The sequence below is a fragment of the Terriglobus sp. TAA 43 genome, assembly GCF_000800015.1.
GTDB lineage: Bacteria > Acidobacteriota > Terriglobia > Terriglobales > Acidobacteriaceae > Terriglobus.
The window spans coordinates 1-41,438 of the sequence record NZ_JUGR01000006.1; the positions used below are offsets into that span (position 1 = coordinate 1).

Here is a 41,438-nt window from a genome sequence, read left to right on the forward strand (position 1 = left end):
AGCGCACGCCACGCGATGTCCGCAAATAGTGCGCGATGGCATCGCGCAGTGGTGGATAGCCACTTCCATCTGCCGGTGTATCAAGCCATGACCTGAAATTGCGAGAGCGCTTGGCGGCGATACGTCCCCAAATCTCTGCTGGGAATTCCGCAACGGCCGGGTCCGACGCGCGGAAGGGAAGGCACTCCGCTTTCCATACAAGTTCGACGTAGGGCTTTGGTCGCACATACGACGAGATAACGTTGCCAACATAAGCGGGAGGCGTCGAAGTCAGCGGCTTGTGAGGTGGGACGGTCGCTGCGACCGGATTGATCCAAGTACCCACTCCCACTCTGCTGGATATGTAACCTTCGTCGAGCAAGCGCTCGAAGACGCTGACGACTGTTCCGCGCGACAGTCCGTATTGGCGCGCGAAATCACGCGAGGCTGGCAGTCTGGAGCCAGCCTCAAGTCGGCCTTCCAGGATCGCGTTGCGCAGCTCTTCGTAAAGCCACTTCGTCAACACCTGATGAGGAGGACGATTCTTAATGCTCAACTCGAAGGAACTGACGATTCGTGGCATGGGCGGGGGATTGGTCTAAGAGTATTTCTTTTAATTGGCTCTACCAGAGTACCAATTGCAACCCATACTATCAGCGCAAATGGATTGAGTCGGTCAGCTTGCGCGCTGGAGATGAAGATGGACAGAACGAGAGTCGGTGTTTGGCTGTATGGTTTGGCAACGATTGCAACGGGGCTCGTGAACATTGTGTGGTTGAAATTCGAGGCTTCGCATCAACCGATAGCGGCTCTCGGCCACCTCACTAGCGAACAGGTACTGGCAGGGCTTTCTGGTATCTGGTTAGTTGCTGCCGGCATCGCCTTATTGCGGCGGCAAACCGCGTGGATTGGTGCTTTGGCGTCCGCTCTCATCTACATCGCCTTTGCCCTGTTGTGGGTGTCGCGCTACGCTGCAATGGCTCATGCGGTGGGGGTTCGATTCGACCTTTTTGTTTTCTGTTTGGGAGGCGCCGGCATGCAACTCCTTCTGGCTGCCCCAGCTGCCGTCCTCTACGCTGTGGCACGTACTGGTTCACTCCCGAAGGGAAGAGCGATGGCGATCACTCGTTGGATGTTGGGCGTTCCTCTCATCACATTCGCTATGGGGCACCTTATCAATACTCGTGGTTATGTGAGGTTCGTCCCGCACTGGGTGCCGTTTGGTCTTTTCTTTGTTGTACTGACTGGCATCGCTTTTCTGCTGGCAGGCTGCGCTATTCTTGCGAGAATTCGCGACGTACTCGCAGCAAGAATGCTCGCTCTTATGCTCCTGTTGTTTGAGTTCACGGTAGAGATACCGCCGGTCTTTTCAAACCCACACAGCCAGGGCGCATGGGGCGGAGCCATCTACAACCTGACCGCAATCGGAGCATGCTGGGTGTTCGCTGAGTTTGCAGTTCGACATCGGGAAAGCAGGCGAGACATCAATTCCAGAGAGCAGTTGGCCACGGTCCGTACTGGTGCCATCGTCTAGAGAAATACAACGTGTCCACATTCTTCTCAGAATTTTCAGGTTGTGTGGTGAATTCGTTAAGTCTTGTCTCGGGTGACAGGTGAGATATCGGGGATCGTAAAGAGGGTAATCGATTCTCAGAAGGAATCGGGTAGAGATGTCTTGTCAACCGCTCTCTGCCCATGCGCAAAGGACATCTAATACCGGCCTCAGAATGAGGCCATAGGACGTTGTCGCGTCGTGCACTCGCGGTGACTCCTGATCTTATTGCCTATTCACCGCTCACTCAGGAGAGCGCCGCGAAGACTCACCAATGATTTTGAAGTGGTAACACATACGAAAGCTAGATACGGGTCCAACAAACGTTTCTGAGGAGTCCCTCGGCTCGGATATTGCAGTCCTGAGCAGAGAGGCTCTTCGAGTCGCTTCGGAAAAGATTGCCAGAGTCGGCGGTCTATCTGGGTGTTCCTGGAGCGCGACGTGGAGTCGGGCGAGAGTGACGATATGCAGTTCGCTGAAATGTGATGCGCAAATCGTCCGCATATTTTCGTAATTTCAAAAAGCACGTCTGGCTCGTGGGCACTATGTCTGGTATTCGGAAGAACGGTTTCAAGTCGTTTCTGTATTGTCTTCTCGGTCGGGCCGAAGAGCCCGAAGAACGAATCTTGTCCCAGCTGTGTTGACGAATCACGATATTGCCTTGGAGGTCTCCCAGATGTACCACCGATCGTATCCGCTTCGCCTGAGCCCATCTATGCGGGAACAGGTAGAGCGTCTTGCTAAGAGAGATCAGATCTCGCTTAATCACTTCATTGCTCTTTGTATTGCGGAAAAACTGAGCCGCATGGAGCATGAAGCTACCAGAAGAACGACTGTTCCGCTCTCGCGACAAGCTCCCTCATCACGCATAGTCGCTGCGTAAACGAACACTATCCCCTGAGGACCGGTGTGGCTTACGCCATACCGGTTTCATTCGCTACCTGATCGGCGACTTGCGAACTGAAGATGTTAGGGAAAGAACGTCGCGGAAATATCGACAACAAGGCGTATGTGGCACAACTTTGCATACGTGTTGGCAAACACTTTGTTGCGGTAGGCTTGCAACTGAAATTCCATTGAGTCAAGTACAGATCACATTGGTGCACTGATTGGAGTGCCAGCCGTTGCCTTTTCGAGTCGGTCAGCGTCGCGACCCTCTTGTCGAGGTGACAAATACATTTCTTGGGCGTTGTGAACATATTTCGATCGGGCGCTTTGGAGTCGGTCGATCTGGTCTACCCCAAGAGGCTGAGCCGTCCCGAGTTGATGGGCAACGAGACCTACCTGCGCCAGATGCTCAACCGTCTCCATCTTCATGAATGCGTCGAGAAGGGTCTTCCCATAACTGACCACGCCATGGTTTGCGAGCAGAATTGTCTCATGGTCCGTGAGGAAAGGCCGCATACTCGCCGCCACTTCATCGGTGCCAGTAGTTGCGTAGGGTGCCAGAGGCACGCGTCCCACGGTCATGACCGCTTCCTGGCAGAGAGGTTCATTGAGCGCTCGTCCGGAGCAGGCAAAAGCCGTCGCAATCGGAGGATGAGAATGGACGACAGCATGGATGTCCGCTCGGTGCCGATATACCGCGAGATGCATGGAGATCTCACTTGTGACCTTTCGTGCGCCTGCGATCAGGCGTCCATCGAGGTCGACAATCACCATGTCAGAAGCCTTGATTAGACCTTTGCTGACTCCGGTCGGAGTCACGAGAAGTCGTTCAGAGTCGAGACGTACCGAAAGATTTCCCGAAGTTCCGGGAGTAAATCCCAGGCGAGAGAGCCACTTGCTGAACCTTTTCAGGTCGCGCCTCAATCCCAGTTCTACAGTGCATTCGCGTTCGTTCAAAACTCCCTCCTGTTCGTTTCGTTTGCGATTAATTGGACAGAATCTTGAAGGGGACCGATTTCGTCTGCGTGGCGGATTTGGACGAAAAAGTTCCCCGCGCCTTACGCCATCCCTTGCCGATTCTGTCTGACGCCCTGAAGAGATGACCGGCAGTGAGTCCGCCAAGGATCTTGTAGTGTCCGATTGCGGCAAGTCCCATCGAGGCGATACAACCGCATTGTGAGCAATCTGGGTCTCCTCCGAACTGGCAAGGCGTGATCTGGGTCTTGAGATCCGCAGAGATCGTTTCTGTCGTTCGAGCGAAGATACACTCTTCCGGACTGCGTGGCGGGGTGGCGATCTCATCGATGACGATATCTTGCATGTCGAGCTTGGGATAGAGAGTGCGTAGCCGCCGCAATTCGTTCATGACCTCCGTTCGCTGGACCGGCGACAGGATTTCAGGATCCGTAGCGCCGCGCTGCGGCGTAAACAGACTGAACCAGATCTTCCGGATCGAGGGATTCGTGCTCCAGAACCCGAGAAACTCCTCGAGATAACCTGGCCGCGAAGCGGCCTGAGACGTGATCGTGGAGTGTATTGTGACCTGCGCGTCGACGATGTTCTTGAGAATCCGTTCATAGGTGGCTGGCTTTCTTCGCTCGTCGTGTTCGGGCTGAAGGCCATCAATCGAAACGACGACATTTAGCTTCGCATAATCCTTCCAGTGCGATGGAATCACTCGGAAGGCACTTGTAACAACTTGCGTGTGGATACCACGAGCCTCGATTTGTGGAAGCAATTGCTCCAATTCTCGATAGCGTACCAATGGATCACCGCCGACCAGAGAGACGTGGAGCGGTTTCAATTCATCGAGAAGAGCGAGAATGCGAGTGACGAGTTCGTCTCCCTTAAAATCCGAGAGCTGACTGAGCTGGGTGAAACTGCCAAGATGGGCAGCGTCGAAGGCATAACACCCCGGGCAACGGAGGGGGCACTCTTTGGTAATTTCGATCGAGAGAGACGGAGCACGGGCAGACAGGATACTGGCCCAGGCTTTGAGCACTTCAGACTTTTTCATCACATCCTCCAAGACGATCCACAAGTGTGATCAGTCCTGTTGCAGGAATTCACCATGACTCAATTGAGCCGTTCGAAGGTGGGCGCTTAGGAAGGAATCAAATCTGTAGCGGGAGGGTAGATTGGCGCAGGGATGGACTTGGGAAGGGCACAACGTGCAGAACTGAGATGAGTCTCATGAGCGATCCTGTGACAACAGGATCGTTGCGGTGGAACACAATCGACAGCCATCTCTTTAAAGACAAGGTCGCTCTGAAGGAACACTTGCCGTGCTGCATCATGACCATCACGAAACAGAGCATCGTGGCGATAGCAAGCAGACCAAACTCGAAATCCTGACCACCCCTTAGAAAGCCGTCAAAGTTCCAGAAATGCTCGGTCCAGGGCATGACCAATAAAACGATACCAATGAACAGGAGAGCACCTCGACTTCCGGCAGTCCATAGATCGGACATCCCATCGATTCGGTGCAACCCCGGGATGGTGGCCCTTTTCATCTTTTCGCCCCGCAGCTTGGATTCTACGCTTTGTGGTTAAACCGATCATTTCACCCCATGCTCTGCAGACAGCCGCACGTGGTCATCGAGATCACGATCTTGGATGGATGCAAAATCACCTTTGCATTCAACGGTGGAGATTAGTAACAAGTGAGATCGGCGGAAGTGATCCGTAGAGGTCACATCTCGCGGAGCAATCGTACATCGACTTTCGTGCGGCGGTGATTTTGACCGATAAGTCGGATTGCGGATTGCGGGATTGCTGCACTGCATCAGGTGCGTGGGCGCAAGCGCCGCTGCGAAGTAGACACAACGAAGCGGTGCGTGAAACTGAAGAAATCAGTAGTCGCGTACAGGAATGCCTCGAGACTCCTCTGAGTTCAGCCAAGGGGTTTTACCGAGCGCGTTATAAGCAAACGTCTCGAGATGCACGCATTCTCTTGCGCTCAACTTCTTTTCAGCCCAATCTTTCGTCTCTGAGCTTAGACCGAGAGCCTCGTCAACAGACTCCAATCCTGTTGGAATGTGTGGGCCTGCGACGTGTCATGTAATTGGGATTCCGGGGCGATGCTTACGCTTACGATGGATGTCTCGTTGGATGCAGTCACGATAATGTCGATGGTCGGCAGGGGATTCGACATTGCGAAAGAGTATGAACTCTGCCAAATGCTTTTCAAGGGAGTCTCGGGGCGTTTCGCGTATGGGGCGAAGAAACGCTCGGAGATATTGAGAGCATGAAATCGAGATGTTGGAACCGAAGATTCCAAACTCTTGTGTTCACACCGCAATTGCGACCCGCAGTGCAGAAGCTACTTAGCGCCTTGTTCTTTACAAATGAAGATTCTCAGGGCTATCGGGATCGCTGCAAGGGGACTTCGTTCACTTCTTGTCGGTAATGGTCCCGTCTCCAATGGAAGGAGAGGAGATATCGTTTGGCACGCCGTGGGCGATAGACCAAGGCAGGGCGAAAGCAGACCAGGCAGCGACCACCCTTCTTGCGTACGCTGGGATACAGGATGCCATTGGACTTCTCTTTTAGAAGTGTTTGCGCGAGCTTCTGGGATTCCCAGTAGCATTCCGGAACAGGTTCTGGAGCGAGGTATGTTGCGTAGTCAGCGGCCGGCTCCAGCGCGTGAAACTCACCGTGAAAATCTGCGAGCCAGTCGTCATACGTCGATGCATCCGACTCGGGGACACCTGTCACTGTCTCCGGAACAACGATTTCCGCGAGGCGCTTGGCTTTGTGATAGCTGACTTCTGCGACCGATGTCTCCAACCTGTCTGCGGCGTACCACGCACCTCGGTCCGGACCGTTGAATCGAGCTCCGTTCGGACTCGGATGGAGGAATGCTGCTCGGACGATGTGAGCGTTGGGGATGCCGTAGACCAATTCGTAGGTGCTTATACCAGGAAGTCCAAACTGTTCACCTTGAATCCGGTCGTTTGTCGCTCCATCCAAACGGATCAATTTCTGGAGCATGTCGTCATCGTCAGCCAGATCATCAAGAACCGTACCCGCCTCGCTGTAACGCGAGGGGAGTAAACGATGCATTCCACTTCGGTCGATCTGCCGGAGTGGAGGTGTCACTGGCCACCTCGCCATGCATCCAGCATCCGCCGAACCTCAATCATCCCGGGCTGGCCCCGTTGAATCATGTAGGCGAGTGGTGTGCGTCCCATGAAGACCGGTCCACGATTCGCAAGCGTGATCCAACGATCCGCCCAGGGTTTTCCAAAGTAGATATTTAGGGCCTTATAAATACCGATCAGCAGCGAGATGCGGGTCAACGTGTCTTGATCGAGCGTACGCTTCGGGTTCGTCTTCCACGCGTGGAAGGTCGACGACGCCAAACCTCCGAGAAGGGAGCGAGAGTCCTCTTCATTCAATCCCCACTTTTTCCGGAGATTCATGAAGGCTTTGATAGCTGCGGAGGAAAGCTCCGCTCGTTCGGCGGCATTGCTAAGATCGGCACCCGATTCGAAATCGTATCCGGCGATTCGGGGCAAGACAAGGGAAGCAGCGGTTGCCATAGCAAATCTCGCTTTCGAGAGTAATTATCCACGAAAACGAGATTCGATTCAAGAAGGCGGAGAGCAACCCACTTCCGAAGTTCGGAGTTGGGTGCTCTGAGCACGATGTTTAGCCAGGCGGGAAGGCAGAGTGGTTTTCTGCGGAAGCTAGAAACCAAAGCGCCGCTAGAGACAGCCCTTTACTTAGCCAAACTGTCTAATGGAGAGACTTAGGTAAGCCACGATCGCATGCGCATCCTGCTCGCTGAGCGTATAGGGAGGCATTGGCGGAGCAGCGCGTTTTCCGTCAGCTTTTTTCCTGTGACAAAGAACTGGACCATTCCAGATTCGCCCCAGGACTTCCAGAGGGGACTTGTCGCTGTCAGGTCCGGTGCGGCAGTCATCCAGGCCGGAACGGCCAGGGTTCTCCCTGTTCCTGTGCAATACATGGATGATTCCGTGTAGACGAGGAATGGACTCTAGATGCTTTTCTTGCTCATAAGCAGGAGCTTTGCGTCTTCAAGATGTTCACGCATCAACCTGGCCGCGAGGTCGCCATCGCCACGTTCAATCGATTCCATGATCGGCTTATGGAAGGCGAGGGTGTGCTCGAGTTCGACGAGTTGTGAAGTGACCAGCATCATCTTTGCCATGGCTCGATGGATATTGTGAAACAGGCTTCCGGCAGTGCGGTTCTTCGAAGCTCTGAAAATAGCGCGGTGGAAGAGGAGGTCTGAAGAGACGAGTTTTAGCTTGTTGTCGGAGCTGTTTTCGAAATCGAGGATGGATTGCTTCAGCATGGCAATGTCGTCCGGGGTAGCGCGTTGGGCAGCGAGCCGCGCAAGACCCGGTTCCATAAGAAGGCGAAGTTCCGTCAGGTCTTCGACGGTGGTGTCGTCGAGCAAAAAAAGGAATTCAAGTGGCACTGACAAAATGGCAGCGACGTCCGAATTGAGGTAGCTACCATCGCCTACGCGTTGCGTGATGACACCTAGAATCTCGAGAACCTTGAGAGCTTGCCGGAGAGAGGAACGCGCGACTTTGAAATGAGCCGCGAGCTCTCGTTCAGGGGGGAGACGGTCGCCCAGGTTGAGCTTGCCTTCACGCAACATCTGCTGGAATCGCGTGATCACCCCTTGCGTGACGTCGTCTTTCTCCGGGCTTTGCCGCGGCAGCTGCATTTGTTTCCGTAAATACAACGCCTTTGGCATGAGGGAATGATGCTGGATGGTTCGAGGCTACGTCAACGCTCATCGGGGAGCACATTCTGTTGCGTCAAAAAGCGTCGCAAAAGAGTTGACGAACATTGTGAATTGGTAGTACCTTTCCGGACCCTGTAGTTGTAAGCAGTTTATTTTGAGTTGTATGCGGGAGAAATTAAAACGCAATGTGGCGTTGACAAGCTTGGAAAATTGGTAGTACCTTTGCCGCCGTTCAACAGGGAAGAGGGCGAACGTTGCCTGGAGTCCCGCTTCGGAGGTGGGGTATGCAGGGTAATCAGAGCTTGATGTTACGGGGTGTCTTCACGAAGTCGTTGGCGGTGCTTGCTGTGTCTGCGGGCGTATTGCACGCCCAGGTAGAGCAGGGCAGGTTTGTGGGTCGTGTGACGGATCCTCATGGTGCAGTCGTACCGGGTGTGACTGTGACGGTGCGCAATGTAGAAACCAACATCACTCAGACGGGCGTGACGAACGATTCTGGCGAATATGTGGTCACTCCAATTCCCGCAGGCAATTATTTGATTTCGGTGACGGCTACGGGGTTCAGCAGGGCGACCACGAAAACCATTGAAGTGCAGGTTGGGCAGATCGTACGGCAAGATGTTGCGCTGACGCTCGGCGCCATCACGGAAGTGGTGGAAGTGAATACCACCGCGCCGCTGTTGTCTACGGACTCAGCGACATCGGGTCAGGTAATCACGAACCAGCAACTCACGGAACTGCCTCTGAACGGACGCGGGTTCTATCAGCTTGCCAGTCTTACACCGGGTGCTGCTTTGCTGCCGCCAACAGGCAACTCGTTGGCAATCCGTCCTGAGGTGGTGAACGGAAATGTGATCAGCGGCATCCGCGGGAGTGCAACATCGTTCTTGCTGGATGGTGTGGACGTGAGCGAACAGCATCAGGGCGGTACGTTCATCCAAACGTCGATTGATGCTCTGCAGGAGTTCTCGGTGCAGCAGAGCCCGTATTCGGCTGAGTTCAATCGCGGTGGCGCATTCTTCAATGCGACTACGAAGTCCGGAACAAACCGTCTCCATGGAACGCTGTTTGAGTTCATCCGTAACGATGCTCTGGATGCCAAGCGGTACTTCCTACCTACGACACAGCGCAAGCAAAAGCTACGTCGTAACCAGTTTGGTGGCAATATTGGTGGTCCGATTCGAATACCGAGACTCTATGACGGGCGTGACCGATCGTTTTTCTTTTTCAACTATGAAGGATTGAGGCTCACAAGCGGCCAGCCCTTCACGGGAGTTGTGCCTTCGGATAACCAGCGCAACGGCATCTTTACGCGGAACATTTATGACCGCACGAATCTGGTGAACGGTGTACCGCAGCAGTTTCAGAACAACACAATTCCGGCAAACAGAATTACGGCGCAAGCGCGACAGATCCAGGAGTTTATTCCACGGCAGAACACCGGTGCTGGGACGTTCAGCTACGCCGGGAATCAGACGATTCGCTTTGACCAGTTCATCACGCGTCTTGATCATCAGATCACCCCGAAAAACCGCATCTCCGCACGTTGGGTATATGTGAAGCAGGGGGATGTCGATCCGAACTTTGCGCCTTCCTTGCGCACTGCCAGTCTCACATCGTGGGGACAGGACATTGATGCGAGTTTAACCAGCAATGTGGGCAGTACGATGGTGAACGAACTGCGTTCACACTTCTTGCCGAGCCACGTGCGCCTGACGGCGTTCCTGCAGGGAACAGACTTCAATGGTCAGTTTGGTGTGACAGGCTTTAACGACCTGTTGCGGCCTGGAGCAGGTGGAGCGTTCCCAGATTACATCTGGAGCGGGTACAACTCAGTCCAGGGGCAGGGCTTCGATCAGCGTCCGAAATCCCAAGACCGCAAGGCATGGGAGATTGCAGACAATTTCACGATCCTGCGCGGTAAGCACTCGTTCAAACTTGGAACGTTGATCCGTTACTACCAGTGGATTGGTTTTGACAGCGGCAACTATGCCGGACAATTCAACTTCAACGGGAATGCCTCAAACAATGCAACGACAGCAACAGCTGCATCTGCGAATTCCGGCGATGCATATGCAGACTTCTTGTTGGGCTATCCGTCTGCGGTTACGCGTTCGTATCCTGCGGCCAATTTTGGCGGACAGGGGTGGTATCGGCAGTTCTTCTTTCAGGATGACTATCGTGTAAGCGATCGTCTGACCCTGAACCTTGGACTTCGGTATGAGTATTCACCCTGGTTGAGCGGTTATAAAGGGCAGGTTGGCACATTCGATCCTACGCGACCGAAACCGATCATCGTATCGGGCAGCGAGGCTATACCGGATCTGAGTGCGCAACCTGTGGCTCCGCGTGCCTACCAGGTATTCGGGCAATACATCACGACCAGCAGCCAGGCAGGATTGCCCTCGACGATTACATATCCGGATAAGAAGCAGTTTGCGCCGCGTGTGGGCCTGGCGTTTCAGGTCTCCGAGAAGACAGTGTTGCGAGCGGGCTTCGGTATCTTCTATGAACCGGAAGGCACCAGCGGCCGTGTGAACCTCAACATGCTGCCGTACCGCTTGGTCGAGACGCAGAACCAGACGCAGAACGTAACTCCAACACGCACTTTGGAGAACTTCTTCCTGGGCAATCCGCTTGGATCGATTACAGCCAATCCCAGTCTGAATCCGGCGCGGATTTATGCGAGCATGGGTGCCAACTATCACTACAGCCTGAATGTGCAACACCAACTCTCAAGCAAGGACGTATTCGAGATTGGCTATGTAGCAAATCGTGGTATCCACCTGAGCGCGACAAACAGTTTCAACGATCCAGCGCCCGGACCGGGTACGATCCAGACGCGGCGCCCTTATACGCAATGGAGCGGCATTTCGTATCAGACACAGGACATGAACGGCAATTACGCCTCGTTGCAGGCAAAGTATGATCACCGCTTCAGCCACGGGTTCAGCACATTGGTGGCCTATACCTATTCCAAATGGCTCCAGTATCAGCAACAGCCCTCGCTGGGCGGTGTACAGGGATACGAATATTCTCTGTCGCCTTCAGACGTAACGCATAACCTCGCAATCAGCGGAACATTCCAGGTTCCGGTGGGACATAATCGCAAGTTCCTTAGCAATAGCAATGCGTTTGTCAATGCAGTCGTGGGTGGATGGCAGTTGCAGACCATCAATGTGCTGCGCAGTGGAACGCCCTATACACCGGTGGTTTCAGGAGATATCGCAAACACCGGCGTAGGCGGACAACGGCCCGACCTGAGTGGGGTTTCCACGCCAGGTTATACGAAGACATTGTCAGCCTGGTTCGATAAGGGCCGGTACATCGTAGCGAATCGCGCTCCGAACGGAACTGTCGGAGGAGCAGCGCGGACGGGAAACGACGTCTACCGTTATGGTCAGGTTCGTGCCAATACATTGCGGTCAGACTTGTACCGGCAGTTCGACGCGTCCGTCTTCAAGAACTTCAACATGCCGCATGAGAGCACGCTATCGTTCCGTGCGGAAGTCTTCAATGTGCCCAATACGCCAAGTTTTGGCGCACCGAATTCAACCATCGATGCAGCAGCCGGAGGCACGATTACGACGACGTCAAATAACTCTCGTAATCTGCAGTTTGCATTGAAGTACATCTTCTAACAAGAGCACCAAGACAGGAGTGAGAGCACATGCAGCAATGGCAAATGATCACGATGCGCGGTGGCGCACAGACGCGGATAGCGGTGGCAGCGGGATTGGTGCTCGGAGCAATGTCTGCGATGGCGCAGGGTACGATTCCTGTACTGCCGCCACCGTCTGCTGGCAAGCCGGTAAACATTACGGTGGATCTAAGCAAGACGGTGGGCGCGTACAAGCCGATCTATAGCTGGTTTGGCTATGACGAAGGCAACTACACCACACAACGTGACGGCAAGGTGTTGCTGAAAGAACTGCACGACCTGAGCCCTGTGCCTGTGTACATCCGTGCGCATCACCTGCTAACCAGCGGTGATGGCGTACCGGAACTGAAGTGGAGTTCCACCAACGTATACACAGAAGACGCAAACGGCAAGCCCGTGTACAGCTTCAAGATACTCGATGAGATTTTTGATGAGTACAAGGCGGCAGGTGTGCGGCCAATGGTGGAACTCGGCTTTATGCCTAAGGACCTGGCTGCGGATGTACCGGGCCGTGACGTTCCGTACCAGGTGCACTATCCAAAGAGCGCGATCAGCGGGAAAAGTAATAACCCTCCAAAGGACTACGCCAAGTGGGGTGAACTTGCGCGCGTGGTGACAGCGCACTTTGTGGAGAGGTATGGCCGTGAGACGGTGAAGCAGTGGTACTTCGAAGTGTGGAACGAGCCGGATATCGACTACTGGCACAGCACACCGGAAGACTACTGGAAGTTGTATGACTATGCCGTCGCGGGTGTGCGCGCGGCGTTGCCAGAGGCTAAGGTAGGCGGGCCAGCAACCACGAGCCCGCGTAATCCCAAGGCCTACACGTATCTCAAAAACTTTCTTGAGCATGTGAACTCTGGCAAGAGCGCAGCAAATGGCAAAGCTCTCCCCATGGACTTCATCTCGTTTCACGCGAAGGGAGCGCCGAAGATTGTAGACGGCAAAGTGACGATGGGCGTGTCAAGCGAGTTGCAGGACACGGATCATGGCTTCCAGTTAATTTCGACGTTTCCAAAACTCCGCAACCTGCCAATCATCATCAGTGAGGCGGACCCCGAGGGGTGCGCTGCGTGTTCCAGCAAAGTGAATCCAGCGAACAACTATCGCAATGGAACACTGTACCCGGCATATACAGCGTCGGCTTACAAGCGTTTGTTTGAACTGCAGGATAAGTACAAAGTGAACCTGCTGAGCATGTTGAGCTGGTCCTTTGAATTTGAGAACAAAGATTATTTCGAGGGCTTCCGTTCGCTTTCAACCAATGGAGTGAACAAGCCAGTTCTGAACTTCTTTCGGATGGCGGCTCTGATGTCGGGCAATCGTGTTGCGACAACAAGCACGGGAGGTCTGTCGCTGGACGCGATTGTTCAGAACGGCGTGCGTGGCGAATCCGATGTGGATGCGTTTGCAACCAAAGCCGCGGACAGCTCGGCGGCCGTGATGCTGTGGAACTACCACGATGTGGAGGGTGCCGGGCCAGTGGTGCCAACCTCTGTCGCTGTGAGCGGTTTGCCCGCTGGAGCCAACCGTGTGCTGGTGACGCACTATCGCATTGACGACACGCATAGCAATGCATACACCGTGTGGAAGGCAATGGGCTCTCCGCAGAACCCAACGACGGAGCAGTACCAAAAGCTGCAGGCCGTGGATGGTTTGGAATTGCTTGCGTCGCCGGAGTGGGTGGATGCGAACAACGGCACAGTAACGCTGAACACAGAGATGCCGCGGCAGAGCATTTCTCTTGTCACGTTGAAGTGGTAGCAGCACAAGGGCGGCGTAAACATGGAACGCAAATGGTACTTCGTGCTGTTGGTGGCGGCAGCAATTGCGATCAGCTACTTCGATCGGCAAACGCTGCCTGTCGCCATTGCTTCGATTCAGCACAACATACCCGTGAGCAATGCGCAGTTCAGCTATCTGCAAACGGCGTTCCTGCTGTCGTATGCCGCAATGTATATGGTGGGTGGTCGGTTGCTGGATCGCCTGGGGACGCGGCGTGGGTTTCTGTTGATCATGACGTGGTGGTCCCTGGCTTGCGCTCTGCATGGACTGGCAGCAGGACTTACATTGCTGTTGGCTGCGCGCTTTCTGCTCGGTGGTGGTGAGGGCGGCGCGTTTCCTGCTGCTTCACGTGTGGTGGCGGAGTGGATCCCGGCGCATGAACGTTCCACTGCAATGGGATTGATCAATGCGGGAACGGCAGTGGGATCTGTACTGGCGCCTCCTGTAATTGGTTACATCCTGTTGCACAGCGGTTGGCGCACAGTCTTCGTGGTGGCGGGTGCGACAGGGCTCGCTTGGGTGGCGTGGTGGACGGTGGCATATCGGGACAACTCCGCCACCATGAGTATCAATACGGTGGAGGCGCGCATCGCGGGAGTGCGCGTAGCCTGGCTGGACGTGATCCGCCAACGTAACGTGCAGATGTTCGTCTTCGCCAAGTTTATGAGCGATTCCGCTTGGTATTTCCTGCTGTTCTGGTTGCCGAAGTATCTGTATGACGCACGTGGGTTTGATGTGAAGCAGGTGAGTTATTACGCGTGGATACCGTATGCGGCGAGTGGCGTGGGCAGCTTTCTGGGCGGCTGGTTCTCGTCCTATCTTTTGCGGCGCGGGCAGACTTTGAATCGTGCACGCAAGATTGCGCTAGGGCTGTGCGCCGCAGGCATGCCTGTAGTGATGCTGGTTTCTGTAACGCCGGTGAAGGTTGCAATCCTGCTGTTCAGCATTGCCTTCTTCTGTCAGCAGGCGTGGTCGGGGTTGATCATGACGCTGCCTACCGATATCTTCCCGTTGTCATTGGTGGGTACCGTGGCCGGATTAATTGGCTTCGGTGGCGCCATTGGCGGCGCAATCTTCGGCCTTGTTGCTGGCTACTTGCTGGAACACGGCTTCACGTATGCAACGCTCTTTGTGCTGGTGGGCAGTTTCCACCTAATCGGCTTTCTGGCCATCGTCTTGTTTGCTGGCCCGATTCAACCTCTTCGCTCTACAGAATTACAAGCTATTGAAGGTGACGCATGAAGATCACAGAAGTCCGAACACGTGTTGTTCAATGGGAAGGTAAGACTGTTCCCCTGCCTCCACACTTTTGCACAAACCCCATGGACCTCGTGGCGTTCCGTCAGGCGTCCATGGGGAACTTTGCCTTTCATAACTGGTTGCTGGTGGAGATCTTCACAGACAGCGGTTTGGTTGGCATCGGCAATGCGGCACTGTCGCCCATGGTGACGAAGCAACTGATCGACATCTACCTGAAGCCGCTGCTGCTGGGCGCTGATCCGTGGGATGTGGAATACCTATGGCAGCAGATGTACCGTCGCACACTTGCGTTTGGTCGCAAAGGGGTGGCTTTGACTGCGATCTCTGCTGTAGACATCGCGCTGTGGGATTTGATGGGCAAAGACGCAAAACAGCCTGTGTTCCGACTGTTAGGCGGCCGTACGAAAGACCGTATTCCCGTATACGCAAGCAGACTGTATGCCATGCCGATTCCAGAGCTTCGTGCTGAGGCGCAGAAGTATAAGGACGAAGGCTACCAGATGATGAAACTGCGTTTCGGCTGGGGCCCACTGGATGGAGCTGCAGGTATGCAGAAGAATCTGGAGCTTGTGCGCAACGTACGTGAAGTTGTCGGCGATGGTGTGGACATTATGACGGATGCATATATGGGCTGGTCGCTGGACTATGCGAAGCGCATGCTGCCGTTGCTCGAACCGTTCAATCTGCGCTGGCTGGAAGAGCCAGTGATTCCGGATGACACGCGCGGTTATGCCAAGTTGAAAGAGTATGGACGTGTGCCCATTGCGGGCGGTGAGCATGAGTTCACCATCTTCGGCTTCCGTGAGTTGCTGGAGACGAATGCTGTCGATTACATCCAGTTCGATACGAACCGTGTGGGTGGTATCAGCCAGGCCCGCAAGATTTCAGCATTGGCGGAGAGCTTCCAGATTCCAGTGGTTCCGCATGCAGGCCAGATGCACAACTATCACGTGGTGATGGCTAGCTTGAACTCTCCAATTGCTGAGTTCTTTCCCAAGGTCGATGTCGAGGTTGGCAACGAACTGTTCTGGTACATCTTCGATGGTGAATCGATCCCTGAGAACGGATACATCAATCTGGATGAAAACACGCCGGGGCTTGGGCTCACCGTGAACGAGGAATCGCTGAAGCGCTTCCGGATCATTGAATAGGGAGAATGATGATGCGGCTGGTGCAGATCGCAAATGGAACAGAGCGGCGCGTAGCGATAGTGATTGAGCCAGAGCTTGTGCTGCTGAGCGATGTGAGGTCAACATACATACTGGCGCGGCGTGCACTGGAGTTGCAGAAGGACATCACTGCACTGGCACAGTCACTTGGTAGTGATGATGTGTTGCGGTATGACGAGGTGTATTCCGGCAAATCGTCATGGCGTTTGCTTGCGCCGATCGATGTGCCTGGAGATCCACAGAAGATGCTGGTTTCCGGTACAGGATTGACGCATCTGGGCAGTGCGCGCGAACGACAGGCGATGCATGCGACTGCGGGCACCGTACAGGAAGAGATTGATGAAGCAAAAATGACGGACAGCATGCGCATGTTCGAGTGGGGACGTCGCAACGGCAGGCCTGCTGCCGGTAGCATCGGGATCGCTCCGGAATGGTTCTACAAGGGAGATGGATCGGTACTTGTTGCACCCGGTGGTGCTCTAACGATTCCAGGACACGCAGAAGACGGTGGCGAGGAAGCTGAAGTCGCAACGGTATACGTCATTGCTGCTAACGGCACGCCGCACCGCATTGGTATGACAACGGGCAATGAGTTTTCCGATCACGTATTTGAACGCAAGAACTATCTGAATCTTGCGGGATCGAAGCTGCGGCAGTGCAGCCTAGGGCCGGAGTTAGTAATAGGGCAGCCCTTCGAAGATGTGCGTGGGCACGTGCGCGTTTTGCGTGGTACTGAGACGGTGTGGGAGAAGGATATTCGCACGGGCGAAGAAAACATGGCACACAGTTTGGCCAACATGGAGCATCACCACTTTAAATTTGCAGGCCATCGGCAGGCTGGCATGGTGCATGTGCATTTTCTTGGCGCAGACGCACTGTCGTTCGGCAGCAATGTGCGATTGGGCGAGGGCGACGTCGCAGAGGTGCAGTTTGATGGCTTCGGACGCGCTCTGCGTAATTCGATACGCGTGGAGGAAGCACTGACAGCGCCGGTGCAGGTTGCCGTGATGCGTTGATACGTCCGGTATATATAGCGATGACAACGCAAGGAGATGATATGGCAGAGAAGGTAGCAGTTCTTGGACTCGGTGTGATGGGCGTGGGGATGGCACAGAACCTGCGCAAGGCAGGCTTCGATGTGACTGTGTGGAATCGCACTGCGGCAAAGGCCGAGGCATTCGTGAAAGATGGTGGCGCTGCTGCTGCGACTCCGGCAGAGGCGGCGAACGGTGCGAAGGTGGTCATAAGCATGCTCGCGGATGACAATGCTTCACGCGCTGCGTGGCTAGGGGAACACGGTGCACTTGCTGGTATGGATGACAATGTCATCGCAGTGGAGAGCAGTACAGTAAGCCCAGTATGGATTGCGGAGTTGCATGCGGCGGCACAGGCGCGTGGCGTCCGGCTACTGGATGCACCAGTAACGGGAAGCCGTCCCCAGGCAGAAGCAGGACAGCTTACCTTTCTGACCGGTGGTGATGCTGCAACAGTGGAAGAGGCGCGCCCTATTCTCGCAGCCATGAGCAAACAGGTATTGCCCCTTGGTCCTGTTGGCAGCGGAGCACAGTTAAAGCTGATCAATAACTTTCTCTGCGGTGTACAGATTGTTTCGTTTGCTGAGGCGCTTACGTGGATTGAGCGTAGTGGCCTTGACCGCACTCTGGCATTGGAGTTTCTGAAAACGGCTGCTCCGGGCAGTGGCATTCTTGCCGGCATGAGCGATCGTATGACCAGGCGTACCTACGAGGTCAATTTTGCGCTGGACCTGATGCGCAAGGACATGGGCTATGCACATGCGGCAGCCGAGACATTCGGCGTGGAACTGTCGACCGCAGCAAATGCGGAGAAGCTGTTTGTTCAGGCTCAGGAAAAAGGCCTCGGTGAGAAGGACATGTCAGCCGTAGTAGAAGTGGTGCGCGCAGAGAAATAGTTTGTAACACGCAGCAGGGAAGCAGTGCAGGAGGAGTTATGCGTTTTTATTCCGTTGTTGTATCAACGGCCGCAGTCCTGTTAGGGGCGGCCTCGTGTTTCCCCGCTGTAGCTCAGACGACTCATGATGGGCGCGAGGTGTACCGCGATACAACCAAGCCCATTGAAGATCGCATTACCGACCTGATGAAGCGATTCACACTGCAGGAGAAGGCCATGCAGCTGAATCACACGAACAGAGGTGTGCCGCGGCTGGGACTTCCCATGTGGGGCGGGTGGAACCAGACACTGCATGGCGTGTGGTCCAAGCAACCAACCACGTTGTTTCCTATGCCCACTGCTATGGGCGCGACGTGGAATCCGGAGCTGGTACATACGGTGGCTGATGCCATGAGCGATGAGGCCCGCGCTTTATACAATGCGCATGCGGAAGGCCCACGCACTCCACACGGCCTGGTATTTCGCTCACCGGTCATCAACATTAGCCGCGATCCAAGATGGGGCCGAATCCAGGAAGTGTTCAGCGAAGACCCACTGCTGACTGCTCGCATGGGAGTGGCATACGTGCGTGGACTACAAGGTGATGACGTGCAGCATTTGAAAGTGGCTGCAACGGTAAAGCACTTTGCCGTGAACAATGTGGAGAGTGGGCGTCAGCACCTGAACGCAACCGTGGACGAGCGCAACCTCTTCGAGTTTTGGCTGCCGCATTGGCGCGCTGCCATTGTGGAAGGGCATGCCCAATCTGTGATGTCAAGTTATAACGCCATCAATGGCACGCCCGACGCTGTGAACCATTACTTGTTAACGGACATCCTGCGGAAGAAATGGGGCTTTGACGGATTTGTAACGGACGATCTGGGCGCGGTTGCTCTGCTGAGCGGCACACGGAACACGAATTTGAACGAGCCGGGACAACACTTCTCGGAAGATCCTGTTGTTGCTGCTGCGGAGGCTATTCGTGCGGGTAACGACAGCGACGATGTGGAGTTTGAGACGAACCTGCCACTCGCAGTCCAACGCGGTCTGCTTACAGAGAAAGATGTCGATGGCGCATTACGCAACGTGCTGCGTGTTGGCTTTCGGTTGGGTGCGTATGACCCACCGGGAACAAGTCCATACAGCAAGATCGGCATGGACGTAGTGCGGTCGGACGCACATCGTGCCCTGTCGCAACAGGTTGCGGAAGAGTCCATGACGCTGTTGTTGAACCGCAAAGATTTCCTCCCGCTACAACGCAACAGCGTGAAGTCGATTGCGGTGATCGGGCCTGCGGGTGGAGATGGGTATGAGACCGGCAACTACTATGGCACGCCGGCGGTGAAGACCAGCGTAACGTCAGGGTTGCGTACACTTCTGGGCAGTGGTGTGAAGGTTGACTATGAACGTGGCGTGGGCTTTGTTGACGCAGCAGACGAGAAAGAGGTCGAGCGTGCGGTGAGCCTGGCACGCAAGAGCGATGTTGTGGTGCTGTGTCTGGGCACTAACCTCCAGGTGGAGGCAGAGGGACGCGACCGTCGCAACCTGAATCTGCCGGGTGCGCAACAGCGGCTGCTGGAAGCCGTGTATGCTGCGAACCCCAAGGTGGCGCTGGTGCTATTGAATGCAGGGCCGTTGGCTGTGACATGGGCGAATGATCATGTTCCGGCCATCCTGAGCGCTTGGTATCCAGGTGAGCTTGGCGGAACGGCCATTGCGCGTACCTTGTTTGGAGAAAATAACCCCGGTGGTCATCTGCCATACACCGTCTACGCAAGCCTTGATGGTGTTCCTCCCCAGAATGAGTACGACGTGTCGCGTGGTTATACATACCAATACTTCAAGGGAGTACCTCTGTATCCCTTCGGTCATGGACTCAGCTATACGCATTTCTCTTACAGCGACTTGAAGATCACGCAATCTACAGGGAAAGGCGCGTCCGTAGCGGTTAGCTTTCGACTTACGAATACTGGAAAAGTCGCGGGAGCAGAGGTCGCGCAAGTCTATACACATCTGCAGAAAAGTCGGGCTATTCAGCCATTCCGTACACTGCGTGGATTTGAACGTGTGACCCTGCAGCCAAATGAAAGCCGCACAATGACCATTGTGCTTCCCACCGCCTCATTGGGTTGGTACGATCCTGCGCTACACGATTTTCAGGTAGAGGCGGGAACGGTTGATGTGCTGGTGGGTTCTTCCTCTGAAGATATCCGCCTACGTGCGGCCACTGAGGTTCGCTCGCAATCCACCGCGCGAAACATTCATCTGTCCTCTCACTGATCAACGCAGACACCACGTAGGGGGAGGATGCCACCGCGCTTGGCCTAAGTAATGGCGATTCGAACGGTGTGCCTAGGAACCTGTTCTCCGTTGCCCTCTGTGGACCTTGATGGGAGTCGCTCGTCTAGTTCAGGATGCGTTCCGCCGACATAACTGACGTAGCCGCTGATCGGCCTCTGGAGCTGAGGAATCCCAGCGTAGATTGAGGAGATGTAGTCACCTTCGAGATGCTCGTCGATGGCTTTACGAAGGTACGCAGTACAAGGTGCGAAGATTGTTAACTCCTCCCACAGCGGACCGCACCGTTGTGGCGACGGCGCCCTTCGGAAATCTGTTTGATAGCGGAAGGCCATGAAGTAATTTACGAGCGATGGAGGCAAGACGACATAGCCCACACGTAAAGAAGGGAACAATGTCTTGCTGAACGATCCGATATGGAACGCCGTTAGGGATAAGTGCGCCAAGCCAGCACTCTGGGGCGTGATCCCATACCATTCACATCCATGGTTTCTAGCAGAATTTCAAAGTGGGGAAGAGGAGCCGTATTGTCGGCATACCGTTGAAAGAGCGTGTCAAAATCATTCTCGCCCGTGACAAATTCTCCTGCAGCTGCAGTTCCTGCAAGAGTAAAGCCTTGAACAATCAGCAAATTCCCGTTCCCACTGAGATTCGGCAGAAACGAGATGGTGGCGAGACCACGATGCTGTTGGTCATCGTTATTGAAGAAGTATTCCTTTCGCTCATTCTGCCTTGGAGCTCGATTCTCAACCCGCAAAGCTCCATTTGCCGGGTTGTCGTGCAGTACAAAATTCATCTCGTGCTCGACCAGAGTCAGCCATGGATCTGCCAGAAGAGAACCCGACAATATCACATTGGATTGTTTCAAGTCATCGAGTTGCAGGTCACGAACATAGCGTATCTCTGCACGATTGGGAACTGCTTCCGCATGCCGGTAGACCGTCGATACAAATACCAGATCGGCCATAGAAGTGTACCGACGGCTTTCGATTTCCTGCAATAGCTGACGATTACACGGCTCCGTGCAAATAGTCCCAGCCTTGTAACGTCCGCTGGCGTACTCTGCCAAGTCGACAGTGCGTCCTGACATCAGTCGCGCCATCACCAGACTGATGTCAGCCGGGACGATCAAGGTGTCCTGGTCCTTGCGGAACATCTGCGTCCATAGCTTGTGCGACGGGGTTCTGATTTCGGGAGTGAAAATGCCTCGGTCCCAGCCTACAAGCAGACATCCAACGACCACGACAACAGCGGCACCAATCCACACCGTACGTTGCCACTTTGCCCTTCTCTCGACGGAAGGCGCAGCAGTACCCGATGTATGCACAGCGATACTCTCCACGAGCAGCGCTGGCGAATCCATGGATACTCGCTCGAAGACAGGCACATAGCTGCCGCGCGGTACGCTGACTCTCAAAGGCTCAGCATTACCCTCTTCATGAAAGTAGGTGTCGAGACGCGTTCGGAGTCGACTCGCATGTGAGCGAACGATGTTGTCGTCGCGTGAATCATAGCCGATGGGTCTTTCAAAGACGGCTTCACCGATTGTCTGTTCGTTCAATCCCGCAGTGTGTCCGCTCAGAGACTGCCTGGAGATATACAGAAGGAAGCTAGAGAGTCGCGGAGAGCGAACAAATCCAGGGGTCTCCACAATTCTTTGGATGAGCTGCCACCTTGGATCTTTTTCAAGGTCGCCGAAGACTTCTCCGGCCTGCTGCTCCTCCTTCGCTGCGAATGCCATAACCTTCCCATCGAATTATAGGAAGCAGCAAAGATCTGCATTGTTAACGGGCGGTGAAGATCGCTCGCAGAGTGACGGTGGACCACGTCGTGAGACGTGTTACATGGTTGGCCTAAAGCCATATTCCCGGTGAGCTTAGCAATTAGACCGTAAAACCTGAGTAAGTCACCTTGCGTTCGTTGAGGTCGTTTGACTAACTACCGTTAGACCGAACCACCCGGTCTTTTCACGAAAACCGATTCATTCCCCGAGCATGGCCCGCCTTGCGTTTGCGGCGTTGCTAGCTCGCTATCAAGTGGGTTCTCGCGAGCCTATGCGTTTTTGCTCCGTCAAGAGGTCTCTATGTGGCAAAAGAAAGTTAAACGTCCTGTAACACCATTGTGGAAGTCCTCGGTCACTTCCGGAGTGGCCCTTGCAACGATCTTCTCCCTGGGAGGTGGCCTGCCCTCGTACGCACAAAGGATCACGGCCTCTCTGAAGGGCACAGTCCATGATGCTGGAAGCGCCGCTGTCTCCAATGCTGCAATTGTCGTTACCAACACAGGTACTCATGTTTCCACGACCACACGGAGTGATGCAGAGGGAACCTTCGCGTTGTCCAACCTTCCGCCGGGCCCCTACTCCGTGACAGTGGATGTGCCCGGTTTCAAGAAGCTTGTCCGTTCTGGACTCGTTCTTAACGTCGACCAGACCGTGCATTTCGACCTCACTCTGGAAGTGGGGGCGACCTCCGATATCGTCGAAGTCACCTCTGCAGAACCGCAGCTGGAAACCCAGACCTCGGATATTGGGCAGGTCATCGACAACAAGAGCATCGAGAACCTTCCTCTCAATCAACGCAATCCCTTCAGCTTGGTTCTTCTGGTGCCGGGCGTTTCGGGCACTGTGAACTCGACCTTTACCGGTCTCCAGTTCAATGTGAATGGCGGACGCGCCGGGACAACAGATGTTCTTCTGGATGGCGTACCATCTGCGCCTCCCACCGACGATTCGAATGCCCTCGCCATTTTCCCGTCGGTCGATGCAACACAAGAGTTCAAAGTGCAGACCAGTAACTTTTCGTCGCAGTTTGGAAACACCGGCGGCGGCATCATCAATGTCATCTACAAGTCAGGAACGAACAGTCTGCACGGCAGCGTCTACGACTTCCTCCGGAACTCTGCACTGGATGCAAACGACTACTTCTCAAACAAGGCAGGCAATAAGCTACCAAGCTTCAAGCGTAACCAGTTCGGATTCAGCTTTGGTGGCCCAGTGTATCTCCCGAAACTCTACGATGGGCGCAACAAGACCTTTTTCTTCGTTGATTACGAGGGGCTTCGTCAGGACACTGCGACATCGATCCAAACCACAGTGCCCACGCTGGCGGAACGCAATGGAGACTTTTCAGACGATAAGACGATAACTGGCGCTCCGATCACCATCTATGACCCGACCACGACCAAAGCGACCGTCTCTCCGGCAGGAGCTACAACCTACACCCGGACTGCGTTCATAGGAAACAGAATTGATCCGACACGTTTTGACCGTGTCGCAGCCAACATTCTGAAGTATTTTCCTCTGCCAAACCAACCGGGGACATTCGGCCGCAATAACTACTTCGTCAGAAGCTCTGCTCCATACACGATCAATCAATACGACATCAAAGTGGATCAATTGATCTCCGAGCGGCAACGTGTTTCGTTCCGCATTTCCAAACGCAATCCAGTTTCAGGCTTTGCTCCGATCCTCCCCAAGGACCTCCTGATTGCTCAACCATCAACGACCAGTGCACAGCCTGCCATAGGTGCGGGGCTCGACTATAGCTTCGCCAAGAGCTCAACGTACATCTTTGAACTTCGTGCGGGTGTCAGCCACGTCTATCAGAATGCCACCGCGCCTTCCAGCGGTTTTGATCCGACGACACTGGGCTTTCCTGGATATCTGGCAGCTGCGGCTCTTGCGACCTCAAAGGCTGCTCTCACCTTCCCAGCAATCGCTCCTGCTGGCTATCTTCCCATTGGAGCAGGTTCGTTTGGCTCCATCGGTACTGCCGGATATTTGTCGGAGACCTTCCTGATCAACAACACAAAAATCCTAAACGACCACACACTCAACTTTGGCGGTGAGTTCCGTATCCTTGCCAACAACGACAATCAAGTTGGTCAAGCCTCAGGAAACTTCAACTTTCCCACGACGTTGACGCAGGGGCCCAATGCTCTGACCGCCTCCAGCACCTCCGGTGATGGCTTCGCATCCTTCCTGCTCGGACTGGGGGCTGGGTCAGTCACCCACAATTTCAAAGTCGTTGATACGATCAGCCACTATTTTGGTGCTTACATTCAGGACGACTGGACGCCTATCCATAAGCTCACTCTCAACCTTGGCCTGCGCTATGACCTGTTCGTTCCGAGAACAGAGCGTCATAATCGAGCGACGTTTTTGGATTTGACGGTAACGTCTCCGTTGGCCGCAACGACCGGTCTGAATCTCAAGGGCGGCCTTCAATACCCCGGTGTAAATGGAAACCCCCGCACAGTGACAGATCTCGAAACCGGTAATTTTTCTCCACGCCTTGGTCTTTCCTATCACCCAATCAATGTCCTCGTAGTACGTGGCGGTTTTGGTATCTTTTTCACGAATAACCCGAATCAAGCAGCATCAACGGTTCAGAACACTGGCTACCGAACCAGCACTGCACTGCTGGGAACAGCGGACGGTGTAACCCCGAATAACTATCTCTCGGATCCTTATCCTGGTGGTTCGTTTACTCCAGTTACCGGAAGCTCACTCGGCTTGTTAACCGGTACCGGTGGTGGTATCTCCGCCAGCATCCGTAAACAGCCTTCTCCCTATACGGAGAACTGGAACTTGGGGCTCGAATATCAGCTACCCAAAAGCTGGATGATTGGTGTTTCTTATGTAGGCAACCGTGGCGTCCAGCTGCCCTACGCGCCCACGTATAACCAACTTCCGGACTCGGCCCTCGCGCTGGGAGGTCAGTTGCTGACCACGGTTTCAAACCCCATGCAAGGCCAGGTGCAAGTTGTCGGCCCAATCTCTGGCGCGGCAATTCAAAAGCGTTACCTCTTATCACCCTTCCCGCAATTCACAAGTGTGGGCGGGATCGTAGTCGCCGGCGCCATCTCTCGTTACGACTCGTTACAGGTACGCCTCGAAAAGCGCTTCAATAAAAATGCCACATTACTTCTCTCATACACGGGAAGTAAATCGCTTGACGATAACTCCATTGGCTTCGCGGGTAATTATGGCTCGAATGGTATCTATCAGGACGCCAGCATTCCCTTGAAACAAGATTCGTACTCGCTCTCAACCTTTGACGTCTCACGAAATCTCGTCGTCAGTGGTGTGTACAGTCTTCCATTTGGCAGAGGGCAACGTTTCGGCAGCAGTTGGGGATCTTTAACCGATGCTCTTTTCGGCGGATATCAGATAAATGGTATCGTCTCTGCTCACACCGGCAATCCACTGGCTTTCTCTGCGAACAACGTCGCAAATATCTTCAATCCCGGCGAGCGTCCGAACTGGAACGGCAAGAACGCCAAGTTGGAAGGAAGTGCAGAAGGCCGCCTGGGTCGTTACTTTGACACAACCGCCTTCTCGCAGCCTGTGACCTATAGCTTAGGAAATATGTCCCGCACGTCGGGAAATCTACGGTCGCCTGGTTTGCGCAACGTCGATTTCTCCGTCTTCAAGCAATTCACTGTCACCGATTTTCTGAAGGCCGAACTTCGTGGCGAGGCGTTCAACGCCTTCAACACCCCTCAGTTCGGATCACCTGACACCGGTGTCTCGGATGCTACGTTCGGTGTCATCTCAACGCAGATCAACTCGCCCCGCCAGATTCAAATCGGCCTCAAGCTGCTGTTCTAGTCAAATCGGACCTCCGCGTGGGAGGAGTTCCTTTGCACGCGGGCTACCAATAAGGAGAACCATGCTCAAGCAATACCCCAACCTCTTTCGCGTATTCCAATGTTCCTCTGCGCTGCTCATCGCTCTGTCTGTGACTCCATGCCTTTACGCGAAGGATCCCCTGAAGATCATCGGTCATCGTGGTGGTGTAGTCGATGATCACCATTCTGAAAACTCCGCTGGAGCCGCCGAAGCGGCTATCCGTCGTGGTTACTGGATGCTTGAGATTGATCTCGATGAGACCAAAGATGGACATATCGTCGTTCATCACGAGTCATTCCGAGACTTCGGTGTCAACAAGATGGCGGCGGCTCTCACTTGGAGCGAAATTCAGGGACTCACCTCTAATATCGACCAGTCACACCCGCTCGAGTTCAGTCAGCTCGCCGCGATTTGCAAAGGGAAGGTGCGGTTGATGATCGATACCAAACAGCCCGGTCATCCAAAGAGCTATTACGAACAGATGGAGAAGGTTCTCAAGGACAACCATCTGCTGAAGAGTGCCTACTTTATCGGGACGGCAGAAACGCGTGACTACTTCAAAGGCAAAGCTCGCATCAGTTTGAGCGAGAAGGAACTAGCTAAGAAGCTTGAGGCTGGTGAGAGCCTCTCAAAAGGCTACTTCCTCTTCGAGCACGGCACCACGATCAATAAACAGAGCATTGAACTCGCCCAGAAGGCACACGTCCCCGTTGTCGTATCGATCAACGAGTACCATTACGCATCGCGGCCAGACCCCATGGCAGCGGCGCACGCCGACGTTGAGAAATCGAAGAGGCTTGGCGTAGCGCTATTCCAGATCGATTCTCCCTTCGATATCTGGCTGCACTAACCGTTGCGCCCTTGAAAACATTTCCTCTTGACGAGGCCAGCTTCTACGGTCCATGGATCGCGGCTCATTGGTTCTGCGATACATGGACCGCTTGTTCTATTGATGCGAGGAACCGAGCGGTTCTTTTCACCTTCGCAACCGTGCGTCAGGCGAACCTGGATTGGAAATGCCTGTGTCCTTTCTAAGTGTCTGTGAACTATGTCAAGACAGCTTGCCGTCCCTAGAGACATGAAATGCGAGAGCGAGACGTCTTGTTCGGAAAATGCTTTTCTACCGCCATTCCAAAGGCTCTTGGGGGATCGATTCGAAATCGAAATGTTGCCATAGACCTCCCCAATTCACGGATACATATTTCTGCAATAGCCGAGACGAGGTAATGCTACTCAATGAGTTTCCTTAACAAGTTCGAACGCAAGTCCACGCCAAGCATGATCCCCACCTTCGTACTTCTTACGATTCTGTCTCGCGATCGTCCGGAATAGGCGAAGCGCGCTCCGATCATCCATGCCAATGGTGTCGTGATCGAGGTGTTCCTGCAACAGTTCGCCGCGGAGAACCTGAACGGCATCTGGATCGAAGAAGGCTGCATTCATCTCGCAGTTCCCGAAGAGAGAAAAGCGGTGCAGATTACAGGATCCGACGGTAGCCCATTCGTCGTCCACTAGCATCAGTTTGGAGTGAACATGGACCGATTTGCGGCTCCCATCGAAGCCCATTCCAGCAATACCGGCTAAGGTAAAGTTATCGAAAACAGCAAGTTGTTCCAGAGGTTTGAGAGCAGATGGGACCTGTAGCTGAGTCTGCATAGAGGCTGCTAGATTAGACGGCATGAGAAGTACCACTTCTACGCCCCGTGTGAGTGCCCGATGCAGACAATCCACGATCTCAGGCACATCGATCTGTTGGTTTTCAATGTAGATCGAGCGACGCGCAGCGAGGATGGCCGCGCAATACTGTTCGAAGTTTGATCGCTCACCCGATGCAATATCGTACGGCGCTCCTTCGGCGGCTGCTCGTCCATCAGCATAACGTTGGGAAGGCATTGTTCTTTGTATCTGAACAGCCGCCGTACCTCGTCCAACCGAAATGTGAGTTGGAAACTGCAAATCCAGTTCGCTACCGATCCCCCAACGTCCTTCCTCGCATAGCCGCTCGCTTGCTTCGTTCCAGCGCTGTACAAAATTGTGATGGACGTCCACTACAGAAGGACCTGCAAGTTCCACGTAAACGTCATGATTTTGTCCTTCACCGTTGTGACCAGGCGTAACCATCGAGTGTGGATTGAGATTGATTCCGCCTACGAAAGCTGCTTCATCCGCAGTGCCTGCATCGATAAGCCAACTCTTTTGATGCTGGCAAAAGCCGGGCTCGGCCCGATCCCAGCGGATCTTCAAACCAGATCGACGGCGACTCAGGAAGGAGATCTGTGCCGTATCCCCAAAGAACGCGTTTTGTCTAAGCCATGCGGTGTGTTCGTCCGGTCTCCAGAAGATGATTCGTACATCGATGCCTCGCGCAGCCGCACGATCAAGGACATCGAACGGCGTTCCACGGCCGTCTGGCATTTCGCAAGCTTGCCACAGGAAAGTGATGGTTACCCAGACACTCCTTTGAGCCGCCTCAATCATTTCGCAAATACGTCGGAACGCGCGTTCACCGTCAATTAATGGGCTTATCAAATTCCCGGAGCGGGTCGGATAAGAACCTGTTTGCAAAAAAGGAATCGCGCTATCCGTCATTGGCACACATCCGTAAAGTCTGAGTCTTGTGATTCTCGCGTTGTCGGAATACATCCAACCCAAACAATGGTTCCGCACGCCATCTAGTCTCCACATATCTAGGTTTACGGTCGAGATCAGGTTGTGGGGAGATGCTTCTTTGGCGGGTAGCCTCGATCGTGTATCTCTTGGAACAGTTGTCCTGATGGCACGCGGAACACAACATAATTCAGAACCGTTTCGAACTCCATTGCAGCCCTCAGGCTCTTTACCAATAGTGCCTCTAAATCCGGCCTTCCTTCCGGTCAGAGCCCGTAGAATGCAAGACCTTAAGCTCTACTCTGCGCGCAAGGCATTGACCGGATTTACGGTCGCTGCTCGACGAGCCGGTATCCCTGCTGCCGCCGCTGCAATCGCTAGCAACATCACGCCCACTTCAATTAGTGTCGCCAGGTCCAGCGGTCTCACACCAAAGAGATAAGATCGAAGCAGATATCCCGCGCACCATGCTGCGGCCAGTCCAGGCAGTAGACCTAACCCGACCATCAAGCCTGCCTGTTGCATCACCAGCGTCGCTGCTTTTAGTCGGGTAGATCCCAGCGCCATACGGATCCCGATTTCTCGCGTGCGTCGCGACACTGAATAAGAGAGGACACCGTAGATTCCCACCGCGGACAACACCAGCGCCGCCATTCCGAAACTTGCCACGAGTCGTATCGCCAACTTCCGCTGTTCGAGCGACTCTGCTACCGCTTCCTCCATCGGCTTCAGACTCATCTCTGCCATCCCAGGGGCATCCTTCCTCAACACCCCACGGAGCTCTGCAGCCAGCGCATCTTGTGACAGGTTTGAGCGCACCGCATACTGCGCAGACATGTTGAACAACTGCTCAAACATTGATCCCTTGGGCAATTGAAGATTGTTCACATACACCATGGGTTCGTACGGCGCGCCCAAATCTCCACCCTGCACTTCATTCTCCACCACGCCTATCACTGTCATCGCCTGTGCAAATGGCAGGTCAGCCTCCGTCTCTCCCTCTTCGCGATGAAAGTGCAGCTGCGATTGCAGCAGCTGACGGCCGGCGAGATACTTCTTCACGAACGCCTCATTCACCAACACAACGACGCTGGCAGCGTTCTCGTCGCTCTGCGTAAAGCTGCGGCCCTGTAACAGGCGAATGCCGCTGGTCTTCACAAAGTTCGTGCCCACCATGCTGTAGAAGGCATTCTCTCCTTTGTGAAAGGGTCTGCCCACGATCTCGGTGGTGCCGTCGAGGGTCATGTTGTAAGCCGAGAAGGGAAGCGAGGTCTGCATCGTTGCCGACTCAACTCCAGGCAAAGCTTCGAACTTGTGCAGTAGTTCTATCTCCTGTTGCCGTGAGTGTGTAGGCGATTGCGTCCGGTCGACCGGCACTAGGATCATGGTCGTCACTCCATGCGGATCGAAGCCTAGCTTCACGTTCTCCAGTGATTGCATCGTTTTTACGAACAGGCCACTCACCACCAGCAGGATGCATGTCAAAGCCACTTGTATCGCTACCAGCAATCGTGGCAGTTGGGAGCTATGCGTGACGTTCTTCGTGCTGATCTGAGCATGCCCGGTGCTTCCGCGAGTCGCTCTATAAATCGAAAGCAGGGGAAGCAGTGTGGCGGCGATACCGACCAGCAACGCAAGCATAGCCGTTACGGACAGTACGGTTGGACTCACCGCCAGCTCATCGAAGCGTGGATAGGTCTCTCCATACGCACGACGAACCATACCCACGGCTCCATACGCGATCCACGCGCCAAACGTCGCACCCAATAGCGACACCAGAATGCTCTCCGTCACCATTTGTTGCATCAGTCGCCAGAAGCTTGCGCCTAGGGCCGATCGCATCTGCATCTCCGGTATTCGGTTTGCGGCACGGCCAATTTGCAGATTCGCGGCATTCGCGCATGCGATCAGCAACAGCACTGCAACACCGCCAAGCAGCGCGAACAATGGCGTCTCCATATCTCCTACCACCAACTGCTGGTACGAGCGCAACGCGATATGCCGTTCTTTCTCGCCATTCTTTCGTGGGACATGTGCAAATACATTCTGCACATCTGCCAACGCCTGCTGTCGCGTCACGCCGGGCTTCAACCGGGCAATCGTCGCCGCATTCTCGATTCCGAATTCATCCTCGTCTTTCGCGTTCAACGAAATCGGCAAGTAGACGACCACCTCGCCCATCCCTGGAGCCACGGGCGCTCCTGCCGGAAGTACTCCAATTACGGTTCTCAGCTTGCCAGCCACATAGATCGTCGAGCCCACGACATGGGCGTCTGAATGCATTCGCTCGCGCCAGAAACCTTCGCTCACGACAACATTCAGACCATCGCGATCACTTGCGTTGATCAGCCTGCCGAGCTTTGCATTGAGTCCCATCACTCCGAATAAATCTGGCGTGACTTCGACTACGGGTGTCACGCGCGTCTCGCTCCCGGTACGCACGGGGTGGACCATCGTATTGAACGCTCCCACTCCGGCGAGACTGCGTGCATTGGCCCGCAAAGCGTCGATTGTGCGGTACGACAGTGCCTGGGGCGACGCAGTCATGCCTTCCGCACCATTCGCGGAGTACACCTGCACGAGTCTTGTTGACTCCGGTAGCGCTACTGGTTTGATAAGAATCGACTCGACGATTGCCGCCATGGTCGTTACGAATCCGAGTCCGAGCGCAAGCGTTAAGATCAACGTGATCGTATAGGCAGGAGAGGCGTTCAAGCCGCGGATCGCATAGCGAATATCCTGAGCCACGCGCTCGAGCCAAACCCATCCCCACACCTCGCGCGCGTTTTCCGCTGCCAGAAGTGCGTTGCCGAACCTCTTCCTAGCCGCGCGCCGCGCCTCCTCGGGAGGCATGCCCGCTGCAATGTTCTCGTCCGTCTCGATCGCTATATGTTCTTCGAACTCACGCAGCAGATTCTCTCTACGACGACCCCATCCAAACATTGCTTTGCACTCCCGCTAAGATTTCTCTTCAACGACCGGAGAAAGAACACGCGCAATTGCGGTCGTTAGTCGTTCCCACTTCGATGACTCGGCCGACAGTTGTTTTCGTCCTTTGGCTGTCAGCTGATAGAACCGTGCCTTGCGATTGTTCTCAGACACGCCGTCCTCAGCTACGATCAGCCCCGACTTCAGTAATCGCTGCAGAGCCGGATAGAGCGATCCATGCCCAACCTGCAGTACCTCGTCCGAACGCCGCTCGATCGTGCGCGCGATCGCGTGCCCGTGCACTTTGCCAAAGGCAAGCGTCTGCAGGATCAGCAGGTCCAGAGTGCCCTGCATCAATTCAAGCTGTTCTTTTCGCTCTCTAGTCGTCATTCGACCTAAAGCTACGGCTGTTCGGGTCGAATGTCAAGGGGGATGAGCTCGGTACTTGCGTATTGTGACGACCTGATTGGGCCGTCGTATAACGCTCGCTTAGACCAGAACTTACGGACAGTCTTTTGTAGGTGACAGTTGTGGCTTCCATTGCAGTCGGGCCGCTAGAGATGACCGGACAGCGACCGATTCCGGTGCTCTAGAACAGGAATGCACGGCCTGCCTAGACAGCTGATCGCAAATCCCTGTTGATGCCCCACACTGAAGGTTTGCGCCGGGGCGTGGGATAGCGGACGGTTACGAAATGCGTCCTGCGTCCTTGGTAACTATCTAAATGGTGTGCAGTAGATAACACTGATCCAGTAAACAGACCTGGGAGAAGGCGACTCTACGGAGTCGCCTCTTTTTTCATCCACAGCTTCTGGGAATCGCGTAATCTCATATCAATCGAGTTGAGGCACTGCAGCACAGACTGCCGAAAAGGCAGCGGGCGTGGAAGCTTTTGACGGGGGATGACTCACACCAGGTCTGTGAGAAACCGTACATCCCTCGTACGCTCGGGTCCCTTCATGCCATCGTCCAAGCCTCATGCTTTTGTCTGCCCCTGATCCATCTTCAGTGATCGACTGTGCCGTAATATCTGGTGGTGTTCGTTTGCTCGGTCCCAAACGAAACGCAAATTTTCCCAGCATGTCCGCGCAAGCATCGTCACGTGGCCGCCTCCGACTCTCCGCATACTCGGGAGATCCTGATCCCATCGCTTGCAAGAGCGACCTTCGTGGCGAAATATCCAATGCCCCGAACTACGCGGGCAGAGGCTGGAAGAAACTTAGAATTCATTCCCGCTTGAAATGAACTTCTCGCTTGGGGAACGAGAGGTGGGTGATGCGTCTCGCAAGCGTGTGCGTGGTGAGGAGTGGATAGCAGACGACAGCGACGCTTACGAAGATCAGCGCGTCGTGCCAAGTGTGTAGGTTTGCCATTCCGAGAAAAATCATTGAGATGCTTTCGAGTTTGAGGTCTTTCGAAACACCGCTCCCATACACCAAAAGGCATCTCTCTCTTGCTCACCGGAAGGAAATCATCCAGCTCCGGTGGTCGCGTTGAATCATGATTTGGACTTATGCAGAACGGCGTCCATCCGTAACTGTCTTTTGTGAACAGACAGGTGTTTCATCTGCAGTGTGACCTTCGGCGAGGAATAGGATGCATCTCCCTGGCAACATCTTTCGGATATCTGTCCACGACGGGCTGCAATCGAAGACACTTCATCTGGGATGACACTGTGTGAAAGCCTCTCCAGACGGGTTAGATGTCCGATGCCCTCTATATCCATGCAAGTGCGATCGCAGCAATCACAGCCAAAACAAAGGCAATCAGGCTCAGGATGCCGAAGAACGCCCAGGAGAATATCTGGGCCAGACTCGCAATCGGTCCAAGCTTCCAAACATAGACACCGGACGCTCCACCCACGCAAAGAACACAATACGAGAGCAGCAAAAGCGGCGGAATGATCCACGCGCCCGCAGAGAGTCGGCTGAATCCCTCGTCCTCTTCTACAAATTCTGCTTGGATCGCCGCCCCTGCGGTTCCGCTCACCAGAAAAGCTAAGATATCCGGTCGTGCTTGTTTCGATACGCTCGCGCCATGACCACCGCGATAGTAGAAGACTTCTGAATGCTGACCGAATGGTATCTGGAAGCCCGTATAGCCAGCTGTGCCAACGTCCCGCATATGGATGCCGCGCAGGGCACTGCAGAGGACGCCTACGGGGAAATCTTTCTGAGCCCTGGCGTTTCGCAACTCGCTAACTTGGCTCCGGTGCAGATCCCAGTCCCACTGCGCGGGCAGAACGCTTCCGTTCAGTGATACGCGCTTGAACACCATCCCGTTGAGATGACTGATGCTGTATCCGAACAGATACGTCCCGTAGCTGTGGCCGATGAAGTTGAAGGTTGCCTTCGGATTCTTCGCTAGCTCGGAGCTATATAGATCTTGAAACCAACGCAGCTTCTTTCGACGGAGAGTTGGAATCAGGAACTGAAGCGCTGAGAAACGCCCATACGTGGGCGGGATTATCTTGGCTCCGGCGAATTGTGATGAGATCAGATTTGACAATTTTTCAACCCAATTGTCATTGCTATCCCGGATACCGTGCAGAACGATATAGGTCGACTGGCTCGCATCAAGCACTCGCCCACCATGATTCCGCTCTTTGAAGTCACCGAGGATTGCTTGCCGGAAGATTGAATACTTTTCGTCATTGCCTGAGTCGTCACGATCGAAGCGCAACAGGCTCCCGTGCGTCGCCTCCAGTGTCATCTCGAAGCCTTCGAGGAAACCTTCCACGTCAAGGCTGTCATTCCGCTCGACGCGGCGATCGTCGGTACCGCGAATCTGAACGACGATTGGATTCGCATCGCGCGTACTGAGCTTACGAATCCACCATAGTCGAACATTGGTGACGAAATCCGAGCCGATCATGATGTCCCGAATAAGCCTCGCCCAGGGCAGGAAGAAGAGCGAAAAGCGTTCATACCAGCGAAGATGTACTCCTCGGTTAAAGGCAGCAAATAGAACGATGCGATGGACCCGGGAAGCCCACTCCTGAGGCTCTTCGCGATTCTTGGCACTTCCCAAACCACGCAAGTACGCCGCGCGGACAAGAATTCCTCCAAGGCTATTCCCCATCAAGGTGATCTCGTCAAAAGGGCCTTCCGTGTACCAGCGCGTTTGAATCCGCTGCGCGAGGTCCTCAGCCAGGTCATCGGCGCGCTTCGAGCTCAGCAGGTGAACCCGATGTTCGTAACGCAATATCTGTGGTTTTTCGTTCCAGAGCGGCTCATCGCTGAGGCGTTCCAGCAGGGGGTCAAAGTCAATGGTTGTATGGCCGATGCTGGGGGCAAGGACAATCAAACGCTTCATTGAGAACAGACCCGAAGAATGGGATAGACACGGAATGGCAGGAGTGTTGCACGGATGGAGCATCAGCGCAAGAACTTCCCTTCGTTGCCCACTCCGATCTCTTCCGATCGCAAGAGCTGGCTGAGAATGGCATGCGTGCGCTTCCACACATTCCTCTGTGTAGTCATCGCTATGTTCTCTGCGTGTGAGGAAAGATAACTTTTCTTCAGATTCAACCTGCGTGGTCCCGCCCGGACGAAAGCGAAACCGAATATGAAGACGGATGTATTGATTGTAGGAGCGGGACCAGTTGGTCTGACGATGGCCGCCGAGCTTGTACGTTATGGCCTATCCGTTCGTATTGTGGACAAGAATTCGCAGCGAACAGATAAGTCGAAGGCGATTGTTATTTGGTCCCGTACGCTCGAACTGCTGGATCGGATGGGCCCCGGAGTTACAGATCGATTTATCCAGGCCGGTCTCAAAGTTGAGTTCACGAACATCTTCGCGGGCGGGAAACAGATTGCGCAGGTCGATCTATCAACCGTCGATACGCCATTTAAATTCGTCCTGCTTATCCAGCAAAACGAGACAGAGAGAATCCTCGAAGAGTACCTAGCTGAACTAGGCGTCAAGGTAGAACGCGAAACAGAATTGCAGGACTTTGAGCAACGCGCGGACAGTGTTAGCTGCAACTTGGTATACGCGGACGGCGCCACAGAAAACGCTGAGTTCTCATGGCTCATCGGATGCGATGGTGCGCACAGCACTGTGCGACACAGGCTAGGAATGACGTTTGAAGGAAGCACTTTGCTCAACGACTGGATCCTTGCGGATGTTCACATTAGTGGCATAGACGGGCCACCGTCGGTGAATATTCACTGGCACTCCGCAGGGATACTCGCGCTCTTCCCACTGGGGGGAACGCGCTATCGCGTCATTGCCGATGTCGGTGCTTCGGCATCAGATGGTATTGGAGTGCATGGCAATCCCACCTTGGAAGAGGTGCAGAAAATTCTCGATGTCAGGGGATCGAAGGAGCTCAGGGCAGACGATCCGGTTTGGCTATCGAGCTTCACTATCAATGAACGCAAGGTCGCTGACTATCGCAAGGGGCGTGTGTTCCTGGCAGGCGACGCCGCGCATGTACACAGCCCTGCGGGTGGGCAGGGAATGAACACTGGCATGCATGATGCTTTCAATCTGGCGTGGAAGTTGGCGCTGGTGTCGCGCGGCCTATGCAATGCGGAACCGTTGCTCATGAGCTACAGCGCTGAGCGTAGCGCTGTGGCCAAGCTTGTGCTCGAGGCCACAGGAAGAGCAACGAAGGTTGCATTGATGAGAGGTGAAGTCGAACAGTCGCTCCGGAATCATATTGCTTCGTTGATTTTTGGACTCGCTCCGGTTCAGCACATGATGGCGAATGTACTTTCCGAAGTTGCGATCGGGTATCCAGATAGTCCGTTGAATACATCCTGCGGGCTTGAACATAGCCGGCCCGCACCGGGCGAAAGAGCGCCAGTTCATGAGCAAGCCTCAGCCATTGGAACCGGATCAACTCCACGCTTTGCGTTGTGCGCAGAGGTCGATGATGGTGCCTACAAAGGCATCATGGGAGAATTTGCAGGTCTTCTTGAGCCAACGCTACGACCGACATCTGACTCAGGTTGCTTATGGTTGGTGCGACCAGACGGTTATGTCGCATTGCGTGCAAGAAGCGGCGATGCGGGGGCCGTCGGTGCCTATCTTCTTGGGCTTTAGAGCTGTCGTCCGGTTGTCTGAACAATATCGCGCCTGCTCTGACTCCGCGGCTCCAATGCAAGAAGTTTTCAAACGCTAGGTTGGTTTGCCAAAACGGGGAGTTGGATCGTTAGTAGGGTCCCCGTTGTTGCGCTGCTCTCCACGTGAAACGATCCATTGAGAAGCGTGATACGTTCCCGCATACCTGTCATGCCGAATCCTCCTTGGCCTGGAGTCGACGATTTCGGCTTCTCTGCGATTCCGCGGCCGTTGTCGCGGATCGTCAAAACCACTTGCTGAGGATCTCGATAAATCTTCACCTCAGCGTGAGTGGCTTCTGAGTGCTTGACTACGTTATTCAGTCCTTCTTGAACGATTCGATACAGGTTGATCCGCAGGTCTTCCGCAAACGCATCGTCTATATCTGCCAAGTCTCTCTCGATCTCAATCTCAGAGGCTTTCGCAACGGTCCTGCAGAGACTCTCGATAGCTCGTGTCAGTCCCAGTCTGTCCAGTTGGAATGGTCGGAGAGCGTAGGAGATCGCTCGCGTCTCTTCCATGGCAGCGGTTGCTTCTCCGCTAATCTCCTCGATCGTCTCGCGTTTTTCTTCTTCTGATTTCACCTTGCCTTTCACGCGAAGTAGGAACAGGGCGAGATTGTTGATGATGATCAGGCGTTGGCCAAGGCTGTCATGAAGCTCCGCAGCAATTCTGCGACGCTCACCCTCTTGTGACGCGATCAGTTGGCGAGAGAAGGTCTGTTGTCGAATGTGAGCCTGTTCCAACTGCTGCACGCGATAACGCCATGCGAAGGCGATCCCTAGAAGGCCGAGGAGAACGCAGGCTACGATAAACCATCGGCGTCGATAGAAGGAAGGAACGACGCTGACGGCCACCTCGGCATCTTTTAAACTGTTGATGCCGTCGCTATTTCGCGCAGCAACTCGAAACGTGTACTCACCAGGCAATAGATGGGAATAGTACGCTGTCCTTCGAAGACCGACCTGCTGCCAGTCGTCGTCCACGCCATCCAACTTATACCGAAAGCTGACTTGTTCGGGCTTCGCATAAGTGAGCGCGGTGTACTGGATTTCCAGACTCGTCTGACCAGGCTTGAGCCTTACCAAATTGTTATCGGTAGACTCCAGGCCATCGATGCTGACGCTATCAATGTGAACTCTCGGAGGTTGGCTAACACCAAGCATCTTTTTGGGATCGACGATTGCGATACCGCTCTGTGTCGGAAACCAAAGGAGCCCGTTTGCGTCTTTCACACCCGAAGGCCACCCTCCCGCATTGCATTCCGCACTCAACATGCCATCGGCGCGGCCATACGCAAACGACGTAACCCTCGGTTCGCGCTTGTCGGCTACCGCAACGAGTTGATCCCGATCGACCCGATAGATGCCATGGTTCGAGCTGATCCAGAAACGCCTTTTCTCGTCTTCGAGAATTTGAAATGCGCCGTTGTCGAAGAGGCCCTGACGCTTATTGAATGACACCCATTTGCCGTCCCGAAGCCATGCGATGCCGCCGTCGTATGTTCCGACCCAGATTGTGCCGTATGTATCTTCGAAGATTGTTCTGATGTTGTTGCTCGGAAGGCCTTCGCTTTCTGTCCATCGATTGATATGTCCGTTGCGAAGATTCGTGACTCCACCGTTTCCGCCGATCCAAAGACCTCCCTGGCGATCCGTCACGATGACCCGAACATCATTGGTGGCCAGCCCATCCGCGGTGGTGAGGTGACGCGTCATCCTACCGTCGTAGAAGGTTAGGCCACGTTCCGTGCCAAAAAGCATTGCACCATCCGGTGCCTGATGGATCACCAACGGCGCCCCTGTGTCACCGAGGGTGATGTTGGGCTGCCTGATCTTTCCATGAACGAGTGTGCGTATTCCTGAATGAGTTCCAATCCAGAGAACGCCCTCTTTGTCTTCAAACAAGGAGGAGATCGTTCCGGGGATGCCGTCCGCTGTTCCGAAGGTATGGATTACTTTGCCATCTCGAATCTCGCTTAAGCCACCGGGCGAGCTGCCGGCCCAAATTTCTCCCGACATTGAACGAAACACAGGATTCGTATTGTTGCTCGCAAGTCCCTCTTGTTCGGAAAGAACCTTGATCTGTTGGCGCTGAATTCGATAAAGCCCTTCGGTTTCAGTCCCGACCCAGAGATTGCCCTCACTGTCAGCCTTGAGGGCGTTGAAATTAAATACATGGTCGATACCATCTATGGGCAGATGGAGAAGACGCTCAAACCGATCTGGGGTCACCTCAACCTTCCAGTCTTCCCCTGATAAACCAGGAAAAGGGAAGCTGGCCGATTCGTGAGTGAGGTTGGCGGGTTTGTCGCCGAGGCGTCCCATGCGACCGTCGTTGGTACCTATCCATGCATCGTTATTGATACTCATCACAACGCCGCGGATCTCGGATGGCTTGATGCCCTTGGGTATGGCAAAAGTGAAAAGCTTGCCCCGATTGAAGCAAATGATCTGCTGGCCTCGTTGTGCCCAAAAACCAGTCCCACGCCATCGAAGCGGTTCGAACTGAAGATCGTCCGTGCTGAACTCTGCCCGCTCAAATCTCCGCTTATCCTCATTCCAGACGAGCACTCGATGTTGAGACAAAATCCACACCTTACCCTCGTCGAAAGTGATCGCGTTCACTTCGCGAGGCGCGACGCCATAGTGCTCATCCAGTGTCTGGAAGGTTCCATGATGTATGCGTAAGAGGTTGTAATCATCGCTCTGGATCCAGAGATCTCCGTTGGCAGTTTCGACCATCGCGATCAACCGGCTGGAAGTCATCTCCGGCGTAGTGCTTTTGTCGTACACCTTAAATCGCACACCGTCGAAGCGTGCCAGGCCATTCAGGGTGGCTACCCAGACATACCCATCCGGAGTAAGGATGATGCTGCGAACACCACTCTGCGGCAAACCCGTATCGGGAGTCCACTGAGTAAATCGATACTGCGCTGAACCACTTTGTGACGAAAACAAACAAATGCCAACAATTGCATAGATGACCTTTGTCAGAATCTTCAGGAGAGTTGTTCTGAAATGATCGCGCACGCTGGCCCTTGGGTGATGATTGCCAACATTCTACGGCCTGATTAGGAACGCTGCAGAGACAGAGGGTTGCCGCTCGATTCAATTTGGGCTGCCCAGAGGTTTGTTTCCAGTTGGGTCGAGACAATCATTGCCAGTCGCCGTGATCGTCCTTGACTTGAACCTACGAAACGGCGCCTCGTTCGGTGACTATTCTGTTCTTCCGAGCATCCTTAGAGTGGTCCTCGTCAAACCACTCGAGATAGAAGGTCATAGGCTCCATCCGGCTGTCGGCTGTGATCTCTTGGCGAGCGCCTAAGATCGAAACCTCTTGCATAGAAATCTTTCCGACTGTATCCCGTGGGGGAAGTCTCCTCCCGCGCGGCGACCGCTTCGTGATCCTCGCTTCCCACTTCAGAGGGATGTCCCTTCCCTCGACGCCCTGTATCGCCAACTGACGAAAACGGCGTTTATCGTTACTTATGCAGCAAGGAGGGATTGTGCAGATATTCAGCAGTCTTTTCAGGCAGACGTTTGGTCACGGCAGGACCTGTGTGGTGATTGCGGGCCTAGCGGCGGCACACTTCCCTGGCGCTACGCTCTGGGGACGACTTTCCTTGGGGCAGGAAGCTAAGAGTGAGGTGGTGGACACGAAGCCGCAGCATTTTGAGACGGTCTCCATTCGCCCGACCCCAGAGGATAGTTCGGGAACCTTGGTGAATGCGCAAGGTGTGGCGTTCCGTGTGCATGCCATTCCATTGGCGGTGCTGGTTCAGATGGCATTCGGACTTAATCCGAATCAATTAATCGTGCCGGACTGGGCACATGAAGCGAAATTCGACATCGAGGCCAAGACAGGAGTGGAAGCACGCTTAACACCTGAGGAGATGAAGCCACTCTTGCAGGCAATGCTGGCGGAGCGATTCGGGATGCAATATCACCGCGAAACGCGCGAGATTCGGGGCTATGACATGACTGTGGCAAAAAAAGGACTGAAATTGATTCCGGCTGCGCCCGAGGCTACAAGAGGTGGAACCGCCGGACCAACACTGATATCGATGCCAAGCGCGACCCTGGGGGCGTTAGCTGACATGCTTGCCGCTCGAGTGAGTTTGCCAGTGAGGGATAAGACCGGAGTCGAAGGCAACTACAAGGTCGAATTGCATTTTGCTCGTGAGGATGACCCGGAGCCGATGTTGCCTTCAATCTCAGACGCTCTGAACGACACTATGGGGCTGAAGTTGGTTCCGTCGAAGGTGCCAGTCCAAATGGTTGTTATCGACTCTCTGTCCCGAGTCCCAACGGAGAACTGATTCCGCCGTAGTAATCAGTCTCGAGAAGTCGGCTTGTCGTCAGTGATCTGGGCAAGCTTTCGCTAGGGCGTTTCTCGTTACTAGTCTGAGCGACTTCCGCAAAGTGGAGCCGGGGAAATCCCCGGCTTTCGGTGAATTGAAACGCGGCTCGTCCTGGCAGCTCATCCATCGTGTCCGTGGTGGCGCAGAGCTGTTCTAAGAAAATGCGGCCCAGCGCGCGTCGAGGACGGTCAGTGTCCGCACGCGCTGTAGACTGAGTTATTCGCGGAGATCTACTTGAAACGCACATTTGGGTTTTTCTGTTTTTTGACCTTTGCCTTGTCCGCAGTCTGCCAGACTTCGTCTGCTCCACTCGTCGGTTACATCGGCGCTTATGAGTACGAAAACAACACACGCATCGACATCATCTCTGGCGCAGATCTCTTCGCGGTTCTGGATGAGGCAAAGTACAAGCTTCCGCGCCAAGAAGGTGACATCTTCTTGAATGGCGCGAGGGAACCGGTCAGCTTTCGCCGCGACGCCGCTGGAATTATCACTGGATTTGAAGAACGTGGCCATTTCTATCGACGGCTTTCCCCGACACCGTCCGCAGCCGCGCGTGGCCTTGCGACTCCACGCCCCAATGGCGATCTCCGCTATTCCTACAAGG

Annotated in this window: 26 protein-coding genes; 14 read left to right on the plus strand and 12 right to left on the minus strand. The window is 54.4% G+C overall.

The genetic code is table 11. The features are described 5' to 3' along the window. The coding region (locus M504_RS20770; RefSeq protein WP_047498331.1) for a GntR family transcriptional regulator at positions 1-562 on the minus strand (562 nt) is incomplete at its 3' end. A gap of 117 nt (positions 563-679) precedes the next feature. Between M504_RS20770 and M504_RS20775 the strand changes: the two genes are divergently transcribed. Beyond that, positions 680-1,513 carry a hypothetical protein gene (locus M504_RS20775; RefSeq protein WP_232296400.1) on the plus strand — a complete coding sequence of 278 codons (834 nt, stop codon included), beginning with the start codon at positions 680-682 and terminating at the stop codon, positions 1,511-1,513. Positions 1,514-2,623: 1,110 nt separating this feature from the next. Here the strand turns inward: M504_RS20775 and M504_RS20780 are convergent. Together M504_RS20780 and M504_RS20785 are read right to left on the minus strand one after the other, a co-directional pair. Beyond that, positions 2,624-3,376, minus strand: coding sequence for a class II aldolase/adducin family protein (locus M504_RS20780; protein ID WP_232296401.1), 753 nt, complete (start codon positions 3,374-3,376; stop codon positions 2,624-2,626). Between the two features lie 28 nt (positions 3,377-3,404). Beyond that, on the minus strand, positions 3,405-4,436 hold the full coding sequence (locus tag M504_RS20785) for a radical SAM protein (protein WP_047498340.1): 1,032 nt from the start codon (positions 4,434-4,436) through the stop codon (positions 3,405-3,407). A 167-nt stretch (positions 4,437-4,603) separates the two neighbouring features. Here M504_RS20785 and M504_RS22205 point away from each other — a divergent pair, with 167 nt between their 5' ends. Further along, positions 4,604-4,774, plus strand: a complete 171-nt coding sequence (locus tag M504_RS22205) for a hypothetical protein (protein WP_156994106.1) — start codon at positions 4,604-4,606, stop codon at positions 4,772-4,774. 1,008 nt (positions 4,775-5,782) lie between these two features. On the opposite strand, the gene M504_RS20795 is transcribed toward M504_RS22205, so the two are convergent. The 3 genes from M504_RS20795 to M504_RS20810 form a co-directional block, all read right to left on the minus strand. Next, a complete protein-coding gene (locus tag M504_RS20795; RefSeq protein ID WP_198137733.1) occupies positions 5,783-6,484 on the minus strand; it encodes an RES family NAD+ phosphorylase in 702 nt (233 codons plus the stop codon). 32 nt (positions 6,485-6,516) lie between these two features. Continuing rightward, positions 6,517-6,963 carry an antitoxin Xre-like helix-turn-helix domain-containing protein gene (locus M504_RS20800; protein ID WP_047498348.1) on the minus strand — a complete coding sequence of 149 codons (447 nt, stop codon included), beginning with the start codon at positions 6,961-6,963 and terminating at the stop codon, positions 6,517-6,519. Positions 6,964-7,421: 458 nt separating this feature from the next. Then, positions 7,422-8,123, minus strand: a complete 702-nt coding sequence (locus tag M504_RS20810; protein ID WP_232296402.1) for a FadR/GntR family transcriptional regulator — start codon at positions 8,121-8,123, stop codon at positions 7,422-7,424. 305 nt (positions 8,124-8,428) lie between these two features. Here M504_RS20810 and M504_RS20815 point away from each other — a divergent pair, with 305 nt between their 5' ends. The 7 genes from M504_RS20815 to M504_RS20845 are packed head-to-tail and all read left to right on the plus strand — an operon-like array spanning position 8,429 to position 20,207. After that, positions 8,429-11,785: a carboxypeptidase-like regulatory domain-containing protein gene (locus M504_RS20815; RefSeq protein ID WP_052201160.1), complete on the plus strand. Its 3,357-nt coding sequence runs from the start codon at positions 8,429-8,431 to the stop codon at positions 11,783-11,785. A 29-nt stretch (positions 11,786-11,814) separates the two neighbouring features. Further along, the gene (locus M504_RS20820) at positions 11,815-13,569 is read left to right on the plus strand and encodes a beta-xylosidase (protein ID WP_084214603.1); all 1,755 of its coding nucleotides are present in this window, start codon (positions 11,815-11,817) and stop codon (positions 13,567-13,569) included. 21 nt (positions 13,570-13,590) lie between these two features. Beyond that, the gene (locus M504_RS20825) at positions 13,591-14,832 is read left to right on the plus strand and encodes an MFS transporter (protein ID WP_047498354.1); all 1,242 of its coding nucleotides are present in this window, start codon (positions 13,591-13,593) and stop codon (positions 14,830-14,832) included. After that, complete coding sequence (locus M504_RS20830) at positions 14,829-16,001, plus strand: L-rhamnonate dehydratase (protein ID WP_047498357.1); 1,173 nt, start codon at positions 14,829-14,831, stop codon at positions 15,999-16,001. The genes M504_RS20825 and M504_RS20830 overlap by 4 nt, the downstream gene beginning before the upstream one ends. A gap of 5 nt (positions 16,002-16,006) precedes the next feature. Then, positions 16,007-17,035, plus strand: a complete 1,029-nt coding sequence (gene araD1 / locus M504_RS20835) for an AraD1 family protein (RefSeq protein WP_232296403.1) — start codon at positions 16,007-16,009, stop codon at positions 17,033-17,035. A gap of 41 nt (positions 17,036-17,076) precedes the next feature. Further along, on the plus strand, positions 17,077-17,949 hold the full coding sequence (locus tag M504_RS20840) for an NAD(P)-dependent oxidoreductase (protein WP_047498361.1): 873 nt from the start codon (positions 17,077-17,079) through the stop codon (positions 17,947-17,949). Between the two features lie 38 nt (positions 17,950-17,987). Further along, positions 17,988-20,207 (plus strand): glycoside hydrolase family 3 C-terminal domain-containing protein, encoded by a 2,220-nt coding sequence (locus tag M504_RS20845; RefSeq protein WP_052201161.1) that lies wholly within the window; start codon positions 17,988-17,990, stop codon positions 20,205-20,207. A 445-nt stretch (positions 20,208-20,652) separates the two neighbouring features. Here the strand turns inward: M504_RS20845 and M504_RS20850 are convergent, their stop codons facing one another. Next, complete coding sequence (locus tag M504_RS20850; RefSeq protein ID WP_047498363.1) at positions 20,653-21,966, minus strand: hypothetical protein; 1,314 nt, start codon at positions 21,964-21,966, stop codon at positions 20,653-20,655. 342 nt (positions 21,967-22,308) lie between these two features. Here M504_RS20850 and M504_RS20855 point away from each other — a divergent pair, with 342 nt between their 5' ends. Both M504_RS20855 and M504_RS20860 read left to right on the plus strand, forming a co-directional pair. Beyond that, positions 22,309-25,839: a TonB-dependent receptor gene (locus M504_RS20855; RefSeq protein ID WP_084214604.1), complete on the plus strand. Its 3,531-nt coding sequence runs from the start codon at positions 22,309-22,311 to the stop codon at positions 25,837-25,839. 61 nt (positions 25,840-25,900) lie between these two features. After that, positions 25,901-26,710, plus strand: coding sequence for a glycerophosphodiester phosphodiesterase family protein (locus tag M504_RS20860; protein WP_047498369.1), 810 nt, complete (start codon positions 25,901-25,903; stop codon positions 26,708-26,710). 383 nt (positions 26,711-27,093) lie between these two features. Here the strand turns inward: M504_RS20860 and M504_RS20865 are convergent, their stop codons facing one another. From M504_RS20865 to M504_RS20880, 4 genes are all read right to left on the minus strand, one after another. Next, entirely contained in the window at positions 27,094-28,449 is a 1,356-nt protein-coding gene (locus tag M504_RS20865) for a phosphatidylserine/phosphatidylglycerophosphate/cardiolipin synthase family protein (RefSeq protein ID WP_198137734.1), read from the minus strand. Between the two features lie 315 nt (positions 28,450-28,764). Further along, positions 28,765-31,410: an ADOP family duplicated permease gene (locus M504_RS20870; protein ID WP_047498376.1), complete on the minus strand. Its 2,646-nt coding sequence runs from the start codon at positions 31,408-31,410 to the stop codon at positions 28,765-28,767. Between the two features lie 15 nt (positions 31,411-31,425). Then, the gene (locus tag M504_RS20875; protein WP_047498379.1) at positions 31,426-31,785 is read right to left on the minus strand and encodes a PadR family transcriptional regulator; all 360 of its coding nucleotides are present in this window, start codon (positions 31,783-31,785) and stop codon (positions 31,426-31,428) included. Between the two features lie 1,326 nt (positions 31,786-33,111). Next, complete coding sequence (locus tag M504_RS20880) at positions 33,112-34,710, minus strand: alpha/beta fold hydrolase (protein ID WP_156994108.1); 1,599 nt, start codon at positions 34,708-34,710, stop codon at positions 33,112-33,114. Positions 34,711-34,962: 252 nt separating this feature from the next. On the opposite strand from M504_RS20880, the gene M504_RS20885 reads away from it, so the two are divergent. Further along, positions 34,963-36,450 carry an FAD-dependent monooxygenase gene (locus M504_RS20885; protein ID WP_047498385.1) on the plus strand — a complete coding sequence of 496 codons (1,488 nt, stop codon included), beginning with the start codon at positions 34,963-34,965 and terminating at the stop codon, positions 36,448-36,450. A 68-nt stretch (positions 36,451-36,518) separates the two neighbouring features. On the opposite strand, the gene M504_RS20890 is transcribed toward M504_RS20885, so the two are convergent. Then, complete coding sequence (locus tag M504_RS20890) at positions 36,519-39,500, minus strand: sensor histidine kinase (RefSeq protein ID WP_047498389.1); 2,982 nt, start codon at positions 39,498-39,500, stop codon at positions 36,519-36,521. Positions 39,501-40,120: 620 nt separating this feature from the next. On the opposite strand from M504_RS20890, the gene M504_RS20895 reads away from it, so the two are divergent. Both M504_RS20895 and M504_RS20900 read left to right on the plus strand, forming a co-directional pair. Beyond that, complete coding sequence (locus M504_RS20895; protein ID WP_232296404.1) at positions 40,121-40,789, plus strand: TIGR03435 family protein; 669 nt, start codon at positions 40,121-40,123, stop codon at positions 40,787-40,789. Between the two features lie 276 nt (positions 40,790-41,065). After that, a partial coding sequence (locus tag M504_RS20900) for a hypothetical protein (protein WP_047486552.1) occupies positions 41,066-41,438 on the plus strand: 373 nt, incomplete at its 3' end.

Coding starts and splice junctions, on each gene's coding strand:
- M504_RS20880 (WP_156994108.1), bottom strand. CDS start 34,710: ATGAAGCGTTTGATTGTCCTTGCCCCCAGCATCGGCCATACAACCATT.
- M504_RS20795 (WP_198137733.1), bottom strand. CDS start 6,484: ATGCATCGTTTACTCCCCTCGCGTTACAGCGAGGCGGGTACGGTTCTT.
- M504_RS20865 (WP_198137734.1), bottom strand. CDS start 28,449: ATGACGGATAGCGCGATTCCTTTTTTGCAAACAGGTTCTTATCCGACC.
- M504_RS20885 (WP_047498385.1), top strand. CDS start 34,963: ATGAAGACGGATGTATTGATTGTAGGAGCGGGACCAGTTGGTCTGACG.
- M504_RS22205 (WP_156994106.1), top strand. CDS start 4,604: ATGAGTCTCATGAGCGATCCTGTGACAACAGGATCGTTGCGGTGGAAC.
- M504_RS20845 (WP_052201161.1), top strand. CDS start 17,988: ATGCGTTTTTATTCCGTTGTTGTATCAACGGCCGCAGTCCTGTTAGGG.
- M504_RS20820 (WP_084214603.1), top strand. CDS start 11,815: ATGCAGCAATGGCAAATGATCACGATGCGCGGTGGCGCACAGACGCGG.
- M504_RS20775 (WP_232296400.1), top strand. CDS start 680: ATGGACAGAACGAGAGTCGGTGTTTGGCTGTATGGTTTGGCAACGATT.
- M504_RS20800 (WP_047498348.1), bottom strand. CDS start 6,963: ATGGCAACCGCTGCTTCCCTTGTCTTGCCCCGAATCGCCGGATACGAT.
- M504_RS20875 (WP_047498379.1), bottom strand. CDS start 31,785: ATGACGACTAGAGAGCGAAAAGAACAGCTTGAATTGATGCAGGGCACT.
- M504_RS20830 (WP_047498357.1), top strand. CDS start 14,829: ATGAAGATCACAGAAGTCCGAACACGTGTTGTTCAATGGGAAGGTAAG.
- M504_RS20850 (WP_047498363.1), bottom strand. CDS start 21,966: ATGGCATTCGCAGCGAAGGAGGAGCAGCAGGCCGGAGAAGTCTTCGGC.
- M504_RS20810 (WP_232296402.1), bottom strand. CDS start 8,123: ATGCAGCTGCCGCGGCAAAGCCCGGAGAAAGACGACGTCACGCAAGGG.
- M504_RS20840 (WP_047498361.1), top strand. CDS start 17,077: ATGGCAGAGAAGGTAGCAGTTCTTGGACTCGGTGTGATGGGCGTGGGG.
- M504_RS20870 (WP_047498376.1), bottom strand. CDS start 31,410: ATGTTTGGATGGGGTCGTCGTAGAGAGAATCTGCTGCGTGAGTTCGAA.
- M504_RS20825 (WP_047498354.1), top strand. CDS start 13,591: ATGGAACGCAAATGGTACTTCGTGCTGTTGGTGGCGGCAGCAATTGCG.
- M504_RS20855 (WP_084214604.1), top strand. CDS start 22,309: ATGTGGCAAAAGAAAGTTAAACGTCCTGTAACACCATTGTGGAAGTCC.
- M504_RS20860 (WP_047498369.1), top strand. CDS start 25,901: ATGCTCAAGCAATACCCCAACCTCTTTCGCGTATTCCAATGTTCCTCT.
- araD1 (WP_232296403.1), top strand. CDS start 16,007: ATGATGATGCGGCTGGTGCAGATCGCAAATGGAACAGAGCGGCGCGTA.
- M504_RS20815 (WP_052201160.1), top strand. CDS start 8,429: ATGCAGGGTAATCAGAGCTTGATGTTACGGGGTGTCTTCACGAAGTCG.
- M504_RS20785 (WP_047498340.1), bottom strand. CDS start 4,436: ATGAAAAAGTCTGAAGTGCTCAAAGCCTGGGCCAGTATCCTGTCTGCC.